General features: G+C 66.6%; 53 protein-coding genes (2 of these 53 only partly in view). 30 read left to right on the top strand and 23 right to left on the bottom strand.

Annotated elements, in window-relative coordinates; genetic code table 11:
* Both LGY53_RS21850 and LGY53_RS21845 read right to left on the bottom strand, forming a co-directional pair.
* A protein-coding gene (locus LGY53_RS21850; protein WP_225728552.1) for an MFS transporter crosses the window boundary here: on the bottom strand, positions 1–280 show its beginning. It extends 1076 nt beyond the left edge of the window; only the first 280 of its 1356 coding nucleotides appear in the window; its start codon is at positions 278–280; the stop codon falls past the left edge of the window.
* A gap of 101 nt (positions 281–381) precedes the next feature.
* Complete coding sequence (locus tag LGY53_RS21845) at positions 382–1284, bottom strand: LysR family transcriptional regulator (RefSeq protein WP_225728551.1); 903 nt, start codon at positions 1282–1284, stop codon at positions 382–384.
* Positions 1285–1413: 129 nt separating this feature from the next.
* Here LGY53_RS21845 and LGY53_RS21840 point away from each other — a divergent pair, with 129 nt between their 5' ends.
* Positions 1414–2001 carry an NAD(P)H-dependent oxidoreductase gene (locus LGY53_RS21840; protein ID WP_225728550.1) on the top strand — a complete coding sequence of 196 codons (588 nt, stop codon included), beginning with the start codon at positions 1414–1416 and terminating at the stop codon, positions 1999–2001.
* 14 nt (positions 2002–2015) lie between these two features.
* Here the strand turns inward: LGY53_RS21840 and LGY53_RS21835 are convergent, their stop codons facing one another.
* Both LGY53_RS21835 and LGY53_RS21830 read right to left on the bottom strand, forming a co-directional pair.
* Entirely contained in the window at positions 2016–2408 is a 393-nt protein-coding gene (locus tag LGY53_RS21835; RefSeq protein WP_225728549.1) for a hypothetical protein, read from the bottom strand.
* A gap of 11 nt (positions 2409–2419) precedes the next feature.
* Positions 2420–4162: a hypothetical protein gene (locus LGY53_RS21830; protein ID WP_225728548.1), complete on the bottom strand. Its 1743-nt coding sequence runs from the start codon at positions 4160–4162 to the stop codon at positions 2420–2422.
* A gap of 398 nt (positions 4163–4560) precedes the next feature.
* On the opposite strand from LGY53_RS21830, the gene LGY53_RS21825 reads away from it, so the two are divergent.
* From LGY53_RS21825 to LGY53_RS21795, 7 genes are all read left to right on the top strand, one after another.
* Positions 4561–5640: a sugar ABC transporter substrate-binding protein gene (locus LGY53_RS21825; RefSeq protein ID WP_225728547.1), complete on the top strand. Its 1080-nt coding sequence runs from the start codon at positions 4561–4563 to the stop codon at positions 5638–5640.
* A gap of 101 nt (positions 5641–5741) precedes the next feature.
* On the top strand, positions 5742–6512 hold the full coding sequence (locus LGY53_RS21820; RefSeq protein ID WP_167472605.1) for an ATP-binding cassette domain-containing protein: 771 nt from the start codon (positions 5742–5744) through the stop codon (positions 6510–6512).
* Positions 6512–7744 (top strand): sugar ABC transporter permease, encoded by a 1233-nt coding sequence (locus LGY53_RS21815; RefSeq protein ID WP_225728546.1) that lies wholly within the window; start codon positions 6512–6514, stop codon positions 7742–7744. The genes LGY53_RS21820 and LGY53_RS21815 overlap by 1 nt, the downstream gene beginning before the upstream one ends.
* A 104-nt stretch (positions 7745–7848) precedes the next feature.
* Entirely contained in the window at positions 7849–9036 is a 1188-nt protein-coding gene (locus LGY53_RS21810) for an ROK family transcriptional regulator (protein WP_225728545.1), read from the top strand.
* 90 nt (positions 9037–9126) lie between these two features.
* Complete coding sequence (locus LGY53_RS21805) at positions 9127–9936, top strand: SAM-dependent methyltransferase (protein WP_225728544.1); 810 nt, start codon at positions 9127–9129, stop codon at positions 9934–9936.
* A gap of 59 nt (positions 9937–9995) precedes the next feature.
* On the top strand, positions 9996–11336 hold the full coding sequence (locus tag LGY53_RS21800) for a sensor domain-containing diguanylate cyclase (RefSeq protein WP_225728543.1): 1341 nt from the start codon (positions 9996–9998) through the stop codon (positions 11334–11336).
* Positions 11336–12064 (top strand): NIPSNAP family protein, encoded by a 729-nt coding sequence (locus LGY53_RS21795; RefSeq protein ID WP_225728542.1) that lies wholly within the window; start codon positions 11336–11338, stop codon positions 12062–12064. The genes LGY53_RS21800 and LGY53_RS21795 overlap by 1 nt, the downstream gene beginning before the upstream one ends.
* Here the strand turns inward: LGY53_RS21795 and LGY53_RS21790 are convergent.
* Positions 12050–13303 (bottom strand): hypothetical protein, encoded by a 1254-nt coding sequence (locus LGY53_RS21790; RefSeq protein ID WP_225728541.1) that lies wholly within the window; start codon positions 13301–13303, stop codon positions 12050–12052. The two genes, LGY53_RS21795 and LGY53_RS21790, sit on opposite strands and share 15 nt — an antisense overlap.
* Positions 13304–13592: 289 nt before the next feature.
* Here LGY53_RS21790 and LGY53_RS21785 point away from each other — a divergent pair, with 289 nt between their 5' ends.
* The 5 genes from LGY53_RS21785 to LGY53_RS21765 all read left to right on the top strand — a co-directional run bounded on the left by LGY53_RS21785 (position 13593) and on the right by LGY53_RS21765 (position 20941).
* Complete coding sequence (locus LGY53_RS21785; RefSeq protein WP_225728540.1) at positions 13593–14090, top strand: CGNR zinc finger domain-containing protein; 498 nt, start codon at positions 13593–13595, stop codon at positions 14088–14090.
* Positions 14091–14230: 140 nt separating this feature from the next.
* Positions 14231–16180 carry a hypothetical protein gene (locus tag LGY53_RS21780; RefSeq protein WP_225728539.1) on the top strand — a complete coding sequence of 650 codons (1950 nt, stop codon included), beginning with the start codon at positions 14231–14233 and terminating at the stop codon, positions 16178–16180.
* Between the two features lie 2 nt (positions 16181–16182).
* The gene (locus LGY53_RS21775) at positions 16183–17679 is read left to right on the top strand and encodes an archaeosortase/exosortase family protein (protein WP_225728538.1); all 1497 of its coding nucleotides are present in this window, start codon (positions 16183–16185) and stop codon (positions 17677–17679) included.
* The gene (locus tag LGY53_RS21770) at positions 17676–19175 is read left to right on the top strand and encodes a glycosyltransferase (protein WP_225728537.1); all 1500 of its coding nucleotides are present in this window, start codon (positions 17676–17678) and stop codon (positions 19173–19175) included. Before LGY53_RS21775 ends, LGY53_RS21770 begins: the two co-directional genes overlap by 4 nt.
* Before the next feature lie 14 nt (positions 19176–19189).
* Positions 19190–20941 carry a glycosyltransferase family 39 protein gene (locus tag LGY53_RS21765; RefSeq protein ID WP_225728536.1) on the top strand — a complete coding sequence of 584 codons (1752 nt, stop codon included), beginning with the start codon at positions 19190–19192 and terminating at the stop codon, positions 20939–20941.
* Here the strand turns inward: LGY53_RS21765 and LGY53_RS21760 are convergent.
* Positions 20938–22071 (bottom strand): beta-mannosidase, encoded by a 1134-nt coding sequence (locus LGY53_RS21760; protein WP_225728535.1) that lies wholly within the window; start codon positions 22069–22071, stop codon positions 20938–20940. The genes LGY53_RS21765 and LGY53_RS21760 overlap by 4 nt on opposite strands.
* Positions 22072–22182: 111 nt before the next feature.
* Positions 22183–23565, bottom strand: a complete 1383-nt coding sequence (locus tag LGY53_RS21755; protein ID WP_225728534.1) for an MFS transporter — start codon at positions 23563–23565, stop codon at positions 22183–22185.
* 71 nt (positions 23566–23636) lie between these two features.
* Between LGY53_RS21755 and LGY53_RS21750 the strand changes: the two genes are divergently transcribed.
* From LGY53_RS21750 to fadD32, 3 genes are all read left to right on the top strand, one after another.
* Entirely contained in the window at positions 23637–24638 is a 1002-nt protein-coding gene (locus LGY53_RS21750; protein ID WP_225728533.1) for a GlxA family transcriptional regulator, read from the top strand.
* A gap of 839 nt (positions 24639–25477) precedes the next feature.
* On the top strand, positions 25478–26728 hold the full coding sequence (locus tag LGY53_RS21745; RefSeq protein ID WP_225728532.1) for a KasA/KasB family beta-ketoacyl-ACP synthase: 1251 nt from the start codon (positions 25478–25480) through the stop codon (positions 26726–26728).
* A gap of 156 nt (positions 26729–26884) precedes the next feature.
* Positions 26885–28786, top strand: coding sequence for a long-chain-fatty-acid--AMP ligase FadD32 (gene fadD32, locus LGY53_RS21740; RefSeq protein WP_225728531.1), 1902 nt, complete (start codon positions 26885–26887; stop codon positions 28784–28786).
* A 31-nt stretch (positions 28787–28817) separates the two neighbouring features.
* Here the strand turns inward: fadD32 and LGY53_RS21735 are convergent, their stop codons facing one another.
* Positions 28818–29834 (bottom strand): cation diffusion facilitator family transporter, encoded by a 1017-nt coding sequence (locus LGY53_RS21735; protein WP_308102950.1) that lies wholly within the window; start codon positions 29832–29834, stop codon positions 28818–28820.
* 117 nt (positions 29835–29951) lie between these two features.
* On the bottom strand, positions 29952–31346 hold the full coding sequence (locus LGY53_RS21730; RefSeq protein ID WP_225728530.1) for a pyridoxal-dependent decarboxylase: 1395 nt from the start codon (positions 31344–31346) through the stop codon (positions 29952–29954).
* 163 nt (positions 31347–31509) lie between these two features.
* On the opposite strand from LGY53_RS21730, the gene LGY53_RS21725 reads away from it, so the two are divergent.
* Positions 31510–32205, top strand: coding sequence for a haloacid dehalogenase type II (locus LGY53_RS21725; protein ID WP_225728529.1), 696 nt, complete (start codon positions 31510–31512; stop codon positions 32203–32205).
* Here LGY53_RS21725 and LGY53_RS21720 read toward each other — a convergent pair.
* Positions 32159–32755 (bottom strand): helix-turn-helix domain-containing protein, encoded by a 597-nt coding sequence (locus LGY53_RS21720; protein WP_225728528.1) that lies wholly within the window; start codon positions 32753–32755, stop codon positions 32159–32161. The genes LGY53_RS21725 and LGY53_RS21720 overlap by 47 nt on opposite strands.
* A gap of 62 nt (positions 32756–32817) precedes the next feature.
* Here LGY53_RS21720 and LGY53_RS21715 point away from each other — a divergent pair, with 62 nt between their 5' ends.
* Positions 32818–34131, top strand: a complete 1314-nt coding sequence (locus LGY53_RS21715) for an erythromycin esterase family protein (protein ID WP_225728527.1) — start codon at positions 32818–32820, stop codon at positions 34129–34131.
* Between the two features lie 77 nt (positions 34132–34208).
* Here LGY53_RS21715 and LGY53_RS21710 read toward each other — a convergent pair whose 3' ends face one another.
* Positions 34209–34991, bottom strand: a complete 783-nt coding sequence (locus LGY53_RS21710) for a VOC family protein (RefSeq protein ID WP_225728526.1) — start codon at positions 34989–34991, stop codon at positions 34209–34211.
* 376 nt (positions 34992–35367) lie between these two features.
* Between LGY53_RS21710 and LGY53_RS21705 the strand changes: the two genes are divergently transcribed.
* Positions 35368–36495 (top strand): acyl-CoA dehydrogenase family protein, encoded by a 1128-nt coding sequence (locus LGY53_RS21705; RefSeq protein WP_225728525.1) that lies wholly within the window; start codon positions 35368–35370, stop codon positions 36493–36495.
* Between the two features lie 12 nt (positions 36496–36507).
* Here the strand turns inward: LGY53_RS21705 and LGY53_RS21700 are convergent, their stop codons facing one another.
* Positions 36508–37155, bottom strand: a complete 648-nt coding sequence (locus LGY53_RS21700; protein ID WP_225728524.1) for a TetR/AcrR family transcriptional regulator — start codon at positions 37153–37155, stop codon at positions 36508–36510.
* Positions 37156–37313: 158 nt separating this feature from the next.
* On the opposite strand from LGY53_RS21700, the gene LGY53_RS21695 reads away from it, so the two are divergent.
* Positions 37314–38720 carry a cytochrome P450 gene (locus tag LGY53_RS21695; RefSeq protein WP_374111215.1) on the top strand — a complete coding sequence of 469 codons (1407 nt, stop codon included), beginning with the start codon at positions 37314–37316 and terminating at the stop codon, positions 38718–38720.
* A gap of 22 nt (positions 38721–38742) precedes the next feature.
* Here the strand turns inward: LGY53_RS21695 and LGY53_RS21690 are convergent, their stop codons facing one another.
* A complete protein-coding gene (locus tag LGY53_RS21690; RefSeq protein WP_225728522.1) occupies positions 38743–39360 on the bottom strand; it encodes a TetR/AcrR family transcriptional regulator in 618 nt (205 codons plus the stop codon).
* 112 nt (positions 39361–39472) lie between these two features.
* Between LGY53_RS21690 and LGY53_RS21685 the strand changes: the two genes are divergently transcribed.
* Positions 39473–40600, top strand: a complete 1128-nt coding sequence (locus LGY53_RS21685) for a lipase family protein (RefSeq protein WP_225728521.1) — start codon at positions 39473–39475, stop codon at positions 40598–40600.
* Positions 40601–40658: 58 nt separating this feature from the next.
* On the opposite strand, the gene LGY53_RS21680 is transcribed toward LGY53_RS21685, so the two are convergent.
* Positions 40659–41441, bottom strand: coding sequence for an alpha/beta fold hydrolase (locus LGY53_RS21680; protein ID WP_225728520.1), 783 nt, complete (start codon positions 41439–41441; stop codon positions 40659–40661).
* 100 nt (positions 41442–41541) lie between these two features.
* On the opposite strand from LGY53_RS21680, the gene LGY53_RS21675 reads away from it, so the two are divergent.
* Both LGY53_RS21675 and LGY53_RS21670 read left to right on the top strand, forming a co-directional pair.
* Positions 41542–42210 carry an SDR family NAD(P)-dependent oxidoreductase gene (locus tag LGY53_RS21675; protein WP_225728519.1) on the top strand — a complete coding sequence of 223 codons (669 nt, stop codon included), beginning with the start codon at positions 41542–41544 and terminating at the stop codon, positions 42208–42210.
* A 32-nt stretch (positions 42211–42242) separates the two neighbouring features.
* On the top strand, positions 42243–42407 hold the full coding sequence (locus LGY53_RS21670) for a hypothetical protein (protein WP_167472632.1): 165 nt from the start codon (positions 42243–42245) through the stop codon (positions 42405–42407).
* A 69-nt stretch (positions 42408–42476) separates the two neighbouring features.
* On the opposite strand, the gene LGY53_RS21665 is transcribed toward LGY53_RS21670, so the two are convergent.
* The 3 genes from LGY53_RS21665 to LGY53_RS21655 all read right to left on the bottom strand — a co-directional run bounded on the left by LGY53_RS21665 (position 42477) and on the right by LGY53_RS21655 (position 44782).
* The gene (locus LGY53_RS21665; RefSeq protein ID WP_225728518.1) at positions 42477–43025 is read right to left on the bottom strand and encodes a YceI family protein; all 549 of its coding nucleotides are present in this window, start codon (positions 43023–43025) and stop codon (positions 42477–42479) included.
* A gap of 66 nt (positions 43026–43091) precedes the next feature.
* Positions 43092–43697, bottom strand: a complete 606-nt coding sequence (locus LGY53_RS21660) for an FMN reductase (RefSeq protein ID WP_225728517.1) — start codon at positions 43695–43697, stop codon at positions 43092–43094.
* The gene (locus LGY53_RS21655; protein WP_225728516.1) at positions 43694–44782 is read right to left on the bottom strand and encodes an LLM class flavin-dependent oxidoreductase; all 1089 of its coding nucleotides are present in this window, start codon (positions 44780–44782) and stop codon (positions 43694–43696) included. Before LGY53_RS21655 ends, LGY53_RS21660 begins: the two co-directional genes overlap by 4 nt.
* Positions 44783–44909: 127 nt before the next feature.
* Between LGY53_RS21655 and LGY53_RS21650 the strand changes: the two genes are divergently transcribed.
* A complete protein-coding gene (locus tag LGY53_RS21650; RefSeq protein ID WP_225728515.1) occupies positions 44910–45797 on the top strand; it encodes a hypothetical protein in 888 nt (295 codons plus the stop codon).
* Here the strand turns inward: LGY53_RS21650 and LGY53_RS21645 are convergent.
* The 3 genes from LGY53_RS21645 to LGY53_RS21635 form a co-directional block, all read right to left on the bottom strand.
* The gene (locus LGY53_RS21645; protein ID WP_225728514.1) at positions 45794–47023 is read right to left on the bottom strand and encodes an alpha/beta hydrolase; all 1230 of its coding nucleotides are present in this window, start codon (positions 47021–47023) and stop codon (positions 45794–45796) included. The genes LGY53_RS21650 and LGY53_RS21645 overlap by 4 nt on opposite strands.
* A gap of 111 nt (positions 47024–47134) precedes the next feature.
* A complete protein-coding gene (locus LGY53_RS21640; RefSeq protein ID WP_225728513.1) occupies positions 47135–47344 on the bottom strand; it encodes a cold-shock protein in 210 nt (69 codons plus the stop codon).
* Between the two features lie 50 nt (positions 47345–47394).
* Positions 47395–47565, bottom strand: coding sequence for a hypothetical protein (locus tag LGY53_RS21635; RefSeq protein ID WP_225728512.1), 171 nt, complete (start codon positions 47563–47565; stop codon positions 47395–47397).
* 823 nt (positions 47566–48388) lie between these two features.
* Between LGY53_RS21635 and LGY53_RS21630 the strand changes: the two genes are divergently transcribed.
* Positions 48389–48724: a MerR family transcriptional regulator gene (locus tag LGY53_RS21630; protein ID WP_225728511.1), complete on the top strand. Its 336-nt coding sequence runs from the start codon at positions 48389–48391 to the stop codon at positions 48722–48724.
* A 34-nt stretch (positions 48725–48758) separates the two neighbouring features.
* Positions 48759–49589, top strand: coding sequence for a DUF72 domain-containing protein (locus LGY53_RS21625; RefSeq protein ID WP_225728510.1), 831 nt, complete (start codon positions 48759–48761; stop codon positions 49587–49589).
* Positions 49590–49603: 14 nt separating this feature from the next.
* Here the strand turns inward: LGY53_RS21625 and LGY53_RS21620 are convergent, their stop codons facing one another.
* Positions 49604–52030: an MFS transporter gene (locus LGY53_RS21620; protein WP_225728509.1), complete on the bottom strand. Its 2427-nt coding sequence runs from the start codon at positions 52028–52030 to the stop codon at positions 49604–49606.
* Positions 52031–52283: 253 nt separating this feature from the next.
* Here LGY53_RS21620 and LGY53_RS21615 point away from each other — a divergent pair, with 253 nt between their 5' ends.
* On the top strand, positions 52284–53627 hold the full coding sequence (locus LGY53_RS21615) for a S41 family peptidase (protein ID WP_225728508.1): 1344 nt from the start codon (positions 52284–52286) through the stop codon (positions 53625–53627).
* Here LGY53_RS21615 and LGY53_RS21610 read toward each other — a convergent pair whose 3' ends face one another.
* Positions 53628–54512 (bottom strand): phosphotransferase enzyme family protein, encoded by an 885-nt coding sequence (locus LGY53_RS21610; RefSeq protein ID WP_225728507.1) that lies wholly within the window; start codon positions 54510–54512, stop codon positions 53628–53630.
* 33 nt (positions 54513–54545) lie between these two features.
* On the bottom strand, positions 54546–55439 hold the full coding sequence (locus LGY53_RS21605) for an aromatic prenyltransferase (RefSeq protein WP_225728506.1): 894 nt from the start codon (positions 55437–55439) through the stop codon (positions 54546–54548).
* 427 nt (positions 55440–55866) lie between these two features.
* Here LGY53_RS21605 and LGY53_RS21600 point away from each other — a divergent pair, with 427 nt between their 5' ends.
* The 3 genes in view from LGY53_RS21600 to atpE are tightly spaced (at most 49 nt apart) and all read left to right on the top strand, a layout consistent with a single transcriptional unit that may run on beyond the window.
* Positions 55867–56271 (top strand): hypothetical protein, encoded by a 405-nt coding sequence (locus tag LGY53_RS21600; RefSeq protein WP_225728505.1) that lies wholly within the window; start codon positions 55867–55869, stop codon positions 56269–56271.
* Complete coding sequence (atpB, locus tag LGY53_RS21595) at positions 56268–57011, top strand: F0F1 ATP synthase subunit A (RefSeq protein ID WP_225728504.1); 744 nt, start codon at positions 56268–56270, stop codon at positions 57009–57011. Before LGY53_RS21600 ends, atpB begins: the two co-directional genes overlap by 4 nt.
* Positions 57012–57060: 49 nt before the next feature.
* Positions 57061–57105 carry the 5' portion of an ATP synthase F0 subunit C gene (gene atpE, locus LGY53_RS21590; protein WP_167479065.1) on the top strand. 216 nt of this gene lie beyond the right edge of the window, so the window shows 45 of its 261 coding nt (coding positions 1–45); its start codon is at positions 57061–57063; its stop codon lies beyond the right edge, outside the window.

The following is a 57105-nucleotide window of genomic DNA, read 5'->3' as shown; positions in this document are numbered from 1 at the left end:
GTGCCGCCCGGTACACCCGGCGCGGCCCCCACCGATCCGCGAGCGCGCCGGAGGCGAGCAGCATGCCCGCCAGCACAACGGTGTACGCGTCGACCGCCCACGGCAGTGCCGCCGCGGGCGCGTGCAGTTCGCGCCGCATATCCGGCAGCGCGACATTGAGCACCGTGGCATCCATCGTGATCATGAAGTTGCCCGCCGCGATACCGGTGAACCGAACCGCTGCGCGCCAACGCTTTTCGGGTGCCGCAGGTGGTGCGTCGCGCACCTCGACCAGAGTCATGACCGCTCCTCGTGAGACCGAATCCCCGGCGTGGATTCGCCGGGTCTTCAGTCAATCCGGAGGGCTGTCCGCGAACCAGCGGCAAACCGCGCAGGTAGCGATCACGAATCGAGATCGCTACGTCCCGAATCGGTGCGGGCGGCCTGCGCGCACGCCTCGATCAGCGGACGCAGCCGAGTGCTGTTGCGCTCCAGCAGGATCAGCGCGGTCGGCAGTGCGAGATCGGTCGGCAGGAAGGCGACCTTGCCGCCCCGCAGCTGTTTCGCGTGCTCCGCGTAGACCACCGTCCAACCGGCGACACCAGCGGCGAGCGTGGCCAGGGTATCCTGCAGTGAGCTCGCAGGGCTCAGCTTCGGATCGAAACCTGCTTCCGCACAAGCCTTTTCGACAATGGACACCAGCGACGGGTTGTCCTGTCTCGACACCAGGTACAGCGGTAGTTGGGCGAGCTGCGCGAAATCAGCCCGCGCGGCCCCGGCCATCGGATGGTTCGCGGGCAGCGCCACCACGAGCTCGTCCCGCCACACCGGCACCTGCCTGAGTTCGGCCGGGATATCCAGCTCGCCGCGCGCGAACGCCGCATCCCACTCCTCATCGGCCACCCGCCGCACCCGCTCGGTGATCGGCGCCGACCCCAGCACCAGCTCCAACCCGGGTTCCCGCACCCGGAGCAGCTCCAACACCAGCTCCAGCCGCTGCCCCATCCCCCTGCTCGTCCCGATCCGCAGCACCGTCCCCTGCCGCGTCCGGAATTCCGTGATCCCGGCCTTGGCCCGCTGCTCCGCCGCCAGCACCTCCCGCGCCAACGGCAGAAACGCCGTCCCCGCCTCGGTCAACCGCACCCGCCGCGGCGACCGATCGACCAATTCCACCCCCAACTCCCGCTCCAACCGCGCCACCTGCTGACTCACCGCCGACTGCACGATATGCAACCGCTCCGCGGCCCGCCCGAAATGCAGCTCCTCGGCCACGGTCACGAAATACCTCAACTGCCGCAGTTCCACCCCATCACCCTGCCGGATGCGTCACCGTTCGACGAACCCGGCTCGGGCGCGCTGATCGTGCCACGAGATGTAGGTGGCCCAGGGAGGCCAGCGGCCGGTAGTTCGCCGGTGTCCGGCACAGTTGGATGCATGCGTATCGCGGTTTACCTGGCCCATCCGCGGCCGGACAGCTTCAACCGGGCACTGTTCGACGCCGTAGTCGATGAACTGGCGGGACACGGCGCGGATGTCCGCCCGCACGATCTCTACGCCGAGGGGTTCGATCCCGTACTGTCCGCCGCCGAAACCGACACCGTCGAAGGCGCGACCGTGGACGGCCTCGTCGACCATCATCAGCGCGAACTTGCCGAGCTCGACGCCCTCGTCTTCATCCACCCGAACTGGTGGGGCATGCCACCCGCGATCATGACCGGTTGGGTGCAGCGCGTCCTGGCGCCGACCGTCGCCTACAAACTGGAAACCCCTGAAGCCAAACCACTTTCGCTACTGAATATCAAACGGGCCCTGGTCCTCAACACTTCCGACACCCCACTCGCGCGTGAACAGACCACCTTCGGCGACCCCCTCGAACAAATCTGGACCGCCTGCGTCCTCCCTTATGTAGGCGTCGAAAAACTACACCGAGTCGTCTTCCGCACAGTCAAGGATTCGACCGACGACTCCAGAATCGCCTGGCTCCAGGCCGCCCGAAAGTTGGCCGCGGCTCTTATCGCGTGACACCGAGTTCGGCATCAAGACGTCAGGTTTTGCACTTGCTGTAACAGGTTGACGATCTTCGTAACCGTGTCGAGGTTTCTGAGCGGTTCCGGGATTCGCCGGAGAAGGCGTGCCCATCTGCCAGCCGCGCGCTCGACGTCCGGTTCTGTCCTGTTCAATGCGTCGATAACATCGTCGACATCACCGGGCTCGGCGTCGGGCCCGGTGGCGGTCACGAGTTGCGTCCGGAGTCTCCCCAGCTCGGCAAGCAATTGCTCGAGCGTCGTTGCGAGCTCGTCCGGGTGCGGCGTTCCGCGCATGGTGACCCGTCCGCGCACGGTCCCGGTATTACCGGTGCCTCCGATGTTTCCGGCGACGACCTGACTTCCGCTGATCTCGACACCGCTGTTCGAATGGTCTTTCGGCATAGCACGATCTCCTACTCAGTCGAATTGACGGTGTCCGATGTGTTCACGGACATCGTGCCTGTATTTCCTTGTCCACCAATGTTTCCGGCATTGATCTCAGAGTTGTTGAACACGGTGTATACATTGATTTGTTTGACGATTTCATCAAATTCTGCCGCGGACAACCCCACAGACTCGAGGAAGCGGTGGATGGCATGAACGACTCGGCGCTCCAGAATCTTTAAGTAACGATCGCTGTCCGATATCTGGAGGAGTGTGTTCAGCCGGGTTCCGGCACCCAGTTCCCGCATGCTCGCCGCCGATCCGAAGACCTGTGCGGCTTGCGTTGGTGTCGCCCAGTTGCCGCCCGAAACCCTTGCGGTATCCCGCATTCCTCGGACGACATCCATAAGACGAGTCGGTACCGTCGTCGGTAACAATGCGAAATCGGCTAGCGCTTTCCACATCGCGCGCAGCTCGAGCCATGTCGGAGGTAGATCGACGAGACGATGCTCTGGAGCGATCGGTGGCAAAACGAAGCCGAACCATTCCAGGACCAAGATTCGCTCGTCACAACCAACGTGGAGGAAGCCCGATACGGCGAGCTGACGTGACCAGCCCTCGAGACGAAAACATTGGTAGTACCGCAACCATTCCGGAGGCTGGTTCGCCAGATCGCGCCAGTTCTCCTCCGTTAGTTCTGGATCCATTCCGGCCGTCAACTGGGCCAGGAGGTGCCCGGCTTCGGGGATGTAGGGAAGACTGTTAGCCGACAGAACTGCGAAGTTGGTGATACGGAGATCCGCGAACCGCTGGCCCGGCGTCAGATGTGGCGCCTTTCTCAGCGTTGCCAGATCCTCGGAAACGAACTGGTACAGATCATGGGGTTCGAACCGCGGTATCGGACCCTCCGAATCGGTGCTGCGTGGTCGGAGCTCAATGGCCGCCGACCATGACCTGGCACGTATGCCTGCTCCGACAAATGGGTTTCCGCCTCGATAGACTACGACCTCGCCGGAGTTTCGTTGATTTCGGCGAGTTCCGTTGTGCGCTATTCGTTGTAGTCGATCCGAGTACCGTCTGCAGGCTTTGACAAGAGATTTGCGCGGTGGCACGTTCGCGGGGTAGTTCCCGAACGAGTACCAGATGTCGACCGTTCGTCGCGGCAGATATTGCTTTGCGACAAGGGCGCCGTACATCGCTATCGTCAGCACACCGAGACCCATGATGAACAGGGCCGCGCCGATCGATGAGACCGTCGACTTGTCCGAAGACGCCATCGCGACTGGAATCAGTACGAACGCTGGGATGGAAATCCAGACAATGGACAAGAGGGACCACAGGAAAGCCGTTGCCCACCAACGCTGTCGGTTCGTCGCCAGGGCGTTGGCGAAACGTGAATCGCTGGTGGCGAGTGCGACGCGAGTCACAACCACCGAGAAAAATCGCCAGACGAGTCCAGAGACAAGCCATGCCACCACCAACGGAAACGCGATGACCGTCAGCATGGTGATGAGCACCAGCAGGATCGTGTTGATTGTGCGGCGGCGAGATTGGGCGACCAGTGCCTCGCCCAGCACGACTTCGGCCCGCACGCCTGGAGACGGAGGTATCGCTCGTTTCGGCTCGCCGAGGAACTCGTCGATCAACACATCGGCCAAGACATCGTCGAGATGTACTGCTGATGCGAGAAACCTGGTCGCCTCGTCGTCCAACTGGCCCATCGGGAATTGCCGCGCCGGTTGTTGCGCTTCGGCAGAAAGGCTCGCCCCCATTTTTCCCCTCACCGCATCGAAATCGATTGGCGCACAGAGGGTATCAAAGCGAGCGGGATGGGACGCGGGTTTCGCCCGACTCGAAGGCCCGATCGGGTGTTGGTTGGCATGGAGCTCGGCAACGCGATCGAAGCTGTAGGTGTATCGGCCGGGAGTTCGACGAGTGCAAGTGGGGCTGACAGCGTGGCGGGCGTGTGGTGCCGCGCAAAACCCTTGTTTACCAGCACTTTTCGTGTGGGTGGTGAGTGGAGGGTGGGTGGGTGTGGCTCGATTGTTACGGCGGACAACAAATAAATGCGAAAACGCAGTGCGGTGGGGCGGGGTGTCGTATGTTGTGCCGAACAACATTCGCTCGACCCCCGGTGCGCCGGGGCGGTAGTTCCACGAAAGGCCCACTCATGCGTAAGGGCGTACTCGGCGTCGCGGCCGTCTCTGTCGCGGTACTCGCTTCGTTGACCGCGTGCGGTAACGACAACAAGGATTCCGGTAGCAAGGCGCAGGTCGGGGTGATCCTGCCGGACAGCAAGACCTCGGCGCGATGGGAGACGGCGGACCGGAAATACCTGCAGCAGGCGTTCGATGCCGCGGGCATCAAGGCCGATATCCAGAACGCGCAGGGCGATAAGCAGGCGTTCCAGACGCTCGCGGACCAGATGATCACCAGCGGGGTGAAGGTGCTGATGATCACCAACCTGGACAGCGGCACCGGTAAAGCGGTGATCCAGAAGGCGAAATCGCAGGGCGTCACCGTAATCGATTACGACAGGCTCACTTTGGGCGGCGGCGCGCAGTACTACGTGTCCTTCGACAATGTGAAGGTCGGCAAGCTGCAGGGCGAGGGCATCGCGAAATGCCTGACCGACAAGAAGATCGTCAAACCCGTTGTGGCATACCTGAACGGCGCCCCGACCGATAACAACGCGACGCTGTTCAAGAGCGGCTACGACAGCGTGCTGAAGCCGAAATTCGATTCCGGCGAGTTCGTGAAGGGTCCGGACCAGGCGGTGCCGGAATGGGATAACGCCCAGGCGGGCACCATCTTCGAGCAGATGCTGACCGGCACCCCGAATATCAACGGCGTCGTCGCGGCCAACGACGGACTCGGCAACGCGGCCATCGCGGTGCTGAAGAAGCAGAAGCTCAACGGACAGGTCCCGGTCACCGGGCAGGACGCGACGGTGCAGGGCCTGCAGAACGTGCTGGCGGGCGATCAGTGCCTTACCGTCTACAAGGCGATCAAACAGGAGGCCGATGCCGCGACGAAATTGGCCATCGGTTTGGTGAAGGGCGAGAAGGGGCAGACCAACGGAGCGGTGACCGATCCGGAGTCCAAGTCCGACGTTCCGTCGGTGTTGTTGGAGCCCAAGCCGATCTACAAGGAAAACGTCAAGGACGTGGTGGCCGACGGCTACGTCACCAAGAGTGAACTGTGCACGGGTGATTACGCCAAGCTGTGCGCGGACAACGGTGTGAGCTGAGCTCCGCCATCCCTTCCGCGGTTTCGAATGAGGGGGCCGCGGAAGGGATTTCGCACACGCAGTGCCCGCTCTGACCCCTCGAATTCCCAGGAGCTCCACCCATGACAGAGACGCCCGTTATCGAATTACGCGGCATAGAGAAGAGTTTCGGCCCGGTCCATGTCCTGCACGATGTCGGTTTCGCGGCGTACGCGGGCGAGGTGACCGCGCTGGTCGGCGACAACGGCGCGGGCAAATCGACGCTGGTGAAATGCATCGGCGGCATCTACCCGATCGACGCGGGCGAAATCTTGTTCGACGGCAAGCCTGTTCATATCCACAACCCGCGCGACGCGGCCGCGCTCGGCATCGAGATCGTCTACCAGGATCTCGCGCTCTGCGACAACCTCGACGTCGTACAGAACATGTTCCTCGGCCGGGAGAAGAAGCGCGGCATTGTGCTCGACGAGTACGCGATGGAGGAGCTGGCCGGAAAAACATTGGCGGGCTTGTCCGTTCGCACTGTGAAGTCGGTGCGTCAGCAGGTGTCCAGCCTGTCCGGCGGCCAGCGGCAGACGGTCGCGATCGCGAAGGCCGTGCTGTGGAACAACAAGGTGGTGATCCTGGACGAGCCGACGGCCGCGCTCGGGGTCGCGCAGACCCAGCAGGTGCTGGAATTGGTGCGCACGCTGGCCGACAGAGGCCTTGCGGTGGTGCTGATTTCGCACAATATGAACGACGTGTTCGCGGTGTCCGACCGGATCGCCGCGCTATACCTGGGCCGGATGGCGGCGCAGGTGCGGACCTCCGACGTGACGCACGCGCAGGTCGTCGAATTGATCACAGCCGGGCGCAGCGGGAACCTCGGCCTGGACGCAAACGGAGTTAAGTGATGGCTGCCGTGTTGACCGAAAAACCCACGGCCGCACCGGTTTCGGAGATGATGAACAACTACGTCGGCCGGGTGCGCAGCGGCGATATGGGGGCGTTGCCCTCGGTGCTCGCGCTGATCGTGCTCTCGGTGGTGTTCTGGATCGCGCGGCCGGTGTTCATGTCCCAGGCCAATTTCGCGAATCTGTTCACCCAGGGCGCGGCCATCGCGGTGATCGCGATGGGCCTGATCTTCGTGCTGCTGCTCGGTGAGATCGACCTGTCCGCCGGATTCGCCAGCGGTGTATGCGCGGCCGTGCTCGCGGTGTTGCTCACCGACAAGGGCTGGCCCTGGTATGCGGCGGTGCTGGTTTCGCTGCTCACCGGGGTGGTGATCGGGCTGACCATCGGCACCATCGTGGTGCGGATCGGGATACCGTCGTTCGTGGTGACCCTCGCGGCTTTCCTTGCGCTGCAAGGGGTTGCGCTGAAGATCATGGACAACGGGCGCAATATCTCGATCCACGACAATACGGTGCTCGCCATCGCGAACAAGAATGTGCCGCCGATGCTCGGCTGGATCATGTGGGTGTTGCTGGTCGCGGGTTTCGCGGCCGTGCAATACCGGAAGTACACGGCGCGAACGAAACTCGGGCTCACGGGGGAGACCGGCTCGGTGATCGCGGTGCGCATCGCGGTGGTGGCCGTGGTGACGGGTGTCGCGGTGCTGGTGCTCAACGGTGAACGCAGCCGCAATCCGGAGCTGCATTCGCTCAAGGGTATGCCGATCGTGGTGCCGCTCATCGCGATACTGCTGCTGGTATGGACCTTCGTCTTGAACCGCACCGAATTCGGCAGGCATATCTACGCGGTCGGCGGTAATACCGAGGCGGCGCGCCGGGCCGGTATCGCGGTGAACCGCATCAAGATAACCGCGTTCGTGCTGTGCTCGACCATGGCCGCGGTCGGCGGGCTCATCGCGGCGTCGCGGGCCAATTCCGTCGATCCGAATACCGGCGGCAGCGATGTGCTGCTCACCGCGGTCGGCGCCGCGGTGATCGGCGGGACCAGTCTGTTCGGCGGGCGCGGGCGGATGCGCGACGCGGTGCTGGGCGCCGCGGTGGTCGCGGTGATCAACAACGGAATGGGCCTGATGGGCTACAGCGCGGGCACGAAATTCGTTGTGACAGGATTCGTCCTGCTGCTCGCCGCCGGTGTCGACGCGCTGTCGCGCCGCCGCGCCATGCAGCGCTAGCGGCGGCCGAGGAGCCAGGCAAACCACCAGGAAGGTGATCCGAATGCCGTCCGGTGCCGAAGACCGGTGCGGCTGAACAATATTCGCGGAGAGGGGATGACACGATGCGCGCGGCGCCATCACCCGAAGAGATCCGCAGGCAGAATCTGGCGGTGCTGCTCAGGCATGTGCACAGCGGCGGACCGGTCTCCCGCACCACCCTCGCCGAACGCATGGGGGTGAACCGCAGCACGATTCTCGCGCTCACCGCCGATCTGGTCGCGGCCGGACTGGTCAGGGAGGAACTGCCGGGCCAGACCGGCCGGGCGGGGCGGCCATCGCTGGTGGTCCGGCCGGAATCCGAGCGGGTGTACGTGCTCGCGCTCGACGTCGGCGCCGACCGGCTGGCGGCGGCCCGGGTGGGGCTGGGCGGAATTGTCCTCGACCGCACCGAAACCGCGAGGCCCAGTGGCACTTTCGATCCGGAGGACGTTATCGAGACGCTGGCCGGGATGGCGCGGGCGATGCTCGACGGGAATGCCCGCTGCCTCGGCGCGGGCGTCGCCTTCTGCGGCATGGTGCGCCAGGAGGACGGTGTCGTCCGCTACGGCCCGAATATCGGCTGGGTGGATGTGCCGTTCGGCGCGGCTCTGTCCGAACGGCTCGGCGTCGGGGTCTCGGTCGGCAATAACGCCAACCTCGGCGCGCTGGCCGAGCGGGAACGCGGCGTCGGGCTCGGCCTGCAGAACCTGATCTATCTGCACGGCGATGTCGGCATCGGCGGCGGCATCATCGTCGGCGGGCAGCTGCTCGGCGGCGAGGGCGGATACGGCGGCGAGGTCGGGCACATGATCGTGAATCCGGATGGCAGGCCGTGTGCCTGCGGTTCGCGCGGCTGCCTGGAGGCCGAGGCGGGTGAGCTCGCGCTGATCGCGGCGGCCGGTCGCGACGATCTAGCCGGACGCGCGGCGGTCGAGGCGATCGTGCAGGCGGCCGCGTACGGCGATGTCACCGCGCGGGATGCGCTGCATCAGGTCGGCGATTGGCTCGGCAGGGGCGTCGCGAACCTGGTCAATATCTTCAATCCGTCGATGGTGGTGTTCGGCGGTGTGCTGCGCCAGATCTATCTGGCCTCGGCGGCGCAGGTGCGCAGCCGGGTGGCGCTCGACGGGTTGCAGGCGGTGCGCGAGCGGGTCCGATTGCGGACGTCGGCGCTGGTCGGCGACGCGACGCTGATCGGTGCCGCGGAACTGGCCTTCGCCGAGGTGCTTTCGGATCCGCTGCAGACGCTGGCCAGGATGACGGGTTCGTGATCGGCGGAAGATCAACTGTCCGATTATTATTCGACTGCGCCGTTCAGGGGGCCGTCGGAACGGGCGAGTAGCTAGCTGAAGGGGTTACCGATGGACAGGCCGGCCTGGGCGCCCGATGGCGTCGATATGCGGCAGGCGAGCCCGGCGCGCATGTACGACGCGCTGCTCGGCGGCTCGCACAATTTCGAGGTCGACCGCAAGGCGGCGGAGATGGGCAGGCAGCTGGTGCCCGATCTGCCGCGGCTCGCGCTGAGCAATCGCGCGTTCCTGCGCCGGGCGGTGCGGTATTTGGCGGAGGCCGGGGTGCGGCAGTTCGTCGATATCGGTTCGGGCATCCCGACCGCGGGCAATGTGCACGAGGTGGTGCAGGCCATCGATCCGGAGATCCGGGTGTTGTATCTGGATATCGATCCGGTCGCGGTGGCGCACGCCAAGGCGATTCTGCGCGGTAACGAGCGGGCGGCCGCATTGGAGGCCGACCTGCGCGACCCCGCGGCCCTGCTGGTGAAGGTGCGGCAGTCCGGGCTGATCGACTTCGGTCAGCCGGTCGGATTATTGCTGGTCGCGGTGCTGCACCTGCTCGCCGACAACGACCTCCCGGCGCGGAAGGTCGCGGAACTACGCGATGCACTGCCCGTGGGCAGCTATGTGGCGATTTCGCATCTGACCTCGGCTTCGCGGCCGGAGGACGCCGCAAAACTGGGCGCAAACGCCGCGAATGTGGATCGAATCGGTATCCACTTCCGGGATCGGGACGGCATCGCGGCTATGTTCGATGGATGGGACTTGGTCGATCCCGGCGTCGTGGAATTGCCGGCATGGCGGCCCGAGTCCGAACGCGATCAGCACGAGGCGCCGGGCCGTTCGCTCGGGCTGGCCGGGGTCGGCCGCAAGAACTGAAGCCGATGTCCACCCGCTCGGTCCTCGCCAGGTATCCCCGAGCAGGGGGTGTCTGACCGGTGGGCGCGCACGAGGTCGCGATGCGCTGGGCCGATGCGCTCGACGGTGTCGTCGCGCCGACGTTGACGCGGACCCAGATCGAGGCGCTGCTCGGCGGGCTCGCCGACGAGCTGATCGCGGCGGTGCGCGGAACGGGTCCGCTCACGGCCGCGCACACCGCCGCGGTGGCGCTGGTCGCGGCCAATTACCGGGATCCGGTGGCGGTGGGCCGATCGATCCGGATCATCTGCGACGACATCGCCGAATACGTGTGCCGGGATCGAGCCGATTGCGACGCGGTGCGCGACCGTGCGCTGACGGTGGCCGCGGAATTCGCCGCCGGATTCACCGGCGCGCTGCGCGCGGTGGCGCTGGCCGAACAGGAGACCACCCTGGTGGCGACGTTGGCGGCGGCACGGGAGGCGGAGGCGCGTCGGCAGCTGTCGGAGGCCAGGTTCGCGGCGATCTTCGCGGGCGCCTCGGTGGGCATCGGTACCGTCGACACCGCGGGGCAGGTGCTGGAGGTGAATGCCGCGTTCGCCGAAATGCTCGGTCTCCCAGCCGAATCGATGCCGGGTCGCGCGGTGGCCGAGCTGATCGGCCAGGAGAATATCGGCCACGCCTACGGTCAACTGGAGCTCCTGCTCGCCGGGCAGGTGGACCAATTCCGTTTGGAGACAGACCATTTGCGCCCCGACGGGAGTACCACCTGCATCGACCTGTCGATGTCGGCGGTGCGTGACGCCGAGGGGCAGGTGCGCTTCCTGATCGGCGTGGCCGTCGATGTGACCGAGCGCAAACAGCTCGCCGACCGGCTCTGGCACGACGCCAACCACGATATGCTCACCGGCCTGCCCAACCGCGGCCAGTTCTTCGACCGCCTCGCCGCGGCCGAACCCCCGGTCGGCGTGTGCTACCTGGATCTGGACGGCTTCAAGGAGATCAACGATGTCTGGGGTCACGCCGTCGGCGATCAGGTGCTGCGGCTGGTGGCCGACCGGCTGCGCGCCGCGGTGCGCCCGCTCGACGGACTTGTCGCTCGCATCGGCGGCGACGAATTCATCGTGCTGATCGAAAAATGCGCCGGCCCAGGCCAATTGGACGAGGTGACGGCTGAGCTGGCGGCCGCGCTCGCGCCGCGGATGACGATCGGCGACACGCTCGTCACGGTCGGCGCCAGCATCGGTGCCGCCTTCGTCGCGGACCGTCCGACCGAGGTCGACGAACTGCTGCACGCCGTCGATACGGCTATGTACCGCAACAAATCCCGGCAGCGCGGGCCCGGTCCGTGGCCGGATCTGTCCGAAAAACGGCTGACAGACGGCTCGTCGGCGCGGGGCCCGGCTGGCACGGTTGGCTGATGACCCTGAACCAGTGGCCGCTGCTCGAACTCAGGCGCTACACTCTGCGGCCCGGCCTGCGCGATGAAATGATCGGCCTCTTCGAGCGCGAATTCATCGAATCCCAGGAGGAATTGGGTATTCGGCTGTTGGGCCAGTTCCGCGACGAACTCGACCCGGACCTGTTCGTTTGGCTGCGCGCCTATCCGGATCTGGCGACGAGGGATACCGCGCTGCCCGCCTTCTACGTCGACGGCGCCGCCTGGCGCGCCAACCGGGCGGCGGCCAACGCGACCATGCTGGATTCTACGAACGCATTGCTTTTACGGCCCGCGACAACGCATTCCGCACTGACGGTCCCGGATACCCGCCCGGGGCGCGGCTCGACCGAAGTCCCGGACACCCGGATCCTGGTGACCGTGTACTACCTCGCCGGATCGCCCGAGGTGTTCACCGACTTCTTCGACGGTTGGGTGCGGCCGATATTCGATCCCGTCGATTCGCCGCCTTCCGCCGCCTACGTGACCGATCCGTCCCCGAACAGCTTCCCGCAGTTGCCGAATCGCCCGGACTCGGTATTCGTCACCTTCACCAGGTTCGACAACCGGACCGCGCTCGACGCGCACCTGAATTCCCTTGCCGGATCGGCTCTTTGGACCGACAAGGTGGTTCCGGAGCTGACCTTGTGGTTGGCCGCGCCCATCGAACGGCACCTGCTCGCCCCTACGGAACGCTCACTGCTGCGCTGAGTCGAGGACGGACAGTAGATGTGCGGTGAGCAGTTTCACCCGCCGGACATGCTGCGGTGTAGTGGATTCCGGATGGTGGATCTCGATGCTCAGCCTGCCGCGGAAAGTGGTGATGATGCAGGTGCCCTCGTCCGGCTTTTCCGGGCGGCGCCCGGTGCGATCGGGTTTACCGATCATGGTCGAGCGGAAATCGGTAATACGGAGGGATGGGGGCATCGGCGGCTCCTGAATGCGACCCCAGTTGGTGGCCAACACGATTCCGGGTATGCGTGGCGGGCCCGCCGCCGAGATGTCCGGAATGTGTAGCGGAGTCTGTTGCACCACACCGGATGCCAGCTCGGTGCATAGGTTTCCGTATATATCGCGGGCGAGTCCGAGCATGGTGGCCGGAGTATTCGGCCCCGGCGCGTAGTTGGCGAAGCCGAGGATATTGGTGCCGTCCGTATAGCCGACCTGCGGGGTGATCCTGGTGCGTAGATCGACCGAGTAGGTGTATATCAGCTCGGGCAGCGGTAGGTTGCGAATCTCGGCCTCGGTCAACAGGATTGCCGCCGATACCAGTGCGTTGATGGTGACCTTCTCCCGATGGCCGACGGCGACCAGCTCGGCGGTTTCGGCCGTGCTGAGGTGGCAGCGGGTCGCACGCGGCAGCACGTATCCGATGCTATCCCAATCTCGCTGTGCGCCAACGTTTTCGGAGACCATGGCGCGCGGCACCGTGATCGGGTTCGAAACCTTCTCGATACCGCGGGCGGCGAGCAGTTCCTCGACCGGGCGCGGATAATCGTGCACCTCGATCGGTATCGGACGGTCCAGCACGATATCGCGGTAATACCCCCACAGCTCGCGCAGCAGAGCCAGCGAATGGTAGGCATCCGCGACGCAGTGGTGCGTCACCAGGGTGACGCTGGCCGAATCGCCGTCGCGCACCACACACACCGTGCTGAGCGCCATCCGCTGGTCGATCACCGCGCCGGTGAGCAGCAGTTCCGGATCGCCCTCGGTCACCGAGATCTCCGGGGCCGGGCCGCACGGCTCCAGCAGCACATATCGGTCGTCAGCCGCCTCCAGATGGGCGCCGAGGATCGGATGGGCGCGCAGGAGGAGTTCGTACGCGCGCGCCAGCGCGGACAACTCCAGTCGCCCCGAAACCCGGACGCAGTAGCCCACGTACACCTCACCGGGAGCGAAAATCTCCTCGCTGGGGGCGAGCGGGCGAATGACGGTCGCCGTCGTCATATCTGTCCTCCACCGATGAGATCGTCCCGGCCGGACTGTTCGTTAAACACGAATCCATCTCGAATTTAGCTCGAATCCGATGCGCTCCTGGGATTTTCGAAAAGGCGTGTTGTTCCGAAAACACTGTCACCTATGGACGCTGTTACACAGTTGTATTCCTCGATCAGCCAAAGCCCGCAGACGCAGCGCAGATAGCGAACGCCCCCGTGGGCGGACACGGTTGCCGGTTTCGGCCAGGAACATGCTGGGCAGATGGCGGACATACTCCCCAGACTGATGTAATGGTCTAGTGCATTTCAACCCTTACGGTGGCGCGGCGGCCGAACTCGCCGTCCGGTTGGTCAACGCGAATCCGAAAGATGCCGTCTGGCAGGTACTTTCGGACGCCAACTACAAACCGCTCGGCCCACTAGACGCGCGCCAGGTGGACCGGCTGCGCCGGTGGACCGTGGAATTGGCGGAGGTGTTCCGCGCGCCGACGGTGGACCGGATCAACGCACTGCTGCGGAAAACGACCAGCCGGCCGTACATTTCGACGCATGACGGCCGGGCGCCGCACCTGCATTTCGCACAGGCCGACGCACCGGTCGACGAGCGGGTGCGGGCGTATACGGCGGTCGGTCTCGCGACGGTTTTCTGCGAGGATCCGGGGCGGATCGGCACCTGTGCGCGGGAGGGGTGCTCGCAGGTATTCGTCGATGTTTCGCGTAACGGCAGGCGGCGTTTCTGTTCGACGCGCTGCTCGACCCGGGTGCACGTCGCCGAATACCGGCGGCGGGCCGGATGATTCGCTCCTAGCGTGTCGCAATAAATAGACATTCGTGTCCGCTATAAGATCGGCGCTCGTACGTCGGGAAATTCACATGCGCGGTGCTGGACGGACCCGTGCTCGGGCCATCTGCCGCGGGACGAACCAGGAGACCGCCGATGGCCTTGCGTGCGCGACTACAGAAGATGGGCTTGCTCGGTGCGGCATGCCTCATCGCCGTCCTGCCCGGGACGGTCGCGCCCGGTTCGGCGACCGCGGTATCCGGTGACGTCCCGCTCGCGCTACCCGCGCTCGGCATGGGCAAATCGCTGACCTTCCCGGGTGGTCAGCACCAGGTGTCGCTGGTGTTGCCGGTACTGCCCGGGCTGTCGCCGACCGCGCTCATCGGCACCATCCAGCTACCGCCGCACGTCGCGCGCGGCACCATCGAGGTCGCCTCGGGCGACCGGCTGGTGGACCGGATCGACCTGCCGATCGGCCCGCCCGCCCCGATCCGGCTGTCGCTGGCCGGGGCCGAGGTGAAGAACAACGCGGTCGCGCTGACCCTCACCTCGTCGCTGCTGCCGGATCCCGGCTGGTGCGTCACCGACTGGTGGGGGCGCCCGCTGACGCTGGCCGACGCGAACGTCGTCTACAGCGGCGAGGAGATCCAGCCGACCACGATCGCCGACTTCCTGCCGCCGATACTGCACAAGCTGACCATGTACCTGCCCGCCAAACCGACCGAGATGGAAAGCAATACGGCGATGTCGCTGAGCACCGCGATCATCGCGCGCTACAGCGGCCAGCCGGTCGTCGTCGAGGTCAGGCGGGTCGTCCCCGACACTCAGATACCCGACCACAACCCGGGCTTTCTGGAACGGCAGGTGGTGATCGGTGAATCCGCGGACGCGGGCCTGCGGTTGACCAATATCGGCCCGGCCCCGGTCCTGCGCCTCACCGGCGACCGGAAAACCCTGCCCGACCAGACCCGGCTACTGACCAGCGACCTGACCAAGGTGGCCATTTCCTCGGGCGCGACGGCCGTTTCGCTGCCGAGCGCGCCGAGGATGGCGCCGGACAGTGTGACGCTCGCGGAGCTCGGACAGACCCAGCTGAGCTCCACCTCGATCGGGCAGGTGCGGGTGGATTTCGGCGCGGACCAGTCCCGGATCGGCAGGCCGGCCCGGGATATGCGGGTGCGTCTGCTCGGCAGCTACACCCCGCTGCCGGAGACCATGAGCGGCTCGATCATGGTGGAGGCCAACGGAAAATACGTGGACGGCTGGCCGGTCGACAGCGGCGGGCGCATCGATCGGTGGATCGATATCCCGAACGCCGATCTCACCCGGTTCACCACGATCTCGGTGACCATGCACCAGACCGGGCTCACCCAGGGCTGCGGTCTGGAGCGGCCGGTGACGCTGACCATCGACCCCGATACCGAAATCACCAGTAAGGCCGCGCTGCCGCCGATTCCGGGCGGCTTCGACGCGCTGCCGCAGGGGTTGCAGCCGCGGGTGCAGGTGGGCATGAAGGATCCCGGCTACGGCGACACCGTGCGGGCCGTGACGATTCTGACCGGCCTGCAACGACTTTCGGTGGTTCCGATGCGTCCGGAGGTGGTGCCGTTCGATCGGGCGGCGAGCGGTGGCGGGCCCGCCCTGCTGATCGCGGCCAGTGGCGGAGTGCCGAATTCGATCGAGCTGCCGCTGGATCCGGAGAACGACGAGCTGACCGTCACCGAGACCGGGACCGGCGGCGAAAAGGCCGTTGTCAGAATAGATCCCACCGTCGCGTTCGGCTCACTGCAGACCACCTGGTCCGGCGGGCGCACCGTGGTCGTCGCCAGTTCGACCAATGCCGCGGGGCACCTGGATCGCGCGCTCGACTGGCTCAACGCCGACCCGGATCGCTGGCAGCAACTGCACGGCGCGGCCCTGTTCCAGGCGGGCGATCGGGATCCGGAATTCTTCGACCCCAACGCCGCACTCGGACTGAGTACGAATACAAAAGCCCCGCAGGAGATTTCGGTGGCCCGCAAACTCGTCATCGCGGGCTCCGCGGTGGCCGCGGTCGCGGTGCTCGCCGGGGTCGTGCTGCTGCTGCGCCGACGCGGTACCCGGTAACGATGTCCGCGCCGACCGAGACGCGCGGCCACGTCCGCGGGACCCTTGTCCGGATCTCGTTGCGGCTGTTGCTGATTGCCGTCGCCACCGGTGTCGCGTTCCGGGAAACCTGGGTGCGGTTGGTGCACGACGCCGCGCACGGCTCCAGCATCGGCCACGCGTACGTGCTGCTGGCGCTCGCGATGCTGGCCGCGATCGGCACCATGCTGCGGCCGCGGCGGGAACTGCCGATCCACGACCGGCAGACCGATGTGATCGTCGGGCTGATGGCGCTGGGCGCGGCGATTTCGGTGCAGGGACTGCTGCTGCCGCGCTACCGCTACCTCTACGAGATGCTGCACCTGGATCTGCTCGCGGCCTGGCTGTTCCTGTTCGGCGCCTGCGTGCTGCTGTTCGGGCTGCGGCCGACGACGCGGTTCTGGCCGACCTGGCTGCTGCTGCTCGCGGTCTTCCCGGTGCCGTACCGGATGGTGCGGACCGCGATCGGCGGCAGCGGCTTCGACACCGGCGTCGCAATGCTGCCGTTCGCGGCCTTCGCCGCGGCGATCGCCATGGGGCGCACCAGGATTCGAGCATTGATCGGCGCGGTCGGCACCCTCCTCGTCGGCGCGGTGGTACTGGCGGCGCTGCGCTTCTTCTGGCCGGACGCGCCGATCTTCGCCTATCAGGCCATCCCCTCGCTGCTCGCGGTGTTCGTGATGGGCCTGGTGATGTACTTCGACGTGCGGCGGCGCGGTCCCTCGTACAAGCCGGTGGACCGGCCCATCGAGCCGTTGAAGGCGCAGCAGGTGCTCAGCGCGGTCGCGGCGGTTGTCGTCGCCGCGTGCGCGCTGACGGTGCTGCCCATCCCGCCCGGTTACGACCGGCAGTTCCCGCTCGTCGCCGGACTGGATCTGAACCGGCCGCACGTGCCGCCCAATGGTTGGACCCTGCTCGCCGAACGCGAATACTCGTGGTCGCACCGGTTTTTCGGTGACAGGTCGGTGCTCACCCGCTATCTGATCCGGGCCGAGCGTCCGAATCCGCAGTGGGACAAGGAATCCCGGCGTCGTCGAGTGGTGGTCGACACGGTCGACGCGCCGGACGGCTACGCGATCGACCGGCTCCCGGAGTTCGTGCTCTACAACCTCAGCCAACCCCGCGTCGGCCCGGCCACCTGGCTCGACCTCGGCAACGGCATCACCGCGCGGCTCAATGTCGTACTGGACGACCGCAAACTGCTCAGCTGGACCTGGCTGAGCTGGAACTGGCGCGACGGGGACCGAGCCGAGCGGGTGAGCCTGATCGCGGCCGACAATCACCTGCCCGATGCCGAATTCCCGCAGCCACAGCCCTCGGTGTTCGGGATCTTCGACAACGTGATCAATATCTTCTTCCGCGGCAATGCGGTGGTGCTCGATTCCGACGCGCACGTGGTCGACGCCGACACCCAGCCCAAGGACCAGGATCTGGTCACCGATCTGGCAAAGCAGATCATCCAGGCTGGGCTGCGCTCGTGAACGGCGAAAGTGATTCGGGCGCAGGCACTGTCGAGCCGGAGTCCGCCTCGGCGCGGGCGCTGCACTACGCCGTGCACGGGCTGCGCGAGAACGATCCGATGATGTCTGCCTCGGTGGCTTTCCTGCCGTGGCAACGCAATACGGCGATCGGCTGCGTACTGCTCGTCGCGGCGTGCGCGGCGTTGCGGCCGATGGGGACCTGCACCGTGCTCGTCGGCCTGTGCACGCTGATCTACCTGGCGGGCATGCTGGATCGGGTCCTGATCTTCAAGCGGGGCATGCCGCGCGACGCCATCATGACCGTCACCGACGAGCGCGCGCTCGCGCTCACCGACGACGAATTGCCGCCGTACACCATCCTGGTCCCGGCGTACGGTGAGCCCGAGGTGGTCGGCGATCTGATCGGCGCGTTGAGCGGGCTGGACTATCCGCGGGACAGGATGCAGGTGCTGTTGCTGCTGGAGGAGGACGACGCCCCGACCATCGATGCGGCCCGCAAGGCGGGGATCGGCGGCGAAATCGACTACGTGACAATGGTTCTGGTGCCCGAGGCGCAGCCGCGCACCAAACCCAAGGCATGCAACTACGGTATGCACCTCGCCACCGGCGACATCGTCACCATCTACGACGCGGAGGACATCCCGGATCCGCTCCAATTGCGCAGGGTGGTCGCGGCTTTCCGGGAATTGCCGGACACCGTCGCATGCATCCAGGCCAAGCTCTCCTTCCACAACGCCCGCCAGAACCTGCTCACCGCCTGGTTCACCATGGACTACGGGTTGTGGTTCGGCTATCTGCTGCCGGGCCTGATGCGCAGCGCGGCGCCGATTCCATTGGGCGGCACCTCGAATCACTTCCAGCGCCGCATCCTGGAGGACATCGGCGCATGGGATCCCTACAACGTCACCGAGGACGCCGACCTCGGCGTGCGGCTGGCCGCGGTGGGTTATTCGACGGCCGTGCTCGATTCGACCACGTTGGAGGAGGCCAACCCGGACCCGATCAACTGGGTGCGGCAGCGATCCCGTTGGTACAAGGGCTATTTGCAGTCGTGGCTGGTGCACACCCGCAGGCCGGTGCGGCTGTGGCGGGAGATCGGGCCGGTGAGCTTCATCCGCTTCACCCTCTTCCTCGCGGGTACGCCGGTGATCGCCTGCCTGAACCTGGTGTTCTGGTTCATCTCGCTGTCCTGGTTCCTCGGACAGCCGAGTCTGATCGGGCACCTGTTCCCGTCTGCGGTCTACTTTCCCGCGCTCGTCGCGCTGATCATCGGAAACTCGGCGACCATCTACATGAATCTGCTTGCCTGCCGGGAGAACAATCGTCCCGATCTGATCTGGGCCTGCCTGACGGTGCCGCTCTACTGGATCATGATGAGCGTCGCGTCGACGAAGGGTTGCTATCAGCTCATCCGGCAACCGTCCTACTGGGAGAAGACCTTTCACGGACTCGGTACCACGGCGGAACCGGAAACCACTGCGGAGGCGGCGAATTGACCGAGGTGGATGCCATGGCACCGGTGGAACGCGACGATCGCGGCAATACCCATCCGGATCCCGGCAACGGCAGCCCGGTGCCGCGCCGAGTGAGCTGGTACGTATTCGGCTCGGCGACACTGCTTTACCTCGTCTTCGGCGTGCTGCTCAGCGTGGGACACGGCTTCCTGATGGGCGACGCGCTCAGCCGGGTGCAGGCCACCGAGGCCGCGCTGTTCAGCCGCGATCCGCACCTTTCGGCCATCGGCTTCGTCTTCACCCCGCTCACCTCGCTGGCGCAGCTGCCGTTCGTCGCGTTCGCGCCGCTGCTGCCGTGGATGACGCACTGGGGTATCTCGGGCGCGCTGATGTCGGCGCTGTTCATGGGCGGCGCGGTGCTGATGATCTTCGGCATCGGCACCGATCGCGGGCTGCCGTGGTGGATGGTCGCCGGGATCACGGCGGCGTTCGCGCTGAATCCGATGGTGGTGTTCTACGGCGCGAACGGGATGAGCGAGGCGCCCTTCCTGTTCTGCCTGTGCTGGGCGATGCGGCGGCTCATCCGATGGGTCCGCACCGATGACGCGCACGATCTCACCGCCTGCGGAATCGCCTTCGGCCTGGCCTATTTGACCCGTTACGACGCGGTCGCGCCCGCGGTCGTCGCGGGTGGGATCGTCTTTGTGCTGACCTATCTGCGCGGCAAAGGCGAACGGAATCGGTGGTATTCGGCGTTCATGGATCTGGTGCTCGTCGGTGCGCCGGGTGCGCTCGCCTTCTTCGTCTGGGCGCTGACCAGCTGGCTGATCACCGGACAGGCCTTCCAGCAGTTCACCTCGCAGTACGGCAACTCGTCGATCCTCGCGCAGTCCGGCGCGCAGGGGGAGGCGGAACTCGCCGCGGCACTGGAGTATTCGGTCGGATCGATCCTCATCCTCGGTCCGGCGCTGCCGATCCTGATCCCGATCGTCGCCGCGCTGGCCTGGCGCAGGCGCGATCCGGAGGTGCTTGTTCCGCTGCTGCTGTGCGGCGCGGTGCTCGGATTCCAGGCGCTGAGCTACGCGAGTGGTTCGACCTTCGCATTCCTGCGCTTCTACGTCGCCGCGATTCCGCTGGCCGCCGTGCTCGCACTGCAGATCACCGCGGCGCGCGGCTTCCCGCCCAGCAGGCGGCCCGGCCGCCATGCCGTAATGTCCGCGCCCACAAGGGCTTTCCCGGCCGGTAAACATGCGGCCCGCCCGGCCGTCGGGCTGCCCGAACTGGCCATGGCGCTGGCCATGTGCCTGATCGCGGTATCGGTGCCGCTCACCGGATGGGGGATGACCAGTCAGAAAATGGCGGTACAGGAGTACGCGCTGAAGGAGGTGCTCTTCCCGGAGCCGGACAATGCCACGCCGTACAACGCCGATCAGCGCCGGATCGCGGCCACCTTCTCCACCGAGCGCAAAATCGCGAATTATCTTGACGCACAGCATTTGCCGCGTGGCGCGGTGTTGATGGACACCGTGTACGGGTTCGCCGTGTCGGCGGCATCGCGGCACCCGGATCAATTCGTCATCCCATCGGACCGAGATTTCGTTCGGGTGCTCAACCGCCCCGCCGAACGCGGCGTGAAATACATTCTGGCGGTGCCGAACGAGGGCCGCGGCACCTCCGACGCGGTGAACCGCCGCTATCCCACCATCTACGAAAACGGCGCGGGCGTCGCGACACTGGCCATGGAAATCCCGAACGACGGTGCCGGGCAACCGAACTGGCGTCTCTACCAGGTGCTCGGCGCTAATTAGCGGATCGTGCGCACGGTGATCAGCTGGTCGACAAGTGACCACAGCGGGTCGTCGGGCCCGACGTCGAGGCTGCACTCATCCAGGCGCGGGTCGGGGACATAGGCCCAGATGAGCGCGCCGTCGACGCCCGCATTGCGGTCGGTGACGAGTTTGGTTTCGAGGTCGCGGCGGCGGTCGAGCAGGCTGCGACAGGATCCGGCGCGCATGCCGACCTCGGCGAGCAGCAGCGGTTTGCCGAGTTCGCGGGCCTGCCGCAGGCGTACCGCGAGCCCGTCGTGGGCATCGCCGGGCAGCGTATCCAGATTCGGCGAATAGTCGTGGTAATCAAGGACATCCAGATGCGGCGAGGCGCCGACGAACCGGTAGTCGTCGCCCGCGGTGCCGCACTGGCCGCCGCCGGTGAACCCGGCGAAGATGAGGCGGCCGGGATCCTTCGCCCGGATGATCGCGCCCGCGTCGTCGATGAACCGCCGCAGCACCCTGGCCGCGTCCGGGGGACAGGTGCGGTGCACCAGATCGCATGCGCCGTTGGTGCAGACGCTGGTCTCGGGTTCGCCCACCAGCTCCCAGCCCGCGAGCACCGGAACGTCGTGCCAGCGTGCGACGGCCGTGCCGACCCAGTCGCGGAAGCTCATCACCGCGCGGCCCGGCTGCGGGTCGGCTCGGGTCCACCCGTCCGCATACCACTGCCGCTGTTTGAACTGCTGGTCGTCGCAGCCGCCGTCCTGTGGTGCGAGTACCGCGATAACCAGTTGCCGATGTCGTTCCGCGGCACGGAAAACGGCGTCGAGCGCGCGGAAATCCAGTGCGTCCGTTGTCTTGTCGACCGCGAGCGCCTGAAAGACGTTGAAACGGGTGAGCGCGTCCGGCGGCAGTCTGCCGAAGTACGCGTCGAGATCGACCTGTGCGCCGCAGCCGTAGTTGAGCGACCAGTTGGTGCCGAGCTGCGGTGCGTCGAATCCGGACGGCCACCACAGCTTGTCGCGCAGCCGGAAACCGTCCGCGGTGGCGCGGACGGCGACCGAGTGATCCGTGCCGGAATCGGATTGCCGATCGCCGCCGCACGCCGGAACCGCCAGCGCGATCAGTGCCAGGGTGGCAACTAACGAGCGAACAGCGAACCGAGTCAAAACTCTCCCGTCTGTGCCGGTGAAACCCGCGACCTCCGATCCCCTAACAGTAGGGTCCATCCGCCACGGTCGAATTTCAGGTGGCTGAATGATTGCTAGCGTGTCGTCCGGTCAGTGCGCGTGCGGCCGATACCGCAGCCCGGCGAGCATCGCCAGCAGGCCGACGACCACCATGAACAGCCAACCGGCCCGGTAGTCGGGCAGTCCGGGATGCGCGGTGCGGGCCAGGATGGCGGTGAGGATGGCGACGCCGAGCGCCGAACTGGTCTGCCTGGCCATCATCGTCGCGCCCGAGCCCAGCGAGAGCTGGTCGGCGGGCAGCAGCGCCGACGCGCCGAACAGCGGCGGCTGGAGTAGGGCGGTGCTCGCGCCCGCGAGGATCGCGCCGGGCAGGAACATCAGCGGGTAGGACTGGACGCCGGCGAACACGATCCACCAGCCGCAACCGATGGCCATGGCGGCCCCGCCGAGCGCGGCCGACGCCGTCGCGCCGAATCTGGCGACGAACCGGCCGGATAGCGGCGAGAGCACGAGGCAGCTGAGCGGAATCGGCGCGATAGCCAGGCTCGCCCGCAGCATCGAGTAGTGCCATACTCCGTTGAGGAACAGGGTCGCGGCCAGAATCATCGCCGCGAAGGCCAGGTAGTAGGCGAAGATGCCGCCGAGTGCGATGCGAAAGAGCCGGTGCCGCAACACAACCGGGCTCACGACCGGATCCGGATGTCGCCGCGCGTGCACCGCGAACAGTCCGGCCAGCGCGATCGCGGCGACGAGGCAGCCGAGGGTGCCCGCCGAGGCGTAACCCCAGTCCGCGGCCTGCACGAAGGCGGTGGTCAGCGCGGCGGTCGCACCGAGAATCATTGCGGCGCCGAGCAAATCGAGTTTCCGATCGGCCTGTTGGCGGATATCCGGCAGTATCCGCAGCCCGATGACGAACGCGACCACCGTGAACGGGACGTTGAGGAAGAAGATCCAGCGCCAGCCCGCCTGCAGCAGCAGTCCGCCGATCACCGGGCCGCTCGCCGCGCCCGCGGCCGCGATCGCCGTCCAAATGCCCATAACCGTTGCGTGCTCCCGCTTTTCGAAGCTGGGCAGCACGAGTCCGAGTCCGGTCGGGATGAGCAGTGCGGCCGCGATGGCCTGGATCACCCGCGCGACGATGAGCGTCGCCAGTGTCGGCGCGGCGCCGCAGGCGATCGAGGCCAGGCCGAAAAGCGCTATGCCGGTGAGGAATCCGCGCTTGCGTCCGGTGTCGTCGGCGAATCGTCCCGCGGGCACCAGCAGTGCGGCCATCACGATGGTGTACGCGTTGAGGGTCCAGGAGACCGAGCTCACCGACGCGTTGCCGAAGTACTGCTGCAGCGTCGGGAACGCGACGGTGACCGCGAAGAGGTCGAGGATGGCCAGGTATTGCGCGACGCCGGCCACCGCAAGCACCCGCCAGCGGCGCGGGTTCGCGGTCTCGGTGCGCGGCTCGGCGATGATCGTTTGCATGCGTTCGACTATGCGAGCTGGGGATTCGCCGAACGAGTGGCAGGATTGCCAATATGCGCTAGATTTCTGACATGGAGTTGTCCACGTCACCCCGCCGCCCCGGCATCATCGCGGTCGCGGTCGCGCCGGGGTTGCCGCTCTTCGAGGTCGCCATCCCGTACCAGGTGTTCTTCGAACCGCCGCCCGGCATCGACGGGTCGCGGTGGTACGAGTTCAAGCTGTGTGGCCCCCGTACGAACGGGCACGTGACGCTGCGCGATCCGTTCATCGCGATGACCGACTTCGACTACGACGACCTGATCGCCGCCGACACCGTCATCGTCCCGGCCACCCCGAACGTGCGCGAGGATCCGCCCGCCGACCTGATCGATGCGGTGCGCGCCGCGTACGAGCGGGGCGCGCGCATCGCCTCGCTGTGCTCGGGCGCGTTCGTGCTCGCCGCGGCCGGACTGCTGGACGGCAGACGGATGACGACGCACTGGAAACACCTGCCCGCCTTGGTCGAACGCTATCCGGGGCTCGATGTCGATCCGTCGGTGCTCTACATCGATGACGGTCGCATCCTCACCAGCGCGGGCACCATGGCGGGAGTCGACCTGTGCATCCATCTGATCCGGAAGGATCTCGGCGCACAGGTCGCCAATGCCGCCGCGCGCAATATGGTTGTACCGCCGCATCGTTCGGGCGGACAGGCGCAGTACCTGGACTCGCCGGTGCCGTCGGTCACCGATTCCGGTCTGTCCGCGACGCTGCAGTGGGCGCTCACCCAACTCGAAAAACCGCTGACCGTCGCCGATTTGGCAAAGCACGCACGGCTGAGTGAGCGCACCCTCGCCCGCCGCTTCCACGCCGAACTCGGCGGAACACCGCTGCAGTGGCTGCTCGGCCAGCGGATCAACCGGGCACGAGAACTGTTGGAGGGCACCGATTTACCGGTCGACGCGGTCGCCGAGCGGTGCGGCCTGGGCAGCCCGGCGAATCTGCGGGCGCATTTCGGGCGCGAGGTCGGCATCTCGCCGAGCGAGTACCGCCGCTCACACCGGGCAGGCCGACATGAGGTGGTGCTGGGCTGACCGGGGCTCCGCCGCCCGCCGCCCGGTGGGGATGCCGGGTCGGCGGGTGCGGTCCCGGTGGTTCGCGGGGTGCGCGCACGCCGGCTCGGACGCGCCCCTCAATGGGCCAACAGGTGCGCCCGGACAGGGGCCGGCGGGCACTCCCGCGACCACCGGGGGTCGCGGTCGAAAACCGTATGACCGGAAAGGTAATCCGACTCCGCACCCGGTGCCAGACGCCGGAATTGGGGCTAGCCGGCGGTTGTGATCGCCTATGCCACGATTTGTTTCGGCTTGCGGCGCATGGCATCCCATGTTTGGATCATCAGTTCGGCTCACAGCCGTTTCGCAGGTGTCACACACCTCGTCGGCCGTCGTTCCACCGGGCCGGACGCGTTCGATGACCGTCGTGCGGACCGTGGAGGGGGCCGCACGACGGTCGTTCGGATATCCAGCATCCCGCTGGACAACCCGCTTTCACCGTCGCTCGGATTGCGTTCGGCGATATCCGAAGTGCGGCATCCTATTTCGGTCCGTGTATGCGCCTACCGGAGAGCGCTCGGCGTCCGGGAAATTCGCGATGCCGGATCGGCGCGCACATCGGCCGATACCGAAATTGTCGGATATTTCGGCTCGGAGATTCCGTTGGCCGCCAAAGAGTCTGAAGATCACCGCGGCCGGGTGCGCCGATCGAGCGGAGGCGAAGCGGCGGACGCGCCGTCCGCTCGGTATTCTCACTGGGAACCGTCCGATAATGTAGCTTTGCCGATCACGCCGGGTCCCGGCTCCACGACCCGACCTCCTGCGCGATCTCGATCAGTGTTTCCGGATGTACACACATAACGGAAAGTGAGCGAAGAATGGCGAGTTCTGGCCAGCGGAAGAGCGGCTTTCCCGATGTCGTCGTCACGAGCGTCGCGGCGACGACGTCGATCGCGGGGGACGTCGATTCGACGTGGAAGGGCCTGCTGAACGGGGAAAGCGGTATCGATGTGATCGATGACGGGTTCATCGATCAATACGAATTGCCGGTTCGCATCGGCGGACATTTGAAGGTGAACCCGCGCGACAGCTTCTCCGTCGAAGAGAAGCGTCGTCTGGCATATGTGCAGCAAATGGCGCTGCTGCTCGCCCGCGAGGTATGGCGCAACGCGGGCAATCCGGAAGTGGACAAGGAGCGGCTCGGCGTCTCCATCGGCACCGGGCTCGGCGGCGGCGAATACATCGTCGACTCCCGGTTCAAGATGGAGAACGGCGGCTACCGCAAGATCTCGCCGTTCGTGGTGCAGGCGATCATGCCCAATGGCGCCGCGGCCATCGTCGGCACCGAATTCGGCGCGAAGGCCGGTGTGTGCACGCCGGTTTCGGCATGTTCGTCCGGATCTGAGGCGATCTTCAACGCCTGGCGGATGGTCGTGATGGGCGATGCCGATGCGGTTGTCACCGGCGGTGTCGAGGGCACCATCCAGGCGCTGCCGATCGCCGCGTTCACCATGATGCGCGCCATGAGCACCCGCAACGACGATCCGAAAGCCGCGTCGCGCCCATTCGACCGGGACCGCGACGGGTTCGTCTTCGGGGAGGCGGGCGCGATGATGCTCATCGAGACCGAGGAGCACGCCAAGGCCCGCGGCGCGACGATCCACGCGCGGCTGATGGGCGCCGGCCTCACCTCCGACGGGTTCCACCTGGTCGCCCCCGATCCGGAAGGAAAGGGCGCGGCGCGTGCGATGACGCGGGCCATGGAACGGGCCGGCCTGACGAAAAAGGATGTCTCGCATATCAATGCGCACGCCACCTCCACCTCGATCGGCGATACCGCCGAGGCGCTGGCCATCAAATCGGCCGTCGGCACCCACGCCTCGGTGTACGCGCCCAAATCCGCGCTCGGCCATTCGATCGGCGCGGTGGGGGCGCTGGAATCGGTGCTCACCGTGCTCAGCATCCGCGACGGCGTCGTCCCGCCGACATTGAACCTGGACAACCAGGACCCGGAGATCGACCTCGACATCGTCCACGGTCAGGCGCGCGTCGGCCGGATCGATTACGCCATCAACAATTCGTTCGGCTTCGGCGGGCATAATGTAGCGCTCGCATTCGGCCGATATTGATCCGCGGGCGCCGGGACAGCTGTTACTCTTCCCGGCGCTCCGCATATGCCCACCCCGCCGGCTCCGCCGGCTGCCGTCCCCCGGGGTCGAGCTGAAGTTCTGTGTTCAGTTGTCATTGCGCGGCCCGCGCGGCCGCGCCTTGAAAAGGGATAAGGAATGATCGGCAGCACCTTTGACGAGTATCTCGACGAGACGGGCAACATCAGGATCCCTGGTGACAAGACCCTGATCGACTTCCTGGAGAAGCACACGGCGGAGAACGGCGACGAGCTGGCGTACCGCTACATCGACTACTCCCGCGAGCGCGACGGTGAGTACATCGATCTCACCTGGAATCAGTTCAACGTCCGGGTCCGTGCGGTGGCCGCCCGGCTGCAGCAGGTGGCCGAACCCGGCGACCGAGTCGCGATCCTGGCCCCGCAGGGTCTCGACTACGTCGTATCCATGGGCGCGGCCGTTGCCGCGGGCAATATCGCGGTCCCGCTGTTCGACCCGGACGAGGCCGGGCACACCGATCGCCTGCATGCGGTGCTCGGCGACTGCGCGCCCTCGGCGATCCTCACCGTCGGCTCCGCCGCGGGCGGAGTGCGCAGCCTGTTCCGGGACCTGCCCGCCGCCCAGCGGCCCCGCATCATCGCGGTCGAGGCGCTGCCGGACAGCTTGAGCGCCAACTGGGTTCATCCGGACATCGATATGGACGACGTCGCCTACCTGCAGTACACATCAGGGTCCACGCGGGTACCCGCCGGTGTCGAAATTACCCACCGGGCGGTCGGTACAAACCTGCTGCAGATGATCGACGCCATCGGAATCACCGAGAAGGCGCGCGGTGTCACCTGGCTGCCGATGTTCCACGATATGGGTCTGCTGTGCGTGATCCTGCCGATGATGGGCGGCAAATTCATCACGGTCATGTCGCCGAGCGCCTTCGTGCGGCGGCCGTCGCGCTGGATCAAGGAATTGGCGGCGCAGGCCGACGGCGCCGAGATCTATTCGGCCGCACCGAATTTCGCCTACGAGCACGCCGCTGCCCGTGGCTTGCCGAAACCCGGTGAGACGCTGGACCTTTCGAATGTGATCGGGTTGATCAACGGCAGCGAGCCGGTTTCGGTGTCGTCGATGAAGAAGTTCAACGACGCGTTCGCGCCGTATGGTCTGCCCAAGACCGCCATCAAACCCTGTTACGGCATGGCCGAAGCGACGCTGTTCGTCTCGGCGACCAAGCGCGAGGACGAGGCGAAATCGGTTTATGTGGACCGCGCGGCGCTCAACTCCGGGCGCCTGGTCGAGGTGGACCAGCACGGGGACAACGCGGTGGCACAGGTTTCCTGCGGCTATGTGTCGCTGTCGCAGTGGGCGGTCATCGTCGATCCGGAGACCGGAACCGAGCGGCCCGACGGCCAGGTCGGCGAGATCTGGTTGCACGGCAACAACATCGGCCGCGGGTACTGGGGTAGGCCCGCGGAATCGGAGGCCACCTTCCGGGCGAAACTGCGTGTGCGGCAACCGGAGGGCAGTCACGCCGAGGGCGCCGACCCGGATGCGAACTGGATGCGCACCGGCGACTACGGGGCCTATCTGGACGGTGAGCTGTACATCACCGGCCGGGTCAAGGATCTGGTGATCGTGGACGGGCGCAACCACTATCCGCAGGATCTGGAACTGTCCGCGCAGGAGGCGAGTACCGCGCTGCGGCCGGGTTTCGTCGCGGCGTTCTCGGTGCCCGCGAACGAACTGCCGCCGATGGTTTTCGAGCAGGGCGGCCGATCCGGACTGCGGTTCGATCCGGACGACACCTCGGAGCAATTGGTGGTGGTCGCCGAACGCGGCACCGGCGCGGGCAAATTGGATCCCGGCCCGATCGTCGATACGGTGCGCGCGGCCATCGCCCAGCGGCACGGTGTGACGGTGCGCGACCTGCTGCTGGTGCCCGCCGGCTCCATTCCGCGCACCTCCAGCGGCAAGATTGCCCGACGCGCCTGCCGCGCCGCCTATCTGGAGGGCACGCTGCGCGGCGGTTACCAGCAGACGGCGTTCCCGGACACCGTCGACGCGTGAAAAGGGGCGGGACGCCGTCCCGCCCCTTTGCTCAGTTGCCGCGGCCGACGCGGTGGACCGGGCCGTGCGCGTCGTCGCAGTGGTCCTCGAGCATCGGCAGCAGGCGTTCCGCATCGGCGGTCGAACCCGGGGTGAGCGTCGTCGAGTGATCGACCTGCAGCGTGGTGTGCGTGATGCCGTAATCGTGCTGGAGCACGTCCTCGATGCGCTGGCGCAGGCCGTGGCAGTCGGCCCCCGGACGGACCAGCACATGCGCCGACAGGGCAATGCTGCCCGAGGTGATCTGCCAGATGTGCAGGTCGTGCACCTCGTCGACGCCGTCGACGGCGACCAGCCTGCGGCCGACGGCATCCGGGTCGACGCCGGTGGGCGCGGCCTCCAGGAAGATGCGGCTCGACTCGCGGACCAGGCCGAGCCCGGCCTTCACCATCAGCGCGACCACGATCAGCGTCGCGATCGCGTCGGCCCTGGCGAAACCGGTGACCAACACGATGCCACCGGCGACGGCGGTGGCGATGAAGCCGTAGAGGTCGTTGAGCACGTGCTGGAACGCGCCCTCGACATTCAGGCTGGACCGGTTGGCCTTGCTGATCGCCCAGCTGGCCAGCACGTTCACCGCGATACCGATGAGCGCGGTGATCACCACCAGCCCGCCGGTGACCTGCGGCGGCTCGATCAGGCGGCGGACCGCCTCGTAGGCCAGCCAGCCCGCGAGCACCAGCAGGGTGATGCCGTTGGCCTGTGCGGACAGGATTTCCGCCCGCTTGAAGCCGTAGGTGTATTTGCCCCGGGCGGGGCGCGCGGCAATGCGAATCGCGGTGAGCGCGAGCACGATCGATGCGGCGTCGGTGAGCATGTGCGCGGCATCGGAGAGCAGAGCCAGCGAGTTGGCCAGCACGCCGATGACCACCTCGACCAGCATGAATCCGACGATGAGCGCGAGGCCGACGCTCAGCCAGCGCTTGTCCGCATCGCTCGAGACGCCGTGGCTGTGGCCCGCACCGTGCTCATGCCCGTGGCCGTGCTCGTGCCCGTGGTCATGTCCCATGGTTCGCCCAATCTTCCCGTCCGTCATACAGCCTGAACATATGCGCATAATCGCATCTATTGCGACAGCTTAGCCGACACCCGTCGGCCGGAGGTCAGTCAGCTGGGGTGACGTAGATCACGTAGTGGCGAGGTTTTCGGCGGCCGCGACGATCGCGTCGCAGGCCCGGTCGGCATCGGCCTCGGCGGTGCGCCAATTGCTGAAGGCGGCGCGAATAGCCGGTTTGCCCCGGTAAACCGTTGGGGTGACGAAGGTTTCGCCGGATTTCGCGACCGCATCGATCAGCGCGTGTACGCGCTCGGTGGTCGGGCGCTGCGCCAGGGTGAAGCAGACGACGTTGAGGCGAACGGGCGCAAGCATTTCCAGCGTTCCGCCGGCGGCCAGCCGTGCACCGAGCCGCTGCGCGCAGGATACGTTGCGGCGCACGATTTCTCGATAACCGTCGCGGCCGTACGCCCGCAGCGTGAACCAGGCGGCCAGCGCGCGCAGGCGCCGGGAGTTCTCCGGAACGAGATGCCCGAAGTCCGGGGTGGCGGACGGTGCGGTGAGGTAGGCCGCCGAGTTCTGGAATACGCGCAGCTGCAGATCCGGCCGCCTGCTGAACTGCACCGCGGCATCGTAGGGGACGTTGAGCCACTTGTGCAGGTCGACGCAGACCGAATCGGCGGCCGTCAGACCGTCGACCAGTTCGGGCCGGTCCGACAGCGCCGCGAACGCGCCGAACGCGGCGTCGACGTGCAGCCAGAACGGATACCGCCGCCGCAGCTCCGCGATGGCGCGCAGGTCGTCGAAGTCGACGGTGTTCACGGTGCCCGCGTTGGCGATCACGACGGCGGGCCGACCGTCGAGTCCGGCCAGTGTCGCGGCCAGCTCGTCGACATCGATGGCTTCGCGGTCGGGCCGGGTGCGCACCAGCGTCAACCGGTCGCGGCCGATGCCCAGCATCGACAGCGTCTTCGGGATGCTGGAATGCGGTGTGCCGGAGAGTACGTGCACCGGCCCGAGCGCGCCGACCCCGGACTGCGCCACCGAGACCCCGAGCTGTTCGCCGAGCCATTCGCGCGCGATGGCCAGCCCGACGAAATTCGACATGGTCGCGCCCGTGACGAACGCGCCGCGGAATTCGTTGAGCCCGAACAGTTCTCCGATCCAGCCGAGGGTCTCCCGCTCCAGCATGTCGGCAACGGAATCCTCGCCGCTCATGGCGTTCTGGTCGAATGTGCTTGTCAGCCAGTCGCCCGCGATCGCGGCGGGTGTCGCGCCGCCGGTGACGAAGCCGAGGTAGCGCGGGCCCGCGCTACCGGAGAAGCCGGGCTCCCAGCGTCGCCGGAATTCCGAAAGCGCTTGGCGCAGGCCGATTCCCGATTCTGGCATGGCCGAGGGCGGCACCTCGCCGGGCGGGACCGCAACCGTGCGCCCGGCCAATCCGGCCAGCAGATCGCCCGCCGCGCCGCTCACCTCGTTCAGCAGGCCGGGTAGTTCGATGAGATCCTCGGCGAGTCTGCGGTCCATGGCATCTCCTCTGGCTGTCGGCCGACGGCGGATGACCCCCAGTCGGACAGTACGAGCGGTGACGGGCGCCTGTCGGCGTCCACTCCGGAGAAACTGGACCGGCGCCGCGGATGTGACGGATTCGGCGTAGCCGGGCGCGGATCGGCGTGGTGATAATGCGACCATGCGGCCTACGGCATTGCTCTTCGACGTACAGGGCACGGCGACGGACTTCTTCGGCACGGTACGGCGCGCGGTTGTCCGCGTCATCGGCGACCGGCCCGATCTGGATCCGAGCGATTTCGTAAACCGTTGGCGCGCCGCGTATCGCGCCGCGCTGGAGCAGGCGCCGCAGCAGGATGGTTGGCGCACAGTGCATTCGGTGTATCGCACCGCACTCGACGAGCTGCTGGCCGCGGACGGCATCGGCCTCGGCGACGCCGAGCGCGAGGAGTTGACCTTCGCCTGGCAGCAGCTCGACCCGTGGCCGGATGTGGTGCCCGGATTGCACCGTCTGCGAAAGCATTTCGTGCTGGCCACGCTGTCGAACGCCGATGTGCGGGCCGTCGTCAACATCACCGCGCACGGGGATCTGCCGTGGCATGCGGTGTTCACCGCCGAGATGGCGGGCGCGTTCAAACCGGATCCGGCCACCTATCTGATGGCCGCCCGCTATCTCGGGCTGGAGCCGGACCGGATCATGATGGTGGCCAGCCACAAATACGATATCCGCGCCGCGGCCGAGCTCGGTCTGCGCACCGCATTCGTCGCCAGGCCAATGGAATTCGGTGATCCGGCGCTGGCCGATACGGCCTACTCGGACGAATTCGACGTCAACGCGGCGGATTTCCTCGATCTGGCCGATCAGCTCGGGGCTTGATCCGCGCACTGTCGGCCGCATGGACGTTCGGGAACATGATCGAGCTCATCGTGTACGGCGTGCGGCCGGACTCGGGCCGGTTCCCCATCAGGCGCCCGACGGCCGCGCCGACTTCGCGGAGTAGTCCGGCGAGTTCGTGCTGGTTCAGCCAGACCACGCCCTGTCGATAGGTGACGGAATCGGTGTACGGGTCGACGCCCGGCCGGTCCAGGTACGCATTGAATTCGGCGAGTAGCACCGCCATCGACGCGGCGAACGCGTTGCGGTGTTCCTCGGCCGACATCGTCGCGCCCGCCTCCGGCTCGATCCGGGTTCGGTCGGGGCGCAGCCGGTAGTAGCGCTCGACGGTGCCGCGGACCCGCTGTTCGTCGGCCACCTCCAGGATGCCGCCGTCCGCCAGCAGTCCGACGTGCCGGTACAGCGTGGTTTTCGGGATATCGGGCAGGGTTTCGCACAGCTCGGCGGTGCTGCGGATATGTCCGCCGGACATGGCGTGCAGGATGCGCAGCCGGACCGGATGCAGCAGCAGATCGAGTGTGTCCTTCTCCATTCCCAAATGATCCCATAGTTGGTATTGTTTCCAAAGTTGGAATCAATGAATGGGAGTGGAACGTGTCCGCTGATACCTCGACCACGATCCGGCTGAGCGATGCCGCGGTGCGGCCACTGCACACGCTCGATCCGGCCGCGCCGCTGGACGACCTGCGATGGCTGGACGAGGTGGTGGGCAGCGCGCGGGTGGTCGCCATCGGCGAGAGTGCGCACTTCAACCGCGAGTCCTATCTGGTACGGCACCGGGTGCTGCGGTACCTGGTCGAACGGCACGGCTTCGGCGCGCTCGGCTGGGAGAGTGGCTTCGTGGAAGGGTGGCGGGTCGACGATTGGCTGCACGGCGCGTCCGCGAACCTCGACGACCTGCTGGCCAATGCCATCAGCTCGATGATGGGCCTGTGGACCGAGATGCGTGACCTGCTGACCTGGCTGCACGAATACAATCGCACGGCGGAGCGGCGGGTCGGGTTCTACGGCATCGATCTATCGGGGTCGAACGTATCGCTGCTGCCCGGATTGGACGATGTCATCGGCTATTTCGCGGCGGTGGACCCGGAGTTCGAGATCGATCCGGGGCTGCGCGAGACGGCCGCGATCTTCGCGGCGGATTCGGCGCTCTCGGTGGTTCCCGCCATCACCGCGTATCTCGAACTCGGCCAGGACCGCCGCGACGCGCTGAGCGCCGGGCTCGCCGAATTGGCCGCGCGGTTGCACGGCCGCAGGCTCGACTACCTGGCCCGCGCGACGGTGGACGAGTACGGCCGGGCGGTGCGGGCGCTGGCCTGCACGATGGCCATCGACATGATCGGCAGGGTGACCGCGCAGGGGCGGCGTGGCGATGCGCTGTATTTCCGCGATCCCGCTATCGCCGACAATGTCGAATGGCTGCTGAACCGCACCGATCGGATCGTGCTCGCCGCGCACAACGGACATGTGATGCGCTGGCCGCTGTCGGCGTTTCCCGGTATGCCGCCATCGGATCCGATGGGTTTGCATCTCGCCGACCGGCTCGGCGACGACTATCGGGTGATCGGTATGACCGCGGGGGCCGGGCAGACGCTCAACGCGGGCGCCGAATTCTACGAGGGCAAGATCTTCACCGAGCTCCAGCCGCCGGAGCCCGGTTGCCTGGACGCGCTGATGGCGGCCAGCCACGACGGCCCGTTCGCGGTCGATCTGCGCCGGTTGTCGGCGGCCGATACCGCGACCGTCCGGGCGGTGACCACGCAGCGTTTCGGGAATATCTCCGGTGCGGTGAGCCCGCTGGACGCCTACGACGCCGTCATCCACCTGCCGGAAGTAACACCCGCGACACCGGATCTCGCCGCGGCCGCCGCCGGACCCGAGGAAATACGGAAGATGTTCGGGCAGTAGGGGATTGCCGTGGCGGCGCGAACGGGTTTCGCCGCTCGCGCCGCTGAACATGTTGTGCCGGAGACTATTTCGGCTCGTTAGCCGACCCTCTTGTTCGTGTCGATGATGCCGAAGATCTCACCCTGCGGCGCCCGCAGCACCGCCATGCGGCCGAAGGGGCTGTCGTCCGGGCCCATCAGCGTGGTCGCGCCGAGTTCGGTGCGGGCGACACCGGCGTCGACGTCGTCGAACTGGAACCAGGTGAGCCAGTAGGTCATATCCTCACCGGGCACCTTGGTGGAATCCATTATGCCGCCGACGCCTTCGCCGCCACCCGGGGCGAAGGTCGAGTACACGAAGCGCTCACCATCGCCGATTTCGGTGTAATCCCAACCGAATACCTTGTTGTAGAACTCCTGCGCCGATTGGTAACCGACGGTGTGCAGTTCGTTCCAGCAGTAGGCGCCGTGCTCGTTGTAGACGCCTGCGCCCTTGTGCGCCTTGGCTTCCCAGACGCCGAAGATGCCGCCGGTCGGATCGCCCGCGACGAACATCCGGCCGACGTCCATGACATCGAATGGCGGCATGAATACCTGGCCGCCCGCCGCCGTCACCTTGCCCGCGATAGCGTCGGCGCTGTCGGCGGCGAAATAGGTGGTCCAGACCGACGGCATGGGCATGCCATCGGGTTTCGGGCCGATGCCCGCGGCGGGCTTGCCGTTGATCGTGGCCATCAGATAACCGCCGGCTTCCGGCGGGTTGTCCATGACCTCCCAACCGAAGAAGTTGGTGTAGAACTCGCGGGCCTTGCTCGTGTCGTCGACCTGACAGTCGACCCAACACGGTGTGCCCTCGGGCCAAGCGGAGTCACGTGTGGGCATGGTCTGTCCTCCTGAGCACTGTGGGCCGCATGACAGCACATCTACAGCTGACCAGCCGGTCCGCGGCCGTGATCGTTGTCCGGGTTTGTATTAGGGGATCGGGCCGGTTACGAGTCTGCTCCGCTCGCCGCCGCCGTGCACGGGGTCTGTGCGAATACGTGCATCTGCCGGGAAAAGTGCGGATCGGCGTCGGGTTTCACCCCCGCCGCCGATGATCGGGGGCGCGCCGGATGAGCGGATCGACCCACAATTTCGTGGCCTTTCCACGAGTGGATGCCGTGTCACAGGAATTGGTCGATTTCGTGAGCCGATGCGGTTCCGGTACGTAGGCTTGGCAAGTTATCTGTGCCGAATCCCTTCGAGCGGAGTGTGTTTCGTGACGACTGCCCAGTTCTCATTTCCGGTTCGCGATGGCGAGCGACGGGTGCTCGAGCGCGTCGGCGAGTTGGCGTCCGGATTCGCGGCGGTGGCCGCCGAATACGATGAGCGCGCGGAAATCGCGGTGGGTCATTTGGATTCGCTACACGCCGCGGGGGTGAACCGGGCGGTGCTGCCCGAGCGGGTCGGCGGGGATGGGCTGAGTTATCGGTCATACGGTTTACTGGTGCGGATACTGGCCAAGGCCGACCCGCCGACGGCGACCATCTGGACGATGCATGCCGGGGCGGGCGTCGCCCTCGCCGAGATCACCTACGAGACGCGCGGCTCGTTCTTCGCCGACGAATTCCTGGCGGGCAAACGATTCGCCAACGCACTGTCCGAACCGGCCAGCGGCAACCGGTTTCTCAATCCGCAGCAGGAGGCCTTCGCCGTCGACGGCGGCTGGAGGCTGAACGGGGCGAAGCGGTTCGTCTCCGGTGCCGAGATCGCCGACTACCTGTTGGTGAACGCGCTGGTGGACGGTGTGCCAACGTTTTTCGGCGTGGTGCCGGACGCGACGGTCTCGGTGATTCCGATCTGGGACACCCTCGGGCTGCGCGCGACCCGAAGTCAATTGCTGGCCTTCGACAATACGGTGCTGTCCGGTGAATATCGCGGGCGCGCTCCGGGGCCCGGCGATTTCGCGGTGATTCCGGCCGGGCTGCCCGCGATTTCGCTCGGTATCGCCGATGCCGCGCTCGACGCGCTGGTGGAGCACGCCCGTTCGCGCGTCATCCTCGGCAAACCGCTCTCGCATCAGCAGTGGGTGCAGCATGAAGTGGCCGACGTACAAACCAAACTCGCTGCCGCACACGCACTCTACGATCGCGGGCTGGCCGAGGCGGACGAGGGCCTGCCGTCCTTCTTCCCGACGCTGGTGCGGTCGAAGTATCTGGCGAACAAGGTCGCGGTGGAGGTGGCGCAGCTCGGCGTCCGGGTCGGCGGCGCCTCCGGCTACCTGAAACAGTCGCCGATCCAACGACATCTGCGCGACGCGGAGGCCGGACAGCTCATGGCCTACTCGACCGAGGTGCTCGCGGGCGAAATCGGCATGGAGGTTTTGGGTATCTCCGAAAAACATTGACCCGCATGGAAATCATTCGATACGCGCCGCGACGGCGGGTAACCGATCCACCATCGCGATGGCGAAATCGGCTACGAGATCGATCAATTCGGCCCGGCCGATGTCCAGCCCGCCATCCAGCCAGACCAGGACGAGTTCGGCCGCGCCGCCGGTAATGAGCTGCGAGGTCGCCGCGACCGCCCGGTCCTGCCCATCGGGCAGGTGCAGGACCAGGCGGGTCTGCTCGATGATCACCTGCGCGACCTGCCGCATCCCGTCGAATCTGCTGCGCATCAGCGCTGGGCTGCCGTACGCCTGCGCGAAGGCGATCTGCGCGCGCCGCGGATCGTCGGTGAGATCGGTGATGAGCGCGGCGACGCCTGCCCGGATCCGGTCGGCCGGTTCGCCGGGCGTGTCGGCGATGGCGGCCTGCGCCTTTTCCAGCGCGGAGCGCTGCACCTCCAGCAGCAGTCCGGCCGCGAGCGCGTCCAGATCCGCGAAGGCCTCGTAGAAGAAGCGTGGCCCCACCTTTGCCTGCTCGCATACCCCGCGTACCGTCAGGGCGGAAAGTCCCTGGGTGCCACCAATTTCCAATGCGGCGTCGAGTAATCGCCGCCGCCGGTCGGCCTGGCGCTCGACGGTGGATGTCCCGCGGTAGGTGCCGGTGGATGCTCGGGTCACGGGTTCAGCGTAGACCAAATCGGGAAACAACCGTTTACGGAAACGCGCGTTTCCCGTATTGTCGGAGGTATCGCACCGCCGCGAAGGGATCGACCATGACGCTTCTCCTGCCTCCATCGATCGATGCGGTGACCAGCGGCGCCCGTCAGGCGCGGGCGATGTTGGCCTGGCGAGCGCAGCGGATGGGCGCCGGTATCGCCGGGCACTACCCCGTTCGGCCGCGACCGTTCGCCATACCGCCACCGGGAAGTGGATTACGGCCCGTGCCAGGCGATTCCGGGCCGCCGGGTATCGGCTACACCCTGCAGGTGCTCGCCGATCCGATCGCGTTCTCCCAGGAGCGGGTGCGCCGTTACGGCCCGGTGCAGTGGATGGGTGTGCTCGGCCGCGCCGTGGTGGTGGCCGCCAGCCCGGAAGCGCTGGAGGCGGTGTACCTGGACCGGGCGAAAGTCCTTTCGGCGCAGCGTGGTTGGGAATATCTGATCGGCCCGTTCTTTCGCGGCGGCCTGCTGCTTCGCGACTTCGACGAACATCAGTTCCATCGCCGGATCATGCAGCAGGCGTTCACCAGGACCAGATTGGTCGGCTATCTCGAGCTCACCACGCCGCGGATCACCGCGGGTGTCGCGGGCTGGCGGCCGAGCCGCAATTTCCACGCCTATCGAGCGATCAAACAGTTGCTGTTGGAGCAGGCGACGGAGGTGTTCGCCGGTGCGGAACTCGGTCGCGAAGCCGCGCGGTTGGAACGCGCCTTCGAGGATGCGGTGCGCGGTGGCCAGGCGCTGATCCGGACCACTATGCCGGGCGGAATCTGGGCCCGCGGCATGCGCGGCCGTCGGGTGCTGGAGGAGCATTTCCGCCGTGAGCTGCCCGCCAAGCGGGCGGGTGCGGGCGCCGATCTGTTCAGCGTGCTGTGCCGGGCGGAAACCGAAGAGGGACATACCTTCACCGATGAGGAAATCGTCCAGCACATGATCTTCGTGATGATGGCCGCGCACGACACCAGCACGATCGCCACCTCGATGCTGATCTACGAGCTGGCGCGGCATCCGCACTGGCAGGATCGCCTGCGCGCGGAATCGCGCGCGCTGGGCAAACCCGCGCTCGATTACAGCGATCTGGATCGGCTGCCCGCGCTGGATATGGCCTTCCGCGAGGTGCTGCGCATGTATTCGCCGGTGGGACAGCAGGTTCGGGAAACCGTCGCGGACACCGACCTGCTCGGCCACTACGTACCCGCGGGGACGCTGATCATGTGCGGCTCGTACGCCATGATGCGCAGCGACGAATATTGGCGCGACGCCGCCGTTTTCGATCCGGAGCGGTTCGCACCCGAGCGTCGCGAGGACAAATCGCACCGGTTCGCGTGGGCGGCCTTCGGCGGCGGCGCGCACAAGTGCATCGGTATGTATTTCGGCGGTATGACGGTGAAAGCGGTGTTGCACCAGATGCTTTTGCGCTACCGCTGGAGCGTGCCCGATGGCTATCGGGTTCCGCTCGTCGCGACCACCGGCCCGACGCCCGGCGACGGACTGCCCATTCGCCTGGAACGTCTCTGCGGCTGAAATCCGTCGGCGCGGTAGGAGTTCAGACGTCGAGGCCGTGCTGGAGGGCCGCGATGGTGGTATCCAGGATCCGGTACAGCGCGGTGATGGAGTGATCGGCGCCGAGCGTCCAATTGTCGAGGGCCACCGCGAATGCGGTGAAGCTGGTCGCGGCGGCGAGCTGCGGGCGCAGATCGGTCTCCGGTAGTCCGGAGCGGGCGGCGAAGCGCTGGGTCAACGCGTGTTTGCGGCTCATCGCACCGGTGAAATTCTCCTGCCGCAGTTGCGGATTGGTGACAAGCACATGTCTCGCCCTGCGCGCGGTGTCGGCCTGCCGGTCGAGCCGCTGCCGGTCGTCGGTGTCGAGCAGTAGGTCGCGCACCGCGTGCCGCAGTGCGGTGAGCGCGGATTCGCCGGGCGGGCGGCGGTCGAGCGCCGAAAGCAGTTGCGCCATCAGATCTTCCTCGTGCGCGAAGATCACCGCCATCTTGGACGGGAAGTGCCGGTGGAAGGTGCGGCGCGAGACCTGCACGGCATCGGCGATCTGCTGCACCGTGGTCTGCTCGAAGCCCTGCCGCTCGAACAGGCGCAGCGCGGTATCGATGAGCTCCCCGCGCACCCGGGTCTTCTCGCGTTCGCGCAGCCCGTTCGAATCCGTCATCGACCCCTCCCGTTATCCGCGTCACAGTCAATGGTGTCTCAAAGTGACACTTTCTAGGATAGCGGGAGCAAAGTGTCTCAATGTGACACCACTGAAGCGAAAGGAATGCGCCGTGCAACTGCGACGCACAGTGCTCGCCCTGGCCGCCGCCGGCCTGCTCGCCGGACCGCTCACCGCCACCGCCGCGGCCGAACCCGCCGGTCAGGACCCCGGAACCGTGGTGCGCGACGAGGCGCTACCCGCGGACCTCTGGATCGCAGGGACCGGATCGGCCCGCCGCCTGACCTACTGGACCCAGACCTCCGACGGACGGCCCGCGCTGTCCACCGGCGCGATCTTCGTTCCGGCGGGCACACCGCCCGCCGGTGGCTGGCCCGTCGTTTCGTGGGAACACGGCACGGTCGGCGTGGCCGACGAGTGCGCGCCATCCATCGCCGGCCGCTCCGATCGCGACATGGCATACCTGGCCACCTGGATGAAGCAGGGCTATGCGGTGGTGGCGACCGATTACATCGGCCTCGGCACGCCGGGCGTGCACACCTACCTCGACGGGCGGGCCGAGGCGCACGCCGGAATCGATATGGTGCGCGCGGCCCGCGCGGTGGAACCGGCACTGGCGGCGAAGTGGGTGGCCATCGGCCAGTCGCAGGGCGGCGGCGCCGCGGTGTTCACCGCCTCGCTGGCCACGAAATACGCGCCGGAACTCGATTATCGCGGCGCGGTGGCCACCGGGCCCGCCTCCAACGTTGTCGAGGCGGCCATGCTCATCGGCCCGCGGACGCCGCCGATTCCGTCCGCGCACATCACCGCGTACGCCACCTATGTGATGAACGGGCTGCAAGCGTCCCGGCCGGACTTCGACCTCGACAGCTACCTGACACCGGTCGGCCGAGACCTCGTAACCGCCGCGCAGACCGAATGTTTCACCACGCTCGCCGATCGCATCGGCGGCGTGACGGTGAATCAGCTGTTCTCCCGGCCGCTTTCGGAGGGCGATTTCGCCACCGTCGCGCATTCGGTGATGGACGTGCCGCTGACCGGTTACGACCGTCCGCTCTTCATCGGTCAGGGCACCAACGACACCGACGTCTTGGCCCCGCTCACCACCAAACTCGTCGCGGACCTGACCGCCAACGGCGTTCGGCCCGAGGTGCATTTCTACCCGGGGCTCGACCACAGCGCGACCGTCGCGGGATCGCTTCCCGACAGCGTCCCGTTCGTGGCTCGCGCATTCTCCTGACGCCGCGTAGGTTCCCCGCGCTTGCGATGGTCTGCGCGGGACGCGAATCGCTGGTCGCCTACGAACCGGAGTTCAGGAAGTCGAGGACGAGCGGTGTTGCGACACTGCGGAATTCGTCGAAGTACGCGTGGCGTGCGCCGGGGATCAAGTGCAACCGCGCGCCGGGGATGCGGTCGGCGATCAACGGGGCGTTGGCGGTCGGGTTGAACATGTCGTCCGTTCCGTGGACCACCAGGGTGCGGGATCGGATATGCGGCAGGGCATCCCACGCGTCGTGCTGTGCGCTGGCGACGCGATGCCAGCGCTGTGCGTACGGCGGCATGGTCGGGTCGCCCAGCGTGTTGAAGGGGCCGGGTTCGGCGGCCAGCCAGGCCGGGGTGTACATGAGCTCCAGCAGGGCCTGCCGGGCGGCGGCCGGATTGCGTTGGGCGAGTGACTTTTTCACGTCTTCGCCGCGTTCGAGGCCGTGGGCGCCACCGGGGGAGGTGCAGCCGAGGATCAAAGCGCCGACGCGATCCGGATGCCGGGCGGCCAGCCACTGGGCCACCCGGCCGCCCATCGATGTGCCGTACACATCCGCTCGCGCGATGCCCGCGTCGTCCAGTACCGCGACCACGTCGTCGGCGAATCCGGTTGTGCTGTAAGGGGTATCGGGCCGGTCGCTGTCACCGGTGCCACGCCAGTCGAGCGTGACGGTGCGTCGCGTGGTGTCGAAGTCGTCCCGGATGCCGTCCCACCAGTGATGGTTGTTCGCCTGTCCGGCGAGCAGGATCAGCGGGTCGCCCGCACCCGAGACCTGGTAGGCGATGCGGACCCCGTCCGCGGCCTTCGCGTACGGCACGGCTAGCTATACCTCCGGTTCGACCAGCGAATCATATGCCCGATGGTAACCGGGCGGTCTCGGCCGCCGTCCGGCCCGCATCGCCTGATAGCGTGCGGTCATGCAGGACAGCGACACCACCGCACCGGTATTCCTCGGGCTGGGCGCAGGGCCGGGCGTCGGCCTGGCCGTCGCCAGATGCTTTGCCCGCGACGGCTATTCGATCGCAGTGGCCACCCGGTTCGCCGAGGAGGCGGAGCCGCTGGCAAAGGACCTGCGTGACAGCGGTTTCACGGCCGATGGCCTCGGCGTAGACCTCGCCGATCCGGATGACGTCACCCGAATGGTGACCGAGGTGGGCGAGCGGTACGGGCGCATCGATGTCCTGCACTTCAACCCCAGCATCTTCCGCGAAGCCGATCCGCTCCAGCTGACGGTGGCCGAGCTGATCGCCGACTTCACGATCGGCGCCGCCGCGCTGCTGCCCGCGGTGCAGGCCGCCAAGGCCTACTTCCCGAAGGGTGCGCGGGTGCTGGTCACCGGTAGCGCCGCGGCCGATAAGCCGTGGCACCGGGCCGCCTCGCTCGGGGTGCAGAAGGCGGCCGTGCGCAACCTCGTCACCAGCCTGGACATCACCCTCGCGCCGGAGGGTGTGCGCGCGGTGGCGGTGCAGGTGAACGGCGTGCTCGACAACGGAACGTTCACCAGGGAACGGGTCGCCGAAGCCCTGTACGCGGCGGCTATCCGCCCCGACGCGGAGTGGACGCCGCACGTCGCCTTCGACGGATAGTTCGATCCGCTGACAGCGGGTACCCGGCGACCATGAGCACACCCGAGATCGATCCGACGACGGCCGAATCGCGCCAGCAAGATCCGGATTTCGCCGAGGAGCACCGGAAACCGACCCACGCCGACGAACATTCGCAGCCCGATGCCATCGAGCGCGACGAGTCGACGCCGGACGAGCACGGCGGCATGGACTTCTGACGCCCGGATGACGGTGCGCCGCAGGCCCGTTCCCGCACGGACCGGGAACGGGCGCTCAGGTGGCGTCGCTCAGGCCTGCTGGCCGAGCTCTACCTCCAGCGACAGGTTGATCTTCTCGCCGATCACCGCGCCGCCGTCCGGCAGCGGCATATCGATGGTGATGCCGAAGTCGCGGCGGTTCAGCACGGTCTTGGCCTCGAAGCCCGCGACCGGCCCGTGACCCATGCCCGGGTTGACGCCGAGGAATTCCACCTGCAGCGTCACCGGCTTGGTGACGCCGTGGATGGTGAATTCGCCGTCGACCTCGAATTCCGCGCCGTTCACCCGGAATCCGGTGGACTTGAAGGTCGCCACCGGAAATTCCTCGACGTGGAAGAAGTCGGCGGTGCGCAGATGCGCGTCGCGCTGCTCGTTGTCGGTGGTGACCGAATCGACGCGGATCTCGGCCTCGGCGGTGGCGCTGCCGTCCTCGCCGATCACCAGCTTGCCGCTGAAATCGGTGAAGCGCCCACGGATTTTGCTCACCATCAGGTGGCGGACCGAGAAGCCGAGGGTGGAGTGGGCCGGGTCGATGACCCAGGTGCCCGCGGTCAGCTTGTTGGTGGTGTCGGTGGACATGCGGTCTCCTCGAGTGTTGAACAATTCGGTTGTCGGACAGGGAGGTTCGGCGTCGTTGCCGAACGATCAGGCAGCGCCGCCACCCAGCAGTTGGGCGAACGGCACGGGTTCGTCGTAGGGATCCGCCGGACGTCCTGGGCGGTCACCGCTCAGGACACCGGCGAATTCGCCTGCCGCGCGGGCGATCCGGGCGTTCAACCCGTCCGTCGTCGCGGAGGCCCAGTCTTCGGATGCGGCGAATACCGAGGTCGGCGCCACCACCGAACGCAGGTAGGTGAACATCGGACGGACGGCGTGTTCGAGGGCCAGCGAATGCCGTGCGGTGCCGCCGGTGGCCCCGATCAGCACCGGCATACCGGTCAGTGAATCCGGTTCGAGCACATCGAAGAACGTCTTGAACAGCCCGCTGTAGGACGCGTTGAAGATCGGCGTGACGGCGATCAGGCCGTCGGCGGTCGTCACGCCCTCGATGGTCGCGCGCAGCGCCGCCGATGGAAAGCCTGTGAGCAGGTTGTTGGCCAAATCATGTGCGTGGTCGCGCAATTCGATGACGTCTACCCGGATATCTCGATCGGCCAGCGCTCGCTCGGTGGCTGCCACTAGTCGGTCGGCGAGCAACCGCGTCGACGATGGTTCGGACAGCCCGGCGGAGATCACCGCGATGCGCTTCATGCGATCACCGAATCCTTCTGCGCCGCAACGAGGCTCGCATGGGTCGGGGCGTCGGGAACGTGGGCGGGGCGCCGTGCGGCGAACTCCTTGCGCAATACCGGAACGACCTCCTCGCCGAGCAGATCCAGTTGCTCCAGCACCGTTTTCAGCGGTAGGCCCGCGTGATCCATCAGGAACAGCTGGCGCTGATAGTCGCCGAAGTACTCGCGGAAGGTGAGCGTTCGATCGATCACCTGCTGCGGACTGCCGACGGTGAGCGGTGTCTGCTCGGTGAACTCCTCCAGCGTCGGCCCGTGCCCGTACACCGGTGCGTTGTCGAAGTACGGCCGGAATTCGCGCACCGCGTCCTGGGAGTTCTTACGCATGAACACCTGTCCGCCGAGCCCGACGATCGCCTGGTCCGCCGAGCCGTGCCCGTAGTGTTCGTAACGCCTGCGGTACAGCGAGATCAACCGCTGGAAGTGCTCTTTCGGCCAGAAGATGTGGTTGGCGAAGAAGCCGTCACCGTAATACGCGGCCTGCTCGGCGATTTCGGGGCTGCGGATGGAACCGTGCCAGACGAACGGCGCTACGCCGTCGAGCGGGCGCGGTGTCGCGGTGAACGATTGCAGCGGGGTGCGGAACCGGCCCGCCCAGTCCACCACATCCTCGCGCCAAAGCCGGTGCAGTAGTTGGTAATTCTCGATGGCCAGCGCGATGCCGTCCCGAATGTCCTTGCCGAACCAGGGATATACCGGGCCGGTGTTGCCGCGGCCGAGCATCAGGTCGACCCGGCCGTCGGCCAGGTGCTGCAGCATCGCGAAATCCTCGGCGATCTTCACCGGATCGTTGGTGGTGATCAGGGTGGTCGCGGTGGAAAGCTGCAGACGCTCGGTGCGCGCGGCGATATAGCCGAGCATCGTGGTGGGCGAGGACGGTACGAAGGGCGGGTTGTGGTGCTCGCCGGTGGCGAAGACGTCGAGTCCGACCTCCTCGGCCTTCTGGGCGATGGTCACCATCGCCTTGATCCGCTCGTGTTCGGTCGGCGTCCGACCGGTCGTCGGATCGGTCGTCACATCACCGACGGTGAAGATTCCGAACTGCACGCCACCCTCCTTGATGAAGTAGTCTGCCACCCATTTGGTGGATGTGGCAACCAATTGAACCGACCAAGGTATTGGGGTATTCCCGATCCCGTTCGGTGGCGTAGGTCACTACACTTGTTTTCCCGAGATGTGGCGAGAGGGGCAGGCCATGGGCGGCGCGGATCCGTTACTGGCCATGATCGCGGAAGAGGCGCGGCGGCACGGATATTCGTGCCGGGTGCTCGCCAGCGACGAATTGGTCCTGACGCACAGTGGCGCGAGCTTCGCCATGTCGCTGGTGAACCTGCGCAGGTTGATCGCCCGCGAGCCGCGTGACGAGTGGCGGGCCATGGTGGCCGACCACCTGAGCACCGGCATCGCCAGCTTCGAGCTGGAACAGCGCAATCCGTTCGACTTCCGCGAATTCGGCGATGTCAGCGGGCTGGTGCGCACCCGGCTGTATCCGAGCACGGCCGCTGCGGGCGGCGCGGTCCGCCGCTTCGTCGCACCGGGCCTGACCCAGCGCATCGTGCTCGACAACGTGCATGCCGTGCGCACGGTGACCTACGACATGCTGCGCGACTGGCCGATCAGCGAGCGCGACCTGTTCGAGCTGGCCGAACGCAATGTCAGGGCCGACGGACCGCTGGACACCCTCACCACCGAATTCGACGATCCGATGGCGGCCGGGCTGCCGTTCTCCATCCTGTTCGGCCCGGAATACACGACGGCGCACGCGCTCTGGCTGGCGGAATACCCGGTGACCGGGCGGGCGGGGGCGCTGCTGATCATCCCGTCCAAGCGCTTTCTCTACACCTATCCGATCAACGATCTGGACGTGCTGCGCGCCGCGGTGATCCTGGCCCGCCTCGCCGTCCACGGCTATGCCGAACAGCCTTGGCCGGTAAGCCAATTCGTCTACCACTGGCACGGGCGGGTGCAATTGGCCGCCACCACGTTCAGCAACGAGGACGGCATCACCATGGTGCCCACCGACGACTTCCACACCCTCCTGAACGCCCTGGAAAGTATCTAGGACAGGTACTGCCGCAACCACGGCAGACCGAGTTCGCGCAGGACATGGGCGCCGGTGTCCATCGAGACACCGCCGAAACCGTGGTCGAGGAACGGCAATTCGACGTAGCGGTTCGGCACGCCGGCCGCGCTCAGCTTGTCGGCGTATGCGGCGGTGTGGTCGGCGAGCACCAGATGGTCGCCGCCGCCCTGGATGATCAGGGTCGGCGGGGAATTCTTGGTGATGTAGGGGTCGGAGTTCACGGCGGCGTAGCGGTCGGCGTACTGCGCGGGCGGTCCGCCGACGTATTTGCGGGCCGCGTCGACGCCCACCGCGGTCTCGGTGCCCGACGCCGTGAGGTCGACCGCCGGGTAGAGCGCGATCACGGCGCGGATGCGCGGCAGTTCGGCGGCGGCGCCGCAGGTGGGTTGCAGCGCACCGGAATTGATCTTGTTGGCCACATTGACGGCCAGGTTGCCGCCCGCCGAGCCGCCGAGCGTCGCGACCCGGCTCAGGTCGAGGCGGTATTCGGCGGCGTGGGCGCTCGCCCAGGTGAGCGCGCAGCCGACATCGCCCTCCTCGGTATCCCACCGGTGGTGTTGCTCGTCGGCCAGGCGGTAATCGACATCGAGGACGGCGTAACCCTGCTGGGCCAGCCAGGTGGTGTACGGGTTCGTGCCGCGGCTGCCCATGATGAACGCGCCGCCGTGGATGCTCACCACCAGCGGTGCGGCGGAGCCGTTTTCGGGGAGGTAGAGGTCGGCGCGCATCGGCTGGCCGTCCAGCGTCGCGTAGGTGACGGTGTGCGTCGGCGGCTTACCGGTCTGCCGGAACGGCGCGGCCGGTGCGAACGCGACCCAGCTGCCGGTGGCGTTGTGCACCGAAAACGCGAGCACGGCGCTGGTCACCAGCGACAGCGTCAGCGCGAGCGCGGCGAGGCCGGTCACCGCGCCCGCGAGCCGCTTCCGGTCGCTCAGGCGCAGCGCGAAGAGGGCGACGAGCACGGTGAGCAGCGCGAGCGGCACGATCCACGAGCCGAGACCGTCGCGCAGCGAATCGATCATCAGGATGGTCGTCTGCGGGAACGTGTGCCGCAGCGCGGGCATGGTCCAGGAGACCGGAATCACCGCGAGCAGTTGGCCGATCAGCACGAACAGCCCGAGCAATACGGCGGCCAGCAGTAGCGCGGCCCTGGCCACGCGGATCCAGGGGCCTCGCTCGGTTTCGGTCGTTTGCTCGGTGCTCATCCGGATTGCTGCCCTTCGCCTGGTGGAACTCGAACTATCCGACGCGATGGCGCAAGGGTACCGACCGTATGGTGTGCGCTACCAGGTGTAAGTGACCCGCCGGCGGGTGAATCAGCGCACGGCGGTGGCCTCCAGTCCGCGTGGTTTCCGTTCGTAGACGAATTCGACGCGCTGTCCGGTGGAAAGAGTTTTGTATCCCGGCGTGACGATGGCGGTGTAATCGACGAATACCTGGCCGATGGGTTCGTCGGGATCGATGAAACCGAAACCCTTTTCGGCGTCGAACCAGCGCACCGTCCCCCGGTGCCACGGTGTCGTCATAGCACTGGAGTGTGCGGCGTCGGGCGCGGTTACGGAAGACACGGCAGGCATCATGCGGAAGTTGCGGCCGGGGTGGGTTCGGTGTCGGGTGACATCACCTGTTGCCACCATCTCGCGAGTGGGCTGGGATCGGGCCATCGGATGGGTTCGTCCGCGCTGTCGGGTTGCGGCAGCGCGGTGCGCGCGGAGGTCGACAGTGGGTGCTGTTCGGCAATGGGCATGACGTGACTCTCTGCGGTTGGTGACGCGAGCATGAAGCACCGCGAGCACGGGGGGAGCACCGTACTCGCGGTGGAAAGGGAGGAAGATGTGACTTTGTTCGAGGGGTCACCCGCTCCAGCGATGCGGTGGCCGGTTCCGACGCCACATCGTGTGGCAGTGCGCTGGTCTCCGGTTCATTCGATGCGCCTGATCTGGCCGTTCCCCGCACGCTGTCGCGTGGCTTCGAGCATGAACTGGCATCACCTACCCTTCATGTGAATCAACTGCACTGCAATAAGTTTCGATTCATGCGCCCGCTGCCTCCGGCTCTCGGAGGTGCGCGTTCGGTGGCCACGACCGGTAACGCCGGTCGCCGACCGGGCGTCGGTAGCTCGCCATCGGCCGGTCCGGTCCCCGGTTGCCGCGACGTACCGGTGCGCAGTGGCGGTGACCGGCGTACTCGCCATACGGTCATTGCCGCGCAAAGGATCTCGTCGATTTCGGCATACAGCTCGGTGACCTCGGGTGGGTCGAGCACCGCGAGCGGCCTGATCGCTTCGGTGGACATGATCCGACACTTCCTTCGCGAAAAGTGTTGGTTCCGTGGATCAGACGGGGATGGCGAGCCGTTCCGTGCGGCAGAGCGGCGGCGTGCGCCGGAATGGACTGCGGAACGAATCGGGATGCCTCAGCATGGTCGCCACCTCCAACTCACTCGTATCGGGTTCGACTGGTGTCAGATAATCTATGTCATCGGACACATATTTCTTATATCACCGCCCATAGGAGATCGCAAGTGGGTTTGGCAGGTAACCTTTGCTAGATGCGGGAAGTGAGAATGCGATGAGCCGTGACCAGGCAAGTTCGCCACGGCACCCGGACCCCGGTGAAGGGGTCTACGGGATTTCGGTGGCCGCCGGACTCTCCGGTGTCGGGGTGCAGACGCTGCGCCTCTACGAGCGGCACGGGCTGCTCAACCCGACCCGCAGCGCGGGCGGTACGCGTCGCTACAGCAGCGACGATCTCACGCGGTTGCGCCGCATAGCCGAACTCGTCGCGGCCGGAGTGAATTTGGCGGGCATCGGCCGCATCCTCGCGCTGGAGGACGACAACGCCGAGCTGCACGCCGACAATGTCCGGCTGCGCGATCACAACGCGGAGCTGCGCGGGCAGGGGTGAGGTGCGGTCGGGGCGGTGCGCTAGCGTCGGCGATATGCGGCTTCACGTGGGATGTGCGATGTGGACGCACCCGGCCTGGCGGCAGGCGCCCAGCGAGCGGCTGCGATCCTACGCGGACCGGTGCACGGCGGTGGAGGGCAATACGACCTTCTACGCGACGCCCGCCCGGCGCACCGTCGAATCCTGGGCGCGGCAAACCGATTCGGATTTCCGCTTCGTGGTGAAGCTGCCGAGGACGGTCACCCATGAGCGAAGGATGTCGGGGGCCGACGCCGAACTCGGCGCCTTCCTCGACGCGGTCGAACCGCTCGGCCCGCGGCTGCACGCGCTGTGGGCGCAACTGCCCGCCTCGTTCGGCCCGACCGATCTGGGCGTGCTCGCCGCCTTCCTGCGCGGGCTGCCCCGCACCTACCGGCCCGCGGTGGAGGTGCGGCACCGGGCGTTCTTCGAGGACGAGCGGGCGGCGCGGCAGCTGGAGAGCGTGCTCGGGCGGGTCGGCGGTGAATGGATAACCTTCGACACCACACTGCTTTTCGACGGTGCGCCGATTTCGCCCGCCGAGCGCGAGGCGTGGTCGAAGAAGCCGAGGGTGCCGCGGCGCACCGTCGCGCTCACCGAACACCCGATCGTCCGATTCCACGGCCGCGACGCCGAGGAACGCACCGTCGCGGGGTGGCGGCCGTGGATCGATGTCGTCGCCGACTGGCTGCGTGAGGGGCGCTCGCCGACGGTGTTCATCCACACGCCCGACAATGCCGCGGCGCTGGAGCTGGCGCGCCGGTTCCATGACGAGGTGCGGGCGCGGGTGCCGGAGCTGACGCCGCTGCCCGAACCGGCGCCGGTCGAACCCATGACGCTGTTCTGATCACGGCCCCGCGGTCATGCTCGCCCGGCCGACTCCTCCAACCCGTAACCCAGGCGGATGTCGTGGGTGGCCCGGCCGCCGGATACGGTGACGCGGCTGGTGACGGGCGGATAGCCGCGCGCGACGACGGTGTACTCACCCTCGGGCAGATCGGGGACGAGATAGCGGCCGGTGTCGTCGGTTTGCGCGGTCGCGGTCAGGTCGCCGACCGCGTCGAGCAGCATGATCTGCACATCGGGTACGGATCTGCCCTCGGCCCAAGCGGTTCCGGCGAGCACCGCCATCGGCTCCAGTTCGATGTCGTGATGGAGCAGGCCGCTGTCGGTCACGGTGAGCGTGGTCGCGGCGGGCCGCATATGGTCGGCGACGGCGACCATGGTGTACGTGCCGGACACCACGCCGTGGCAGGCGTAGCCGCCGTCGGCGGTGGTGACCGCGGCGCCGACCACCTCGCCGTGCGGATCGGTGAGCGTTACGGTGGCGCCGGGCAACGGATTTCCGCTCACCGCCGATCTGACGACCCCGGACACCTCGCCGGACCCGCTGAGCGTGAGGTCGAGCTGCTGCGGCCACGGCCCCGCGACCACGCTGATCGCGGCGGGTTGATGACCGCCCGCGGAGACGATCAGCACGTAGCTGCCCGCCTCCGGCGCGTCGATCGCATATTCGCCGTCGGCGTCGCCCGCCCCGCGGGCCACCTGGTGGCCGCGTTTATCGATCAGGGTGAGCGCCGCGCCCGGCACCGCGCGGCCGTCCGCGTGCCGGATTCGGCCCGTCAGTGAGTGTTCATCGGAAGTGGTTGCGCTGCTGTATATTTCGGGTTCCGGTTCGAAGCGCTCGGGCCATTCCGCACCCTCGAAGGTGACCGGAATGTCTTCCAGCGGAATCTCTTTCATGAACAGCAGCACCGCACCCGCCAGGACGGCGACGGCCGCCGCGGCATAGAACACCCAGTCCATCGAATCGGTGAATCCGACCAGGATCGGCGCCCGCAGATCGGCGGGCAGCTCGGCGATGCCGGTGGTATTGCTCTGCAACTGGCCGAGCCGCGCCGCGTCGAGTCCCTGCGGCAGCTGCCCGCCGAACGCGTCGACGATCTTGTGCGGCAACAGGTTGAACAGGATGGTGAGGAAGATCGCGACACCGAGCGTGCCGCCCATCTGCCGGAAAAACGTTGCCGCCGCGGTGGATACGCCCATATCCCGGCGCGGGCAGGCGTTCTGCGCCGCGAGGATCAGCGGCTGCATGCACGCGCCGAGCCCGGCGCCGATCACACCCTGGTACACCAGCGAATGCCAGAGCGGGCTGTCGTAGTGCACCCGGCCGAACAGCACCGATCCGGCCGCGACGACGAAGCAGCCGAATACCGCGAGCAGTTTGTAGCGTCCGCTGAATTTGGTGATCATCCCGCCCAATTGGGCGCCCGCCATGATGCCGACCACCAGCGGCAGCATCAGCAGACCCGCCCGGGTGGGCGAATATCCGCGCACCACTTGCAGATACAGCGGCACGACGACGATCGCGCCGAACATGGCGACGCCGAGTACGAATCCGCCGACGATGGCGACGCTGAAGGTCGAATTCCGGAACAGGCGCAGCGGGATCAGCGCCGCGTCCCGCATCAGGAATTCGGCGAGCAGGTAGAGCAGCAGCCCGCCGGCCGCGATCCCGTAGCAGAGCAGCGCGCGATCCGACCGCCAGCCCCAATCCCGGCCCTGCTCGGCGATGATCAACAGCGGCACCACGCAGATCGTCAGCGCGAGCGCACCCGGCCAGTCGATGCGCTGGCGCTGCCGCTGATGCGGCACGTTCAGCACCCGCGCGACCACGATCAGGGCCACCAGCCCGATCGGCACGTTCACCAGGAACACCCAGCGCCAGCCGTCGAGCCCCCAGAGCCGGTCGTAGTTCGACAGCAGGCCGCCGAGCACCGGCCCCAGCACCGTCGCGCTACCGAATGCGATCATGAAAACACCCTGGTAGCGCACGGTTTCGCGGGGTGGAACAAGATCGGCGATGATGGTGAACGCCAGCGACATCAGCCCACCGGCGCCGAGCCCCTGGAAGGCGCGGAATCCGGCCAGCTCGTACATCGATGTCGCGAAGGTGCAGGCGATCGATCCGATGACGAACAGCCCGATCGAGATGAGATACCAGGGTTTGCGGCCGTATATGTCGGCGAGCTTGCCGTAGAGCGGCGTGGCGATCGTCGCGGTGATCAGGTAAGCCGTTGTCGCCCATGCCTGTTGGTCGAATCCGTGCAGGCTGTTGGCGATCCGGACGATCGCGACGCTGACGATGTTCTGGTCCAGTGCGCCGAGGAAGACGCCGAGTAGCAGCCCGGACAGGATGGTGAGGATCCGCCGGTGCGACAGCGCCGCCCGCTCACCGGCGACCAGGTCCGGCGCCGGTGCCGGGGCCTGGGCGGTCGAATTCGTCATGGATGTGCCCTGATTCTGAATCGGTCAACGGTGGCAATGTCGTGCGCGGTGCGCGGCACAAAACAAACTGCTCGGTCGAACTGACGGTGAATCTCAGCGTGCTACAACGGCGGCGATCTTACCGGTACGGTTTCCGCCGTCTTTAACGAGGCTAACGGCAGACCGCCCGTTACCCGGCGGTGGGGTTGGCACCACCGCATTCGGCCGTATGAGCCCCATGGACGGGGCGGTGCCGATGCGGGATGCTGGGCGAATGAGCATGCGGCACAGCGGGATCGCGGCGACCCTCGCCATGGTGCTCGCGACCGGTACGGCCTGTGGCGGCACCGCGGATCCCGGTTCCGGTGCGCCGGACGGAGTTTGGGAGGTCACCGACTACGGCACGGTGCTCGATGTGCGCGGCGACCGGTTACAGACCTACCAGGTGACGTCGATCAGCTGCCTGAAAGGCGATGCCGGGACCGGACCGGACCATCGCTTCACGCTGCCCGGCTCCGATGTGTATACGGTGCGGCCGGGTGCCGGTCCGGACCGGGCGCTGCTGCACGTCGACGGTTCGCCCGGCGACCTCGCGCTGCGCCGGTTGCCGAGGCTGCCCGCGACATGCGACGCGCCGCCGCCACCTGCGTTCGACGTCTTCTGGCAGACCTTCCGGGAACACTATCCGTTCTTCGCGATGAAAGGCGTTGACTGGCAACAGGTTCGGGATCGGTTCCGGGAGCGCGCGGTGACCGCCGACGATCCGGGTCTGTTCGCGGCGCTGCGGGATATGGTCGCGCCGCTGAACGATATGCACGTCATGGTGTCGGCGGGCGATCTCGGCATGTTCACCATGGTCAGGCCGGGCACCGAGATGCCGACCCGAGATCTGGACACCAAGGTGCGCGACCACATTCGGCACCGGGACCTCGGCGATCAGCCGTTCACCGAATTCGCCGGTGGCCGGATCGCGTTCGCCACGCTGCCCGGCCATCCGGAGTACGGGTATCTGCGCGTCTCCGGTTTCGCGGGCTATACCGCCGCGCACACCTTCGCCGCCGACAGCGCCGAATTGGACCGGGCCATGGACGCGATCCTCACACCCGACCTACTCGGCCGGATGCGCGGGCTGATCCTGGATCTGCGGGTGAACGGCGGCGGCGCGGACAGCCTCGGCCTGCAATTGGCCGGACGGCTCACGGACCGAGCGTATTTCGCCTATACGAAGAAGACCGCGGGCACCGATGCGCGGACCTTTTCAGTCGAACCGGGACGTACGCGCTATACCGGGCCGGTCGCCATCCTCACCGGCGGGTCCACCGTGAGCGCGGGCGAAACGTTCACCCAGGCAATGATGCAACGGCCGGCCAAGACGGTGCGGATCGGCCAACCGACCCAGGGCGTGTTCTCGGATGTGCTGGAGCGCAAGCTACCTGGCGCGGGTCACGACGATTGGGCCTTCGCGTTGCCCAACGAGATCTTCCTGACCGAGGACGGTCGCGCCTTCGATGGCACCGGAATACCGCCCGAGCTGGCCGAACCCGTCTTCACCGACGAGGAATTCGCACAGGATCGCGATTCGGCCTTCGATCGGGCGGTGGCCTGGTTCGGCTCGTGATCAGCCGGTCAGCGATCGGGACAGGCGTTTTCGCGTACTGTCCAGCACATCGGGATCCAAATCGGCGCGTGCGGTGAGCAATTCGAGCGCGCGTAGCACCTGTAGTGCGTGAACACGGTGCGGTAGCTCGGGTTCCGCGGGATCGATACCGGCGCTCACCAGGAATTCCAGCCAGGCCGGGTCATCGATTCGCGGGCCCGAGAGGCCGACGGACCAGGCCCACCAGGCCGGGTCGAGTAGTCGATCGGCCAGCCGCACCGATTCGAAATCGAGTAGGCCGGTGAGCGCGGCGCCGTTGGTCAGCATGTTGTCCGGTGCGAAATCGCCGTGTGCCAGCCGGATCTTGCGATTCGCGAACAGGTCGGGCACGGCGCGCAGCAGCCGATCGAGCGCCGCCCGCTCGGCGTCGGTGAGCGCCGGATCCAGTTGCGTCGCCCAATTTTTCGCCCTGGCCACCAGCCTGCGTGGATCGGCCCACAGATCGTCGATGCCGAGTCCGGCCGGGCGCAGCCGCCGGAAACGGGCGAGCAGTTCACCCATCATTCGCGCGGATTCGACACTGCTGGAATCCATTTCGTCGCTGACCGAGACCGGAACGCCCGGCAGCGCGTCGAAGACGATCCACGCCGGATCCGCGTCGAGATCGAAGTGCCGGACTCGCGGTATGGCGATACCGCGCAGCGCGGCCGGATCCAGCAGCGCGAGCATCACCCGGACTCTGCGTTCGGCATCCACCCGGCTCCGATAGCGTTGCAGCACAACGCGCGCACCGTCGCTGAGGGTGATGAGTTCGGTCCGATTCCGGAATCCCGCTGGCGCGGCGGCCCGTTCGGCGATGGGCCGGGTAAGTATCCGCTCCAGCCAGTCGTACTCCTCGCGATCCACCCGGCCACACTAGTGGTCCTGCAACGGAATCGCTTACTTCATCTGCGGGACAGTGCCGCCCGGATAGGTCGCGCCGATGGCGTCGGTATATCCGACCTGCACCTTGTAGTAGCGGTCGTCGGGGCCGTATGCGACGTAGAACACCAAACCCTTCGGGCGTCCCGGTCCGGAGTAGGGCGCGCCTTTGACGAAGCGATCGAGCACCGGGTGCAGATGCGTCGGGAAGTTGTCGATATCGCAGCGCAGCGGAAAACAGATGCGGCGCATGCGGGGTGAGGTCCAGGAGAAGGTGCGGTAGAGGTTGAAGGTGCCGGTCAGCAGCCGCAGCTCCTTCTCGGAGGCGGGCACGAAGTCGAGATCGGCCAGTATCCGGGAGATTTCGTCCGGCGGGAGTTCGCCGGGCGCGAACACCTTCGAATACAGGTTCATCGTGCGACTGGCGAAATCCAATGCCATGATGCCGATTTCGCCGCCGTAGCGGTCGAGATGCGCGGCATGCGCGCGGGCGCTGTCCGGCATACCCGGGAATTCGAGCATCCGCGTCACCGGAACCAGTTCGGGGAAGACGGTCCAAATCTTCTGCACGCCGCTCGCGACCGCGACGTCGACGCCCCAGGCCACCGGCACCGCGTCGCCGACCGCGGTGAGCAGCTGTTCCATCGGGTGGCCGGTGTAGGTGAGCAGTCCGGCTTTGCGCAGCCGCGGCACCAGATCGGGTGCGCTGGAATGCATCATGCGCACGTTGAGCTCGCGCTCGGCCACCGGATGCGTTGTGGTTCGAACGCCGACCACCGAGGTGGTCCACAGGTCGGCCAGCGTCTCCAATACGGGGTCCATGACCGCGGGGTCGTACTCGACCTCGGCCAGGTCCGCGTAGGTGCGAAGATCGTGCCGGAATTGCTCGAGCGTCACGCCGGGCGTGCTCATGGTCACCTCGAATACCCACGTGCAGGTGTGGGCTGTGGTCCGTAACAGCGATGTCCTGGCTCAGAATAACTCTTCGTGCGCGGACGTTTGGGCGCTCGGACCAAACCCGGCCGACCTCCGTCTTCTGGGGGATTATCTCCGAAGTAGTGGACACTACGGTTTGTAGTAGATACTGTGTGTGTTGTCAGAGCCGCACCATGGGAGGGCGACATGACGATCACAGAGATCTTCGCAGTCAATCTTGGGCAATCCGGTGTCCCCGTGCCGCGTGGGGTACGGAACTTCTTCCGGATATTCTCGTTCTAGCTCGGGCTTTCGCCCAAAAACCTTGCTGCATTTGATGTTCTAGCCTTCGCGCGCATGCGCGCCGCAGGGCTGGTTCAGGCTGCGGCGAGACGTCCAGCCGCTGCGCTTTCGACGTCCTTCGATGTTGCTGTTATGGTATGTATATACCATCAAAAATGAATGGGAGAGTGGTATGCCGGTCAGTGTGGACCGACGTCCAGTTCTTGCCGCCGCCGCATTCGGGCTGCTGGCGTCGGCGGTCACCGGATCGATCGGTCGGCCGCTGTTGGGTGGATTCCTTTGTGCCGGACTGATATTGGGATTGGGCAATGCGTTGATCACCCGGTGGGGCGTATCCGGTGATCTCGACCGATCGCGGTTGGCCGCCACATCAGCATTGAGATTACTTGCGGTAACAGTGATTTCATTGGTGATCGGCTACTTCGTTCGTCCCGACGGTATCGGTATCTTCTTCGGGCTCAGCGCATTTCACGTCACCATGGCGCTGCACATGGGGTTGCCCGCGCCGCGCAGGTTGCGGCAATGAGCGCCGAGGTGCGCGCGGGCGCGAAAATCGAAGTGGGCGAACATCAAACGACCCACCTGTTCGGTATGGACTTCAATGTCGACACCATCCTGTCCACCGCGGTGGCCGCGGCGGTGGTGCTCGGAATCGCCTTCTATCTGCGCGCCCGGCTCACCAGCGGCGTGCCGAACGGGGTGCAGCTGTTCTTCGAGACGGTGACCGTGCAGCTGCGCGGACAAGTGGAAAGCGCGGTGGGACTGCGGATCGCGCCCTATGTGCTGCCGCTCGCGGTGACGCTGTTCGTCTTCATCCTGCTGTCCAATTGGCTGTCGGTGCTGCCGGTCCAGTACGGGTCCGGTGAGCTGATCAAACCGCCTGCCACCGACGTCAACTTCACCTTCGCGCTGGCGCTGTTCGTCTTCGGCTGCTACCAGTGCGCCGGGATCGTGCGGCGCGGTCCGTTCGGACACGTCAAACAGCTGCTCAAGGGCCATACCGGTTGGGGGCCGATGATTTTCATCAACGTCATCGAGGAGTTCGCGAAACCGCTCTCGCTGGCACTGCGGCTGTTCGGCAATATGTTCGCGGGCGGCGTGATGATCTCGGTGATCACCCTGCTGCCGTCCTGGATCAGCTGGGGGCCCAACGCCGTCTGGAAATTGTTCGACCTGTTCGTCGGTCTCATCCAGGCCTTCATCTTCGCCCTGCTGACCATCCTCTACTTCGGTCAATCCACCGCGCTCGAGCACGAAAAGCATTGACCGGCAACCGATCTGTTCACCTTTTCAATGAAGAAAGGCAGTGATGACAATGACGGATATCACCTCGGCGGCGATCGTCCAGGCGGCCGCACTC

The sequence above is a fragment of the Nocardia sp. JCM 34519.1 genome, assembly GCF_020361265.1.
Classification (GTDB): domain Bacteria; phylum Actinomycetota; class Actinomycetes; order Mycobacteriales; family Mycobacteriaceae; genus Nocardia; species Nocardia arthritidis_A.
This window is presented reverse-complemented; position numbering and strand designations above follow the sequence as displayed.

Excerpts from the sequence above, each read along its gene's own strand:
- LGY53_RS21775 (WP_225728538.1), top strand. The coding sequence starts at position 16,183 with ATGTCCGCGCCGACCGAGACGCGCGGCCACGTCCGCGGGACCCTTGTC.
- LGY53_RS21675 (WP_225728519.1), top strand. The coding sequence starts at position 41,542 with ATGCAGGACAGCGACACCACCGCACCGGTATTCCTCGGGCTGGGCGCA.
- LGY53_RS21720 (WP_225728528.1), bottom strand. The coding sequence starts at position 32,755 with ATGGAGAAGGACACACTCGATCTGCTGCTGCATCCGGTCCGGCTGCGC.
- LGY53_RS21765 (WP_225728536.1), top strand. The coding sequence starts at position 19,190 with ATGGCACCGGTGGAACGCGACGATCGCGGCAATACCCATCCGGATCCC.
- LGY53_RS21620 (WP_225728509.1), bottom strand. The coding sequence starts at position 52,030 with ATGACGAATTCGACCGCCCAGGCCCCGGCACCGGCGCCGGACCTGGTC.
- LGY53_RS21840 (WP_225728550.1), top strand. The coding sequence starts at position 1,414 with ATGCGTATCGCGGTTTACCTGGCCCATCCGCGGCCGGACAGCTTCAAC.
- LGY53_RS21625 (WP_225728510.1), top strand. The coding sequence starts at position 48,759 with ATGCGGCTTCACGTGGGATGTGCGATGTGGACGCACCCGGCCTGGCGG.
- LGY53_RS21820 (WP_167472605.1), top strand. The coding sequence starts at position 5,742 with ATGACAGAGACGCCCGTTATCGAATTACGCGGCATAGAGAAGAGTTTC.
- LGY53_RS21600 (WP_225728505.1), top strand. The coding sequence starts at position 55,867 with ATGTTGCTGTTATGGTATGTATATACCATCAAAAATGAATGGGAGAGT.
- LGY53_RS21830 (WP_225728548.1), bottom strand. The coding sequence starts at position 4,162 with ATGGGGGCGAGCCTTTCTGCCGAAGCGCAACAACCGGCGCGGCAATTC.
- LGY53_RS21825 (WP_225728547.1), top strand. The coding sequence starts at position 4,561 with ATGCGTAAGGGCGTACTCGGCGTCGCGGCCGTCTCTGTCGCGGTACTC.
- LGY53_RS21790 (WP_225728541.1), bottom strand. The coding sequence starts at position 13,303 with ATGACGACGGCGACCGTCATTCGCCCGCTCGCCCCCAGCGAGGAGATT.
- LGY53_RS21660 (WP_225728517.1), bottom strand. The coding sequence starts at position 43,697 with ATGAAGCGCATCGCGGTGATCTCCGCCGGGCTGTCCGAACCATCGTCG.
- atpB (WP_225728504.1), top strand. The coding sequence starts at position 56,268 with ATGAGCGCCGAGGTGCGCGCGGGCGCGAAAATCGAAGTGGGCGAACAT.
- LGY53_RS21725 (WP_225728529.1), top strand. The coding sequence starts at position 31,510 with ATGCGGCCTACGGCATTGCTCTTCGACGTACAGGGCACGGCGACGGAC.
- LGY53_RS21605 (WP_225728506.1), bottom strand. The coding sequence starts at position 55,439 with ATGAGCACGCCCGGCGTGACGCTCGAGCAATTCCGGCACGATCTTCGC.
- LGY53_RS21730 (WP_225728530.1), bottom strand. The coding sequence starts at position 31,346 with ATGGACCGCAGACTCGCCGAGGATCTCATCGAACTACCCGGCCTGCTG.
- LGY53_RS21635 (WP_225728512.1), bottom strand. The coding sequence starts at position 47,565 with ATGCCCATTGCCGAACAGCACCCACTGTCGACCTCCGCGCGCACCGCG.
- LGY53_RS21650 (WP_225728515.1), top strand. The coding sequence starts at position 44,910 with ATGTGGCGAGAGGGGCAGGCCATGGGCGGCGCGGATCCGTTACTGGCC.
- LGY53_RS21690 (WP_225728522.1), bottom strand. The coding sequence starts at position 39,360 with ATGACGGATTCGAACGGGCTGCGCGAACGCGAGAAGACCCGGGTGCGC.
- LGY53_RS21695 (WP_374111215.1), top strand. The coding sequence starts at position 37,314 with ATGTTGGCCTGGCGAGCGCAGCGGATGGGCGCCGGTATCGCCGGGCAC.
- fadD32 (WP_225728531.1), top strand. The coding sequence starts at position 26,885 with ATGATCGGCAGCACCTTTGACGAGTATCTCGACGAGACGGGCAACATC.
- LGY53_RS21665 (WP_225728518.1), bottom strand. The coding sequence starts at position 43,025 with ATGTCCACCGACACCACCAACAAGCTGACCGCGGGCACCTGGGTCATC.
- LGY53_RS21805 (WP_225728544.1), top strand. The coding sequence starts at position 9,127 with ATGGACAGGCCGGCCTGGGCGCCCGATGGCGTCGATATGCGGCAGGCG.
- LGY53_RS21645 (WP_225728514.1), bottom strand. The coding sequence starts at position 47,023 with ATGAGCACCGAGCAAACGACCGAAACCGAGCGAGGCCCCTGGATCCGC.
- LGY53_RS21815 (WP_225728546.1), top strand. The coding sequence starts at position 6,512 with ATGGCTGCCGTGTTGACCGAAAAACCCACGGCCGCACCGGTTTCGGAG.
- LGY53_RS21750 (WP_225728533.1), top strand. The coding sequence starts at position 23,637 with ATGGAGTTGTCCACGTCACCCCGCCGCCCCGGCATCATCGCGGTCGCG.
- LGY53_RS21735 (WP_308102950.1), bottom strand. The coding sequence starts at position 29,834 with ATGGGACATGACCACGGGCACGAGCACGGCCACGGGCATGAGCACGGT.
- LGY53_RS21835 (WP_225728549.1), bottom strand. The coding sequence starts at position 2,408 with ATGCCGAAAGACCATTCGAACAGCGGTGTCGAGATCAGCGGAAGTCAG.
- LGY53_RS21640 (WP_225728513.1), bottom strand. The coding sequence starts at position 47,344 with ATGACGACACCGTGGCACCGGGGGACGGTGCGCTGGTTCGACGCCGAA.
- LGY53_RS21810 (WP_225728545.1), top strand. The coding sequence starts at position 7,849 with ATGCGCGCGGCGCCATCACCCGAAGAGATCCGCAGGCAGAATCTGGCG.
- LGY53_RS21755 (WP_225728534.1), bottom strand. The coding sequence starts at position 23,565 with ATGCAAACGATCATCGCCGAGCCGCGCACCGAGACCGCGAACCCGCGC.
- LGY53_RS21795 (WP_225728542.1), top strand. The coding sequence starts at position 11,336 with ATGACCCTGAACCAGTGGCCGCTGCTCGAACTCAGGCGCTACACTCTG.
- LGY53_RS21670 (WP_167472632.1), top strand. The coding sequence starts at position 42,243 with ATGAGCACACCCGAGATCGATCCGACGACGGCCGAATCGCGCCAGCAA.
- LGY53_RS21615 (WP_225728508.1), top strand. The coding sequence starts at position 52,284 with ATGAGCATGCGGCACAGCGGGATCGCGGCGACCCTCGCCATGGTGCTC.
- LGY53_RS21710 (WP_225728526.1), bottom strand. The coding sequence starts at position 34,991 with ATGCCCACACGTGACTCCGCTTGGCCCGAGGGCACACCGTGTTGGGTC.
- LGY53_RS21630 (WP_225728511.1), top strand. The coding sequence starts at position 48,389 with ATGAGCCGTGACCAGGCAAGTTCGCCACGGCACCCGGACCCCGGTGAA.
- LGY53_RS21780 (WP_225728539.1), top strand. The coding sequence starts at position 14,231 with ATGGCCTTGCGTGCGCGACTACAGAAGATGGGCTTGCTCGGTGCGGCA.
- LGY53_RS21745 (WP_225728532.1), top strand. The coding sequence starts at position 25,478 with ATGGCGAGTTCTGGCCAGCGGAAGAGCGGCTTTCCCGATGTCGTCGTC.